The 55576-nt window shown below is 67.0% G+C and carries 58 protein-coding genes and 1 pseudogene (2 of these 59 running past the window's edge); 28 read left to right on the plus strand and 31 right to left on the minus strand.

The window, feature by feature from the left end:
- The 3 genes in view from NTM_RS18065 to NTM_RS18075 are tightly spaced (each overlapping or abutting the next) and all read left to right on the plus strand, a layout consistent with a single transcriptional unit that may run on beyond the window.
- A protein-coding gene (locus NTM_RS18065) for a tripartite tricarboxylate transporter TctB family protein (protein ID WP_272955235.1) crosses the window boundary here: on the plus strand, positions 1-325 show its 3' portion. 188 nt of this gene lie to the left of the window's left edge; the window shows 325 of its 513 coding nt (coding positions 189-513); the start codon falls outside the window, past its left edge; its stop codon occupies positions 323-325.
- Entirely contained in the window at positions 326-1867 is a 1542-nt protein-coding gene (locus tag NTM_RS18070; RefSeq protein ID WP_104866014.1) for a tripartite tricarboxylate transporter permease, read from the plus strand. It abuts the gene before it with no gap.
- Positions 1864-2268 (plus strand): universal stress protein, encoded by a 405-nt coding sequence (locus tag NTM_RS18075; protein WP_163767042.1) that lies wholly within the window; start codon positions 1864-1866, stop codon positions 2266-2268. Before NTM_RS18070 ends, NTM_RS18075 begins: the two co-directional genes overlap by 4 nt.
- A gap of 8 nt (positions 2269-2276) precedes the next feature.
- Here NTM_RS18075 and NTM_RS18080 read toward each other — a convergent pair whose 3' ends face one another.
- Entirely contained in the window at positions 2277-3134 is an 858-nt protein-coding gene (locus NTM_RS18080; RefSeq protein WP_163767043.1) for a mycofactocin-coupled SDR family oxidoreductase, read from the minus strand.
- 251 nt (positions 3135-3385) lie between these two features.
- On the opposite strand from NTM_RS18080, the pseudogene NTM_RS18085 reads away from it, so the two are divergent.
- Positions 3386-3604: pseudogene (locus tag NTM_RS18085) on the plus strand (cytochrome P450); the annotation flags it as partial.
- A complete protein-coding gene (locus tag NTM_RS18090; protein WP_163767045.1) occupies positions 3601-4029 on the plus strand; it encodes a nuclear transport factor 2 family protein in 429 nt (142 codons plus the stop codon). The pseudogene NTM_RS18085 and the gene NTM_RS18090, both read left to right, overlap by 4 nt.
- Before the next feature lie 9 nt (positions 4030-4038).
- On the opposite strand, the gene NTM_RS18095 is transcribed toward NTM_RS18090, so the two are convergent.
- The 12 genes from NTM_RS18095 to NTM_RS18150 all read right to left on the minus strand — a co-directional run bounded on the left by NTM_RS18095 (position 4039) and on the right by NTM_RS18150 (position 16300).
- Complete coding sequence (locus NTM_RS18095) at positions 4039-5277, minus strand: DUF427 domain-containing protein (protein ID WP_272955236.1); 1239 nt, start codon at positions 5275-5277, stop codon at positions 4039-4041.
- On the minus strand, positions 5274-6758 hold the full coding sequence (locus NTM_RS18100; RefSeq protein WP_163767046.1) for a class I adenylate-forming enzyme family protein: 1485 nt from the start codon (positions 6756-6758) through the stop codon (positions 5274-5276). Before NTM_RS18100 ends, NTM_RS18095 begins: the two co-directional genes overlap by 4 nt.
- On the minus strand, positions 6755-7510 hold the full coding sequence (locus NTM_RS18105) for an SDR family oxidoreductase (protein ID WP_163767047.1): 756 nt from the start codon (positions 7508-7510) through the stop codon (positions 6755-6757). Before NTM_RS18105 ends, NTM_RS18100 begins: the two co-directional genes overlap by 4 nt.
- The gene (locus NTM_RS18110) at positions 7507-8976 is read right to left on the minus strand and encodes an aldehyde dehydrogenase (RefSeq protein ID WP_163767048.1); all 1470 of its coding nucleotides are present in this window, start codon (positions 8974-8976) and stop codon (positions 7507-7509) included. The genes NTM_RS18105 and NTM_RS18110 overlap by 4 nt, the downstream gene beginning before the upstream one ends.
- Positions 8977-9065: 89 nt before the next feature.
- Positions 9066-9680, minus strand: a complete 615-nt coding sequence (locus tag NTM_RS18115; protein ID WP_104864817.1) for a TetR/AcrR family transcriptional regulator — start codon at positions 9678-9680, stop codon at positions 9066-9068.
- 199 nt (positions 9681-9879) lie between these two features.
- Positions 9880-10995 (minus strand): acyl-CoA dehydrogenase family protein, encoded by a 1116-nt coding sequence (locus tag NTM_RS18120; RefSeq protein WP_163767049.1) that lies wholly within the window; start codon positions 10993-10995, stop codon positions 9880-9882.
- 1 nt (position 10996) lies between these two features.
- A complete protein-coding gene (locus NTM_RS18125; RefSeq protein ID WP_163767050.1) occupies positions 10997-11662 on the minus strand; it encodes a nuclear transport factor 2 family protein in 666 nt (221 codons plus the stop codon).
- On the minus strand, positions 11659-13302 hold the full coding sequence (locus tag NTM_RS18130; protein WP_163767051.1) for a class I adenylate-forming enzyme family protein: 1644 nt from the start codon (positions 13300-13302) through the stop codon (positions 11659-11661). Before NTM_RS18130 ends, NTM_RS18125 begins: the two co-directional genes overlap by 4 nt.
- The gene (locus NTM_RS18135; protein WP_104864821.1) at positions 13299-14066 is read right to left on the minus strand and encodes an enoyl-CoA hydratase-related protein; all 768 of its coding nucleotides are present in this window, start codon (positions 14064-14066) and stop codon (positions 13299-13301) included. The genes NTM_RS18130 and NTM_RS18135 overlap by 4 nt, the downstream gene beginning before the upstream one ends.
- A gap of 72 nt (positions 14067-14138) precedes the next feature.
- A complete protein-coding gene (locus NTM_RS18140) occupies positions 14139-14885 on the minus strand; it encodes an SDR family NAD(P)-dependent oxidoreductase (RefSeq protein ID WP_163767052.1) in 747 nt (248 codons plus the stop codon).
- The gene (locus NTM_RS18145) at positions 14875-15507 is read right to left on the minus strand and encodes a TetR/AcrR family transcriptional regulator (protein WP_232079753.1); all 633 of its coding nucleotides are present in this window, start codon (positions 15505-15507) and stop codon (positions 14875-14877) included. Before NTM_RS18145 ends, NTM_RS18140 begins: the two co-directional genes overlap by 11 nt.
- A gap of 10 nt (positions 15508-15517) precedes the next feature.
- Entirely contained in the window at positions 15518-16300 is a 783-nt protein-coding gene (locus NTM_RS18150; protein WP_163767053.1) for a MaoC/PaaZ C-terminal domain-containing protein, read from the minus strand.
- A gap of 140 nt (positions 16301-16440) precedes the next feature.
- On the opposite strand from NTM_RS18150, the gene NTM_RS18155 reads away from it, so the two are divergent.
- The 11 genes from NTM_RS18155 to NTM_RS18205 are packed head-to-tail and all read left to right on the plus strand — an operon-like array spanning position 16441 to position 26643.
- Complete coding sequence (locus NTM_RS18155; protein WP_104864823.1) at positions 16441-17514, plus strand: LLM class flavin-dependent oxidoreductase; 1074 nt, start codon at positions 16441-16443, stop codon at positions 17512-17514.
- Positions 17511-19007, plus strand: a complete 1497-nt coding sequence (locus NTM_RS18160) for a class I adenylate-forming enzyme family protein (RefSeq protein WP_232079754.1) — start codon at positions 17511-17513, stop codon at positions 19005-19007. Before NTM_RS18155 ends, NTM_RS18160 begins: the two co-directional genes overlap by 4 nt.
- Entirely contained in the window at positions 19004-20170 is a 1167-nt protein-coding gene (locus NTM_RS18165) for an acetyl-CoA acetyltransferase (RefSeq protein ID WP_104864824.1), read from the plus strand. The genes NTM_RS18160 and NTM_RS18165 overlap by 4 nt, the downstream gene beginning before the upstream one ends.
- A complete protein-coding gene (locus NTM_RS18170) occupies positions 20167-20571 on the plus strand; it encodes a Zn-ribbon domain-containing OB-fold protein (RefSeq protein ID WP_232079755.1) in 405 nt (134 codons plus the stop codon). The genes NTM_RS18165 and NTM_RS18170 overlap by 4 nt, the downstream gene beginning before the upstream one ends.
- Complete coding sequence (locus NTM_RS18175; protein ID WP_104864825.1) at positions 20568-20972, plus strand: nuclear transport factor 2 family protein; 405 nt, start codon at positions 20568-20570, stop codon at positions 20970-20972. The genes NTM_RS18170 and NTM_RS18175 overlap by 4 nt, the downstream gene beginning before the upstream one ends.
- 50 nt (positions 20973-21022) lie before the next feature.
- Positions 21023-23044: an alpha-ketoacid dehydrogenase subunit alpha/beta gene (locus NTM_RS18180; RefSeq protein ID WP_163767054.1), complete on the plus strand. Its 2022-nt coding sequence runs from the start codon at positions 21023-21025 to the stop codon at positions 23042-23044.
- Positions 23041-23268 (plus strand): biotin/lipoyl-containing protein, encoded by a 228-nt coding sequence (locus tag NTM_RS18185; RefSeq protein ID WP_104864827.1) that lies wholly within the window; start codon positions 23041-23043, stop codon positions 23266-23268. Before NTM_RS18180 ends, NTM_RS18185 begins: the two co-directional genes overlap by 4 nt.
- A complete protein-coding gene (locus NTM_RS18190; protein WP_163767055.1) occupies positions 23265-24104 on the plus strand; it encodes an enoyl-CoA hydratase/isomerase family protein in 840 nt (279 codons plus the stop codon). The genes NTM_RS18185 and NTM_RS18190 overlap by 4 nt, the downstream gene beginning before the upstream one ends.
- Positions 24105-24119: 15 nt before the next feature.
- Positions 24120-25091: an NAD(P)H-dependent flavin oxidoreductase gene (locus NTM_RS18195; RefSeq protein ID WP_163767056.1), complete on the plus strand. Its 972-nt coding sequence runs from the start codon at positions 24120-24122 to the stop codon at positions 25089-25091.
- Entirely contained in the window at positions 25088-25888 is an 801-nt protein-coding gene (locus tag NTM_RS18200) for an enoyl-CoA hydratase/isomerase family protein (RefSeq protein WP_163767057.1), read from the plus strand. The genes NTM_RS18195 and NTM_RS18200 overlap by 4 nt, the downstream gene beginning before the upstream one ends.
- A gap of 11 nt (positions 25889-25899) precedes the next feature.
- Complete coding sequence (locus tag NTM_RS18205) at positions 25900-26643, plus strand: enoyl-CoA hydratase/isomerase family protein (protein WP_163767058.1); 744 nt, start codon at positions 25900-25902, stop codon at positions 26641-26643.
- Here NTM_RS18205 and NTM_RS18210 read toward each other — a convergent pair.
- Positions 26640-27842, minus strand: a complete 1203-nt coding sequence (locus NTM_RS18210) for an acyl-CoA dehydrogenase family protein (protein WP_163767059.1) — start codon at positions 27840-27842, stop codon at positions 26640-26642. The genes NTM_RS18205 and NTM_RS18210 overlap by 4 nt on opposite strands.
- Positions 27843-27844: 2 nt before the next feature.
- Positions 27845-28642: an enoyl-CoA hydratase-related protein gene (locus NTM_RS18215; RefSeq protein WP_163769543.1), complete on the minus strand. Its 798-nt coding sequence runs from the start codon at positions 28640-28642 to the stop codon at positions 27845-27847.
- Between the two features lie 118 nt (positions 28643-28760).
- Here NTM_RS18215 and NTM_RS18220 point away from each other — a divergent pair, with 118 nt between their 5' ends.
- From NTM_RS18220 to NTM_RS18245, 6 genes are read left to right on the plus strand one after another with little or no spacing between them, the layout of a single operon-like run.
- Entirely contained in the window at positions 28761-29957 is a 1197-nt protein-coding gene (locus NTM_RS18220; protein WP_163767060.1) for a cytochrome P450, read from the plus strand.
- Entirely contained in the window at positions 29954-30754 is an 801-nt protein-coding gene (locus NTM_RS18225) for an enoyl-CoA hydratase/isomerase family protein (RefSeq protein WP_232079756.1), read from the plus strand. Before NTM_RS18220 ends, NTM_RS18225 begins: the two co-directional genes overlap by 4 nt.
- A gap of 16 nt (positions 30755-30770) precedes the next feature.
- Positions 30771-31592 carry an SDR family oxidoreductase gene (locus NTM_RS18230; protein ID WP_163767061.1) on the plus strand — a complete coding sequence of 274 codons (822 nt, stop codon included), beginning with the start codon at positions 30771-30773 and terminating at the stop codon, positions 31590-31592.
- The gene (locus tag NTM_RS18235) at positions 31589-32374 is read left to right on the plus strand and encodes an SDR family NAD(P)-dependent oxidoreductase (RefSeq protein ID WP_163767062.1); all 786 of its coding nucleotides are present in this window, start codon (positions 31589-31591) and stop codon (positions 32372-32374) included. The genes NTM_RS18230 and NTM_RS18235 overlap by 4 nt, the downstream gene beginning before the upstream one ends.
- Before the next feature lie 4 nt (positions 32375-32378).
- Entirely contained in the window at positions 32379-32903 is a 525-nt protein-coding gene (locus NTM_RS18240; RefSeq protein ID WP_163767063.1) for a nuclear transport factor 2 family protein, read from the plus strand.
- Positions 32896-33831, plus strand: a complete 936-nt coding sequence (locus NTM_RS18245) for an SMP-30/gluconolactonase/LRE family protein (RefSeq protein WP_170311983.1) — start codon at positions 32896-32898, stop codon at positions 33829-33831. The genes NTM_RS18240 and NTM_RS18245 overlap by 8 nt, the downstream gene beginning before the upstream one ends.
- 23 nt (positions 33832-33854) lie before the next feature.
- Here NTM_RS18245 and NTM_RS18250 read toward each other — a convergent pair whose 3' ends face one another.
- Positions 33855-35159 (minus strand): amidohydrolase family protein, encoded by a 1305-nt coding sequence (locus NTM_RS18250; RefSeq protein ID WP_104864837.1) that lies wholly within the window; start codon positions 35157-35159, stop codon positions 33855-33857.
- Between the two features lie 95 nt (positions 35160-35254).
- On the opposite strand from NTM_RS18250, the gene NTM_RS18255 reads away from it, so the two are divergent.
- Positions 35255-35449 (plus strand): hypothetical protein, encoded by a 195-nt coding sequence (locus NTM_RS18255; protein ID WP_163767064.1) that lies wholly within the window; start codon positions 35255-35257, stop codon positions 35447-35449.
- Between the two features lies 1 nt (position 35450).
- Here NTM_RS18255 and NTM_RS18260 read toward each other — a convergent pair whose 3' ends face one another.
- Together NTM_RS18260 and NTM_RS18265 are read right to left on the minus strand one after the other, a co-directional pair.
- A complete protein-coding gene (locus tag NTM_RS18260; protein ID WP_163767065.1) occupies positions 35451-36599 on the minus strand; it encodes an acyl-CoA dehydrogenase family protein in 1149 nt (382 codons plus the stop codon).
- Between the two features lie 8 nt (positions 36600-36607).
- Complete coding sequence (locus tag NTM_RS18265; RefSeq protein WP_163767066.1) at positions 36608-37660, minus strand: acyl-CoA dehydrogenase family protein; 1053 nt, start codon at positions 37658-37660, stop codon at positions 36608-36610.
- Positions 37661-37784: 124 nt separating this feature from the next.
- Between NTM_RS18265 and NTM_RS18270 the strand changes: the two genes are divergently transcribed.
- Positions 37785-38585: an SDR family NAD(P)-dependent oxidoreductase gene (locus tag NTM_RS18270; protein WP_163767067.1), complete on the plus strand. Its 801-nt coding sequence runs from the start codon at positions 37785-37787 to the stop codon at positions 38583-38585.
- Positions 38586-38598: 13 nt separating this feature from the next.
- Here the strand turns inward: NTM_RS18270 and NTM_RS18275 are convergent, their stop codons facing one another.
- From NTM_RS18275 to NTM_RS18305, 7 genes are read right to left on the minus strand one after another with little or no spacing between them, the layout of a single operon-like run.
- Positions 38599-39792: an amidohydrolase family protein gene (locus tag NTM_RS18275; RefSeq protein ID WP_104864842.1), complete on the minus strand. Its 1194-nt coding sequence runs from the start codon at positions 39790-39792 to the stop codon at positions 38599-38601.
- A gap of 35 nt (positions 39793-39827) precedes the next feature.
- A complete protein-coding gene (locus tag NTM_RS18280) occupies positions 39828-40130 on the minus strand; it encodes an acyl-CoA synthetase (RefSeq protein WP_163767068.1) in 303 nt (100 codons plus the stop codon).
- Positions 40131-40145: 15 nt separating this feature from the next.
- Positions 40146-40697, minus strand: coding sequence for a nuclear transport factor 2 family protein (locus tag NTM_RS18285; protein ID WP_163767069.1), 552 nt, complete (start codon positions 40695-40697; stop codon positions 40146-40148).
- Positions 40698-40723: 26 nt separating this feature from the next.
- Positions 40724-41917: a cytochrome P450 gene (locus NTM_RS18290; protein ID WP_163767070.1), complete on the minus strand. Its 1194-nt coding sequence runs from the start codon at positions 41915-41917 to the stop codon at positions 40724-40726.
- A 51-nt stretch (positions 41918-41968) separates the two neighbouring features.
- Positions 41969-42421, minus strand: coding sequence for a VOC family protein (locus tag NTM_RS18295; RefSeq protein ID WP_104864846.1), 453 nt, complete (start codon positions 42419-42421; stop codon positions 41969-41971).
- On the minus strand, positions 42418-43683 hold the full coding sequence (locus NTM_RS18300; RefSeq protein ID WP_337781410.1) for a CoA transferase: 1266 nt from the start codon (positions 43681-43683) through the stop codon (positions 42418-42420). Before NTM_RS18300 ends, NTM_RS18295 begins: the two co-directional genes overlap by 4 nt.
- Positions 43659-44885, minus strand: coding sequence for a CaiB/BaiF CoA transferase family protein (locus tag NTM_RS18305; RefSeq protein WP_232079757.1), 1227 nt, complete (start codon positions 44883-44885; stop codon positions 43659-43661). The genes NTM_RS18300 and NTM_RS18305 overlap by 25 nt, the downstream gene beginning before the upstream one ends.
- A gap of 87 nt (positions 44886-44972) precedes the next feature.
- Between NTM_RS18305 and NTM_RS18310 the strand changes: the two genes are divergently transcribed.
- The gene (locus NTM_RS18310) at positions 44973-46193 is read left to right on the plus strand and encodes a CaiB/BaiF CoA transferase family protein (protein WP_163767071.1); all 1221 of its coding nucleotides are present in this window, start codon (positions 44973-44975) and stop codon (positions 46191-46193) included.
- On the opposite strand, the gene NTM_RS18315 is transcribed toward NTM_RS18310, so the two are convergent.
- The 3 genes from NTM_RS18315 to NTM_RS18325 are packed head-to-tail and all read right to left on the minus strand — an operon-like array spanning position 46194 to position 49613.
- A complete protein-coding gene (locus tag NTM_RS18315; protein ID WP_163767072.1) occupies positions 46194-47312 on the minus strand; it encodes a thiolase family protein in 1119 nt (372 codons plus the stop codon).
- On the minus strand, positions 47309-47548 hold the full coding sequence (locus NTM_RS18320) for a hypothetical protein (protein WP_104864849.1): 240 nt from the start codon (positions 47546-47548) through the stop codon (positions 47309-47311). Before NTM_RS18320 ends, NTM_RS18315 begins: the two co-directional genes overlap by 4 nt.
- Entirely contained in the window at positions 47529-49613 is a 2085-nt protein-coding gene (locus NTM_RS18325) for a CoA transferase (RefSeq protein ID WP_163767073.1), read from the minus strand. The genes NTM_RS18320 and NTM_RS18325 overlap by 20 nt, the downstream gene beginning before the upstream one ends.
- A 97-nt stretch (positions 49614-49710) precedes the next feature.
- Here NTM_RS18325 and NTM_RS18330 point away from each other — a divergent pair, with 97 nt between their 5' ends.
- Positions 49711-50925, plus strand: a complete 1215-nt coding sequence (locus NTM_RS18330; protein ID WP_163767074.1) for a cytochrome P450 — start codon at positions 49711-49713, stop codon at positions 50923-50925.
- Here the strand turns inward: NTM_RS18330 and NTM_RS18335 are convergent.
- The 3 genes from NTM_RS18335 to NTM_RS18345 are packed head-to-tail and all read right to left on the minus strand — an operon-like array spanning position 50916 to position 53621.
- Positions 50916-51995, minus strand: a complete 1080-nt coding sequence (locus NTM_RS18335) for an acyl-CoA dehydrogenase family protein (protein WP_163767075.1) — start codon at positions 51993-51995, stop codon at positions 50916-50918. The genes NTM_RS18330 and NTM_RS18335 overlap by 10 nt on opposite strands.
- A complete protein-coding gene (locus NTM_RS18340; RefSeq protein WP_104864853.1) occupies positions 51985-53178 on the minus strand; it encodes an acyl-CoA dehydrogenase family protein in 1194 nt (397 codons plus the stop codon). The genes NTM_RS18335 and NTM_RS18340 overlap by 11 nt, the downstream gene beginning before the upstream one ends.
- Positions 53175-53621: an SRPBCC family protein gene (locus tag NTM_RS18345; RefSeq protein WP_163767076.1), complete on the minus strand. Its 447-nt coding sequence runs from the start codon at positions 53619-53621 to the stop codon at positions 53175-53177. The genes NTM_RS18340 and NTM_RS18345 overlap by 4 nt, the downstream gene beginning before the upstream one ends.
- Before the next feature lie 48 nt (positions 53622-53669).
- Here NTM_RS18345 and NTM_RS18350 point away from each other — a divergent pair, with 48 nt between their 5' ends.
- Positions 53670-54605 (plus strand): enoyl-CoA hydratase/isomerase family protein, encoded by a 936-nt coding sequence (locus NTM_RS18350; RefSeq protein ID WP_232079758.1) that lies wholly within the window; start codon positions 53670-53672, stop codon positions 54603-54605.
- Between the two features lie 68 nt (positions 54606-54673).
- Positions 54674-55576, plus strand: the 5' portion of a protein-coding gene (locus NTM_RS18355; RefSeq protein ID WP_104864960.1) for an SDR family NAD(P)-dependent oxidoreductase. It continues 3 nt past the right edge of the window; the window shows 903 of its 906 coding nt (coding positions 1-903); its start codon is at positions 54674-54676; its stop codon lies off the right edge, out of view.

A 55576-nucleotide genomic window follows, 5' to 3' on the forward strand; every position in this document is an offset into this window, starting at 1 on the left:
GGCGGTGGTGCTGGCCATCGCGATCCCGCGGGGTTCGCGCGGCGAAGCGGACGCCGGGGAGGACATCGACCCCGACATGCCCAGCGACTGGCGCACGGTAGGGCTGCTGGTCGGCATGTTCGTGATGCTGATCGTGCTCGTCGTGCCGCTCGGGTGGGCGATAGCGGGCGCGTTGTTCTTCGCCGGCTGTGCCACGATCCTGGGCAGCAGACACTACGTGCGCAATCTCGTCATCGGCGCCGTGTTGGCCGTCGGGTCGTTCTACGCGTTCTACTCCGGGCTCGGAATCCCGTTGCCCGCAGGCATTCTGGATGGGATTCTGTAGATGGAGAACTTCGACTGGCTGCTTCAGGGCTTCGCCGAGGCCGCCACCCCGATGAACCTGCTGTACGCGGCGATCGGCGTGCTGCTGGGCACCGCGGTCGGCGTGCTGCCCGGTATCGGTCCCGCGATGACCGTCGCGCTGCTGCTCCCGATCACGTACAACGTCAGCCCCAGCGCGGCGTTCATCATGTTCGCCGGCATCTTCTACGGCGGCATGTACGGCGGGTCCACCACCTCGATCCTGCTCAACACCCCCGGCGAATCTTCCTCGGTGATCACCGCGATCGAAGGCAACAAGATGGCCAAGGCGGGCCGCGCCGCGCAGGCGCTGGCCACCGCGGCAATCGGCTCGTTCGTCGCCGGCTCGATCGGCACCGCCTTGCTGGCGGCTTTCGCGCCCGCCATCTCCCGCTTCGCCGTCACCCTCGGCGCCCCGTCCTACCTGGCGATCATGCTGTTCGCACTCGTCGCTGTCACCGCCGTGCTGGGGTCGTCGAAGATGCGCGGGCTGATCTCGCTGTTGCTCGGCCTGGGTATCGGTGTCGTCGGCATCGATTCGCTGACCGGCCAGCCCCGCGCGACGTTCGGCATCCCGCTGCTCAGTGACGGCATCGACATCGTCGTGATCGCGGTCGCGGTGTTCGCGGTCGGGGAGGCACTCTGGGTGGCCGCGCATCTGCGCCGCCGCCCCGCCGACGTGATCCCGGTCGGGCGGCCGTGGATGAACAAGCAGGACTGGGGCCGGTCGTGGAAGCCGTGGCTGCGCGGCACCGCGTACGGATTCCCGTTCGGCGCGTTGCCGGCCGGCGGGGCCGAGCTGCCGACCTTCCTGAGTTACATCACCGAGAAGAAGTTGTCCAAGCATCCCGAGGAGTTCGGTAAGGGCGCCATCGAAGGCGTCGCCGGGCCCGAGGCCGCCAATAACGCCTCCGCCGCAGGAACTCTGGTGCCGATGCTGTCGCTGGGTCTGCCCACCAACGCGACCGCGGCGGTGATGCTGACCGCGTTCGTGTCCTACGGCATCCAGCCTGGGCCCACGCTGTTCGACAAGGAACCGCTGCTGATCTGGACGCTGATCGCGAGCCTTTTCATCGGCAACTTCCTGCTGCTGGTGCTGAACCTTCCGCTCGCGCCGCTGTGGGCCAAACTGCTGCGCACCCCGCGGCCGTACCTGTACGCGGGCATCCTGTTCTTCGCCACGCTAGGGGCGTTCGCGGTCAACCTGCAGCCGCTGGATCTGGTGCTGCTGCTGGTGTTCGGGCTGATGGGGTTGATGATGCGCCGCTTCGGACTTCCGGTGCTGCCGTTGATCATCGGGGTGATTCTGGGTCCACGCATCGAGCGGCAGCTACGGCAGAGCCTGCAGCTCGGCGGCGGCGAGTGGGGGGGCCTGTTCACCGAGCCGGTCGCGATCGTCACCTATGTGCTGATGGCGCTGCTGTTGCTCGCCCCGCTGGTGCTGCGGTTGATGCACCGCAGCGAGGAGACGCTGCTGGTGGTCGAGGACGACCGGGATCAACGAGAGAAGGCCTCGCACTCATGAGCGGTACCACAATCGTCGTCGGATACACCGCGGACCCGTTCGGGCACGCCGCGCTCGAGCACGCCATCTCGGAGGCCCGGTTGCGCGGCGCCCGCCTGTTGGTCGTCAACGCGACATCGGGGGAGTCCTACGTCGACGCGCGGTTCGCCGGTGCGACCGAGGTGCGCGACGTCGAATCCCGCCTGGCCGAGTGCGGTGTCGCCTACGAGTTGCGCCAGCCGGTCGGGGTGGACCCGGCCGACGAACTGCTCGCCGCGGTGGACAGCTCCGGTGCGGAACTGCTCGTGGTCGGCATCCGGCACCGCAATCCGGTCGGCAAGCTGCTGCTGGGCAGCGTCGCGCAGAAGGTCATCCTCGAATGCCCGAAACCGGTGCTCGCGGTCAAGCCCGACGATACATAGCGCGCCTGTCACATCCCGAGTTTGAGGCCGGCGCCGGCGTCGACGAAGAGCTGTTGCCCGGTGACGAATCGGGATTCGTCGGACGCCAGATACACCACTGCGTGAGAAACGTCCTCGGGCTCGATCCACGGTGTCGGCATGGCCTGCAGCAGCGGGAACACCGGTTCGGCGTCCTCGCGAGTCGGCTCGTCGAGGTCGGGGCGGAACACCTTGTACATGGGCTCGTTGTGCAGCATGTCGGTGTTGACATTGGTGGGGTGCACAGCGTTGATCCGAATGCTGTGCGGTGCCATCGTGAGTGCGAGGGCTTTGGTGTAGTCGCGGATCATCTTCTTGGCCATGCCGTAGCCCGCCCCTCCCGGCCCCTGTGGCCCACCGCCGTTGACGAAGTCTTTCTGGTCGATGAGCCCGGCGATGGATCCCGTGGCGATCACCGACGCGCCAGCGGTGAGATGGTCGAGGCTGACGTGGATGGTGTTGACCACGCCGACGAAGTCGACATCGAAGGCATCGACGAAGCCGCGGAATGGAATGTGGTTTCCCTGTGGGCAGATTCCGGCATTGGCGACCACGACGTGCAGACCGCCGAGCTGCCCGACGGCTTCGTCCAGCGCGACTTTGAGTGCGCTCCGATCGCGGACATCGACCGTGGCGGCCACCGCACGCCGCCCTGTCTTCTCGATGAGATTGACAGTCTCATCAAGGTCTTCCCGCGTGGCCAAGGGGTATTCGTTGGACTCGATGTCCGCACAGATGTCGACAGCGATGATGTCAGCGCCCTCGTCGGCGAGGTGCACCGCGTGGCTTCGCCCCTGGCCGCGGGCCGCGCCGGTGACGAGGGCAACCTTGCCCTTGAGACGATTCATCGGAACTCTCCATTCGGTCGCTCAGGGCTAACGCAACGCATTGGATAATAGAACATCTACTGTTAATGTGTCACACATGCTGACGAGGCGGGTACGCCGGGCACGATGACCATCCTGCATGCGCGGCCGGCAGCTGAATTCTTCAGCGACGCCTGCATTCAAGACCCGTATCCGCTCTACGACCGGTGCCGACGTGGTCTGTGGATGGGACGACGTGAACGACGTCGTCGCCCGACCGGAAGTGTTCTACGAACGAGTTCCGTCTCGACCGACCGAAAGGCAGGGGACACATGTGGTTCGGCAAGGGCGCGCACTTCTGCGTCGGCGCGTCGCTAGCCCGGCTGGAAGCGATGACGGTGCTCCGTACGGTCCTGGCTCGCACCCGGTGGGTCGAGCCCGCCGCAGTGGGGCGCTGGTTGCCCAGCATCCTGGTCCGGCGCCTGGACCGCCTGGAACTCACGTTCGCATGACAATCGCAGACGAGCTGGCAGATTTGGCGGCGCAGGCAGAACTCGCACAAGCCAAGGCGCGCTACTGCCGTCTGCTGGACACCAAAGACTGGTCCGCGCTCGCCGGGTTGATGACCGCAGAGATTCTCTTCGACCTGGACGCCGGAAATCCCTCGTCGGTGCCGATCATGGGACGAGAGAACGTTCTGGCAGCGGTCCGCGCTTCAGTTGCCGATGCGCTCACCGTGCATCAGGTGCACGCCCCCGAGTTCGAGATCGCCGGCGATGAGGCGCAGGTGATATGGGCGGTCCAGGAAAGGGTCGTGTGGGAGAACGGAACCTCGCTGACGGCCTTCGGTCACTACCATGACCGGTGGGTCCGGCTCGACGGCCGTTGGCGCATCGCCGAACTGCGGTTGACGCATCTGATCATGGAGTTCGGCTGACCGTATCGCTCACATCGCCGTGCGGCTGTCCTGACCCATCTCGTGCGGCGCGCGCGTGAAATTGCGCACCATCGCCTGAACTGTGTAGGACGCCGCCAGCGTGCCGTCGCGCGTGTAGACACGCCCGTCGCCCTGGACCAGTCCTCGGCCCGACCAGAAGGCATGGTTGGTGTAGAGCAACCAGTCCTCTATATCGACCTCGTCGTGAAAGGCGATGTCGGCCTTCATGATTCCGGTGGAAAGGGTACGGTGTGCCTGCGCTTCACCGAAGCCCTTGTGCGGCAGCATTCCCGCCGCGATGATCCAGTGTGTCGTGGACTGAGCGAGAAGTGCCTGCCGCAGATACCCCTCATCCGCGCTGTCGCGGAAACGGACCCACGCGTCGATGCGGGGCGGGGCCACGCGGTCGGGATCAGGATCGTAGGCGCCGTCGACCACGCGAATCTCGCGTCCGGTCATGCCGAATCCGGTGAACGGAACGCATTCGTGGGGTGGGGGGACGGACGGCATCGGATCGACGTCGCGCATCACATCGGGTGCGCCGGCATCGGCGAGTACCAGCCCTGCACTGCGGAGAACGCCGTGCTGGCTGATGCGAACCTCGGCAGTGGAAAACGTCCGCCCGTGCCTGAGAAGCTCCACGTCGACATCCAGTGGTGCGGTGAAGGAGGCCGCTTTCAGGAAGGTCATGGACACCGCGGTCACCCGCTGAGATGGGAGAGCCTTGGAGGTGGCGACGATCGCTTGAGCCGCGAGTTGTCCGCCTTCGACGACGTCTCGCTGAGTTGGACCGAGCGCCGGTCCCCTGAACGTCAACGCTTCTGCGGGTACCACATCGATAAGTCGCGCGAGGTCGACGGCATCGCCCCAGAGCGGGAATCGAGCCGGCACCGTCGTTCCGTCCGGCCACCGCTCGAGCACCACGACGGTCAGCGCCGGACTGTGGAATGACACATGCCCGGCGATCGCAGCGACGTCGGGAAGCGGTGTCGGGTAGGACCACGCGACATCGGCCGTGCGTGCTTCGGCGTCGGTCAGGCTCCAGTAGACGGCTTCGCCTTCGACCGGGCAGACGGTCTTCGTCGGCGAGGGGGTCAGGTATTCCCAACGGACGGCATCTTCGGGGAAGTACAGCCGGTCCACGTGATCGGTCTCCGTGAGGAGCAGACAGGCGTCGCTCTCGGCGACCATGCGCTCACCTGCCCACACCTGTGCTGTGTACGGGGCAGGCGAGATGTGCGTCGTCACCGGGAGTTCAGTTCGCTGATGAGTTCGCGGCGTAGTACTTTGCCGGTCGCGTTGGTGGGTAGTTGGTCCCGGAAGATCACCCGGTCGGGGGTGCGGGACCCTCGTAGCTGGGATCGTACGTGGGCGCGTAGCTCTTCGGGGTCGGGCTGGGCGCCGTGGTGGGCGACTACGACGGCGACGATGATCTGGCCCCATTGCGGGTCGTCGGCGCCGACGACGGCACAGTCGCGCACGTGGGGGTGTTCGACGAGGACGTCCTCGATTTCGGCGGGGGCGATGTTCTCTCCGCCGCGGATGATGGTGTCGTCGGAGCGGCCGCCGATGAACAGGTAGCCCTGCTCGTCGAGGTAGGCGACGTCTTTGGTGGGGAACCAGCCGTTTGCGTCGAGCACGGAGCCGATGCCGGTGTATTTGCCCGATACCTGCTCGCCGCGCACGTACAGCTCGCCGGGTTCGTTGGGGCCGAGTACGGTGCCGTCGTCGGCGCGGATCTGGACTTCGACGCCGGGGACGGGTTGGCCGACCGAACCGAGGCGGCGCATCGCGGCGTCGTCGGTGGCGGCCACGGCGGCGCGGTGGTCGTCGGGGGTGAGCACCGCGATCGTCGAGCTGGTTTCGGTCAGCCCGTAGGCGTTGACGAAGCCGACGTCGGGCAGTAGCGAGAGTGCTTTGCGGACCAGCGGCAGCGGGACTTTCGAGCCACCGTAGGCCAGGGTGCGCAAGGTGGGCAGCGCGGTGTGGGTGGTTTCCAGCACGGTGACGATGCGGTCGAGCATGGTGGGCACCACGGTGGCGGAGGTGACGGCTTCAGCGGCGACGAGGTCGACCCAGCGCTGGGCGTCGAAATGGCGCAGGTACACCATCTTGCGGCCGGCGTAGAGGTTCGACAGTGCGGCGCTGACTCCGGCGATGTGATACGGCGGGACGCAGATCAGTGCGGCGTCGTCGGGTTCGGCGGAGGCGAACTCGACGGTGCCCATGATGTAGCTGGTCAGGTTGGTGTGGCTGAGCTCGACGGCCTTGGGTGTGGAGGTGGTGCCGGAGGTGAACAGCACGACGCCGACCGAGTCTGGGTCGGCGAACTGGGCGGCGGGTTCGGCGGTGCGTGCCGCGGTGAGGAATTCGGCTGAACCGATGGTGCGGTAGCTGTCACCGACCGCGTCGCGGTATTCGTCGTCGACGACGACCAGCGGGTCGGGCAATCGGTCCAGCAGCGCGCGCAGGCCTTCGGCGGAGAGTCGGTAGTTCAGCGGGGTCACCGGGATCGCCGCGCGTGCGGAGGCGAACAACAGCAGCGGCAGCATGGCCCCGCCGGTGCCGACGTAGGCGAGGTGGCGGGCCCCGGAGGCGGTGATCACGCCGGCGCCGCCGTCGGCCAGCGCGTTCAATTCGGCGGTGCTCAGCCGTAACTCGTCGCAGACCAGCGCGGTCCGGTCGGGATCGGTGTCGGCGGCCATCTCCAACAACAACGAAATACTCATGAGCTCATCGGGGCCGCAGGAGATTTGAGCGTGAGATTGTCGAGTCCGATGTCGGGATTCGCCAGGGCACTGGCGAAGATGCCGGCCAGGGTGTTCGCCACACCTTCCGGTGTCATGTGGGTCGCCGGGACCAGTCCCCGGGCGATCCACTCACCGGCGACGACGCCGAGCAAGTCAGGATCGAAATCGGAGATGAAATCCGTCGGCACCGTTGCTCCCACCTCGACGCAACTGAAGCGGTACCCGGGGTGCTCCAGTCGCCACGCCACCAGACTGCGCTCCATCGCTGCTTTACTCGCCGAATATGCACCGAGTGCGCGATGGGGGTGGCGGACGGAGTCTGACGACAACGCGGCGACGACCGCTGACGGCGCGAGTATCGGCAGGTGCGCTCGAATGACCTGGTGAACCCCGATCACGTTGGTGGTCAGGACCTTTGTCCAGTCATCGACGTCGACCTCGGCGAACGGTTTGAGCGGCGCGAACCCGGCGCTGATCACCAGAAGGTCCACCTCGCCGAGAGTTTCGGCCGCGACACAGCCGACCCGGGCGCAATCGTCCGGATCCCGGATATCGGCCGAGACCGACTCCGCGGGAGTCGCGCCGCCGAACATATCCGAAGACAGTTCGCGCCGTGCGACCGCGACGAGCCTGGCGCCCTCGGCCAGTGCAGTCGCGGCGAACGCCCGCCCGATCCCGGCTGAGGCACCGACGACGACGACACGCTTGTCCGCCAGCGACGTCCCCGTCATCGCGCACCGACAGCGATGGACTTGATCTCCAGATACTCCTCGAAGCCCGCCACGCCCATCTCCCGCCCGATCCCACTCTGCTTGTAGCCGCCGAAGGGCACGTCCATGCCGTAGAACACCCCACCGTTGACATTGACGGTGCCGGTGCGCATCCGGTCCGCCACAGCGCGTGCCCGCTCATCAGATGCGCTGACCACGGCCCCTGACAATCCATACCGCGAGTTGTTCGCGATCCGCACCGCGTCGTCGTCGCCGTCGTGCGCGATCACCGCCAGGACCGGACCGAAGATCTCTTCCTGCGCCACCGTGGAATCGGGATCGACATCGGTCAGCACGGTGGGTTCGACGAAATAGCCGGTCGGCAGGTGATCAGGAACACCGCCTCCGATCGCGACCGTAGCGCCTTCTTCGATTCCCTTGTCGATGTAGCCCAGCACCCGACGGCGTTGTTCTTCGCGGATCAGAGGCCCCATCAGCACCGAGGGATCGGTGGGATCGCCAAAGGGCCAGCCTTTGAGCGCTTCGACGAGAGCGTCGACGCCCTCGCGGTAGCGGGACCGCGGAAGCAGGAGACGGGTGGTGTTGGCACAGCCCTGGCCCGCATGGGTGGTGGTCGCGAATGCCGCGGACGTGACGACCGAGCCGAGGTCAGCGTCATCGAGTGCGATGAGTGCAGACTTGCCGCCGAGTTCGAGGAAGACCTTCTTGATCGTGGGTGCGGCCGCGGTCATGATCTTGGTGCCTGTCGCGGTGGATCCGGTGAACGAGATCATGTCGACCCGCGGATCTTCGCAAAGTTGCTGACCCACAGCGTGATCGGCGGAGGTGACGACGTTGACGACACCGGCCGGGATGTCGGTGTGTTCGGCGATCAACCGCCCGAGCAGCGTTGCCCCGTACGGAGTGTCGGGTGCCGGTTTGAGCACCACGGTGTTCCCGGCGGCGAGCGCCGGAACCATCTTGGCCAGATTGATCTGAACGGGGTAGTTCCAGGGCGTGATGGCTCCGATGACGCCGACAGGTTCGCGGCGAACGATCCGGTGGGTCTTCATCCCGAACGGCTCGGCAAGACCGAGGCTGGTCTCCCATTCGTAACTCTCGGCCAGGTCGGCCACCCACGGCAGCCCCGCGACCGGGCTGTCCAGTTGGGGACCATAGGTCAGAGCGACCGGGCAGCCGACCTCGGCCACCGTAGTGGCGCGGAGATCGTCGGCGAACCTACCGAGAGCTTCGTGGAGTTGGCGGATGCAGCGCACGCGCATTTCGGGGGAGCGGGCCCATGCGGTGTCGTCGAACGCGCGGCGGGCCGCACCGATCGCGGCATCCATATCGACGGCGGTCGCATTCGCGACGGCGCCGATGACCTGCTCTGTCGCAGGGTTGACATTGTCGAAGGTCTCCCCGGACTCCGACGGAACCAGCCGTCCGTCGATAAGCATGTTTCCTTCGGTCCAGAAACTGCTCATGCCTCTCCTGACGTTCGCCACCGCGGACATGGAGAACAGTAATACAGGAGTTGTTCAATTGGATAGTAAACGGAGTTCGGTGATCCGCCCTAGCGCAAGCCGTTCACCGCGAACTTCTCCACGTACGCGCGGACCGTTTCGGGCTTGGACATGTCGAAGGTCTGTGCTTCGTTGACGGTCGAGAACGAGTAGATGATGCGGGCCAGCCATTCGCTGGCTGCGGTGACGTCGATTCCGGCGCCGACCTCCCCGCGCTGCTGGGCTTCGCGGACGTAGGGAACAAGGAAATTGGTGGAGCGCCGGACCGCCGAGTCGCCGTCGGCGATCATGTGGCGCATGAGTTCGGCATCGTCAGCCATGAGCCTGTTGCGAGTGCGGTGGTCGAGCAGAATGGTCGCGTGCGTCTCGGCCATCGCGCCCAATTTTGCAGCCAGCGTTGTCTTCTTGGCCATCGCGGCCGCGACGAGTCGGTAGAACTTCTGCGCGCCGAACTCGATCGCGGCTTCGATCAACACGGTGCGGTCTTCGAAGTAGCGGTATACGGTGCCTCGTGAGACATTCGCCATCCGGGCGACATCCTGAACACTGGTGCGCTGGATGCCCAACTGGGTGAAGCACTGATTGGCGGCTTCGAGGATCTGATCGCGCCGGTCGACTTCATCCTGCTGGACGTCGACCTCAGCTGTCGCACGTGACGTTGCCATGACGCTCCTTGCCTGATGGGACGGGCCCGATGGGACGACTCTTCAGCCTCATCGCCAAGTTCACAATCGTACGCGACATCGCGACTCGGAGCGTATCGGCGTTCTGGGTGTGCGTCAGACTGTGAGGAAAGTCCCTCGAAACGTCATCAACAGTGAGACAGGTCATGCCTCTGTGTCTCAGGAGATTCGCCTCAACGCTTTACAGCCCGATGCGGTCGGCGAGCATCCGGCGGTGGTGGTCGGCGTCGCCGAGCAGGTGGGCGGAGGACTTGGCTCGTTTGAAATACAGGTGTGCGGGGTGCTCCCAGGTGAAACCGATACCGCCGTGCAACTGGATGTTCGCTGCAGCCGCCTTCGCGTACACCTCCGAGCAGTGCGCCTGGGCCAATGCCGCCGCCGCGGGGAACTCTGCGGGAAATGCGGTCGCGGCGTGCGCGGCGTACTGCGCCGCGCCACGGGCTCCCTCGATGTCGAGCATCAGGTTCGCGCACATGTGCCGGATCGCCTGGAACGAGCCGATGGGTTTGCCGAACTGGTGGCGCACCTTGACGTAGCCGACGGCCTGGTCCAGGCAGCGCTGGGCGCCCCCAACCTGTTCGGCGGCCAACGCGGCGGCGGCGAAGCTCAACGCACACTCCAGTCGCGTTTCGGAGATGTCCAGGCGTGCCGCGGGTGTCGACCGGAACTCGACGACGGCCTGGCGACGTGTCGCATCCAACGTCGACTGTGCCCGTCGGGTGCAGGAGGAGGCCTCGACGCAGAACACCCCGACGTCAGTGGCGGTGCGGGCCACGACCAGCAGGAGATCAGCTGACATCCCCTCGGGCACAAAGTGTTTCACCCCTTGGAGGATCCAGCCTCCGGAGGCCGGCTCGGCCCGCGTGGTGATGTCGCCGACGTTCCACCGCCCGCTGCGCTCGGTGAGTGCCAGAGTGGCGATGGTGTGTCCCGCCGCGATTCCGGGCAGGTGCCGCTTCTTGGCCTGCTCATCGTCGGACTCCACGAGGGTCCGTGCAGCCAGCACCGCCGACGCGAAGTAGGGCCCTGGAAGCAGGGCCGCGCCTGTCTCCTCGAGTACGAGTGCGAGTTCGGTGAGTCCGAGTCCTTCGCCGCCGTACTCCTCCGGGATGGCCAGGCCCTGCAGGTTCAACTGGTCGGCCATCGCGTGCCACACCGCAGGGTCGTACCCATGGGGAGATTCCATCGCGCGCCGGACGTCTTCTTCCGAGACGTGCCGCTCCAGAAAGGACCGCAGCGCGGACCGGAACTGCCGCTGGTCCTCGGTGTCGGTGAAACCCGTTGTGTAATCGGTCATGTCAGAGGTTCCTCGGGTCGTCCTCGGTGCGGCCTGTGGAGCTGCCTCGGGGGACGGGGGCGCCGTGTCGCAAGGTGCGAATCCAGTCATCGATCGGCGCCGGCGCGGCCACAGGCGCGTCGAGGCGTCCCGGTTCGGCGGCGTGAAACTCCTGCCAGCTGGGAAATGCGGCGTGGAATCCACCGTCGTGGGCGGGCGTCCCCGGCCACCTCATCTTCTCGGGACCCAACGGCGGGTCGGTGATGTCGCTCTCGTACCAGAAGAGCGGTTTGCGGCGGACGAAATACCATCGCCCGTAGCGACATTCATACGTGTCGAGGTAGGCCAGCAGTTCGATCACCCAGGCCGAGGACGTCTCGAGGTCGTTTCGGGAGTACACCAGGCCGGTCGCGTGGTGGGTGTCGTGCACGTCGATGACGTGGCCGTGTACGCCGTGCGCACTGCCGAGCAGGCCGTGGCGCAACTCGCGGTCATACCATCGGCGCAGCGCGGGCCGGCCGTGGTCGTGACCTGGAACCGCGACGTCGTCGACGAACAGGTTGACCAACGAATCGAGATCGCGCATGTCCAGCGCAACAGCGTATTTGGCGGCGAGTTGGCGGATCTCGTCGAGCGCCTCCAATCGTTGGAGGCGTGCGATGAGTGCGGCCGGCGAGTTGTCGGTCATTTGAGGGCGCCCTCGGCCATCAGCTCCGCAAGGCGTCGTTTGTCGATCTTGTCGGTCGTGGTGTAGGGCAGCGCCTTGGGGTCGGTGAGGATGACCCACTTCTTCGGCACCTTGTAGGCTGCCAGACCGGCGCGGCATTGCGCGGTGAGGTGGGCGGCATCTGCGTGCCGGCCGTCATTGAGAACGACTGCGGCGCTGACGATCGCGCCGCGGTCGGGGTCGGGAACGCCGACCACGTAGGCAATGCGCACCTCGGGTAGCCGCCGCAGTGCTGCTTCGACCTCCATCGGGGCCACATTCGTGCCCGAGGTCTTGATCATTTCGTCGAGGCGCCCGGCGAAGTACAGATGACCGTCATCGTCGCGGTAGCCGGCGTCTTTGGTGTGCAGCCAACCGTCGCGGTCGACCAGCTCGTGCCAGTGTCGCCCGATCATGCCGCGCATCATGGCCTGACCCCGCACACAGATCTCGCCGGTGACACCGTTGGGGACTTCGGTGCCGGTGTCGTCGACGATCTTGTGTTCGTAACCGGGTGCCGAGACACCGAGGGAGCCGCGCTTGGACTCCGGTACCTGCTCGTGTGGTGGCCACCAGGTGTGGCTGCTGCATGTCTCGGTCATTCCGAGTTGGGCCACCCGCAGTGACGGGTCGGATGTCCGGCGGCCGGGAGGGAGCAGGACCTGCTGGTAGCCCTCTCGGAGGCTGGAAAGGTCGGTGCCGGCGAAGTCGGGATGATTGACCAGTGCCGGGCCGATGTGCGGGAAACCGGTGGTGTAGGTGGCTTTTTCGGCTTCCAGCAGGCGGCGTGTGTGGCCCGCGTCGAACTTGTGCTCGGTGAGCACGGTCGCTCCGTGCTGGAACGGGCCGAGGAAGCCGAAGACCAGGCCGGCGACCCAGAAGAAGACCATCGGCACGTAGATGCGGTCGCCGGCCCCCCACTCGTGCTGTGCGGCGATGAACCGGGAGTGCGTGATTGCGGTCCCGTGGGTGTGCAGGATGCCCTTGGGATTCGACGTGCTGCCCGAGGTGTAGATCGCGAACAGGTCGTCGGTGGTGCGTACGGTCTGTGCGCAGGCGGCCAGGAACTCCGGATCGACAGGATCGGGCCATTCCTGCGGCCAACGTGTGGTCACCACACCGAGCGGGAGCACGTTGCGCAGCTGGGGGAGCGCGCGCGACCGTAGCGGCATGTCCAGTTCGCCGGCCGCGGCGGCCAGCCGTGCCAGCATGTCGTTGCCCAGGATCGACTCGACGGACAACACCGTGTGCACATCGGCGTCGCGGAGCACCCAGGCCAACTCGGCGGGTCCGAGGAAGGTGTTGAGCGGCACGGCTACCGCACCGATGCGCGTGACCGCGAGGAACGCGACGACGAAGTCGGGTCCGTTCGGCGCGAGAATGCCCACGCGCACGCCCTTGGTCACCCCCGCCGCGAGGAGGCGTGCCGCCATCGTCGCCGAGTCACAGTCAGCCTGTCCGTAGGTGATCCGCTCGCAAGCGCCGTCCGGCAGGCCGGCCACCACCAGGTCCGATTGCGCGTGTGAGGCCGTCACCGCGGCCAGCACGGCCGGCATGACGGGTTCGTAGGGCAGCGTCTCGTAGTGGAACGTGCGGGCGCTGGGAACCTGCGGCGAGGTCATTCGACGGTCCAGCGCGGTTCCCGCTTTTCGGCGAAGGCCACCATCCCTTCGCGGTAATCGGGATGAGTCATCTGGTGTTGCAGCACGTACCGGTAGGCGACGTCGTTCGCGGCGTGCAGACCGACGTCCAGGCTGGTCCACATCGCTTTGACGGAGGTCTGGGTGGTCGCGGGCGACAAGGCTGCGATCGACAGGGCGATCTCGCGGGTGCGCTGCTGCAGGCGTTCACCGGGGACGACCTCGTTGACGAGCCCGATGTCATAGGCACGTTGAGCGCTGATACGGCCGTCCTTGGCCATCAGTGCGAGCTGCATGACCATCGAGAGGGGCATGCGGCGCAGCAGCACTGCCGGCTCGAGGGCGAACACGTTGCCCACGGCGAGGTGGGTGTCGATCAACTCGGCGTGGTCGGCGGCGATGATGAGGTCGGCATCGGCGACCTGGTGCAGTCCGCCGCCGACGACCATGCCGTTGAGAGCGCAGATGACCGGTTTCCACACCCCGTGGTGGAGGCGGGAGCCTGGCACCTTGTTGCGGATGCCGCCGCTGGCCGTGGCCTTGATGTCCTGGCCGGCGCTGAAGGCGCGGTCCCCGGCGCCGGTGATGATGGCGACCCGGACATCCGGGTCGTCGCGGACCTGCCCCCAGGCCCATCCGAGCTCGGTGCGGGTCAGATCGTCGGTGGCGTTGAGCCGTTCCGGCCGGTTGATGGTGATGGTCGCGACGTGCTCGTCGACGTCGTACAGAATCCTCTGTAGCTGCACGCTCGGCCCCTTCGCTCTCGTCGCAAGAGTAAACAGATTAGCAAAAGATGTTCAATTGTCAGACAGATCCGCTCAGGGCATCCACTGGCCACCGGAGACCGAGATCAACTGACCGGTGAGATGTTTGGCGGCGTCGGAGCACAGGAACGCCACGGTGTTGGCGACATCCTCGGGATCGCCGATCGCACCGGTGAGCGTGGAGTCCCGCATGGAGCCGAGTTCCGCCTCGGTCTTTCGCGACAACAGCCACGGCGTGGCGGTCGTCCCCACCACGACGGTGTTGACGCGTACTCCCAGAGGTCCCAGTTGCACCGCCATCAGGCGGCTCAGGCCTTCGACGCCGGCCTTCGCGGCGGCATACGCGGGTGGCCCTGTGCGCACTCCGTGCGCGGACACCGAACTGATGTTGACGATGACGCCGTGGTGCTGCTCGACCATCTGGCGGGCGGCCACCTGCGCCATGACGAATGTGCCTGTGAGGTTGACGGCCAGGATGCGGTCCCAGTCCTCGTCGGTCTGATCGAGGAATGACGCAGGCAGGGTCATGCCTGCGTTGTTGACCAGAGCGCGTACCGGTCCGTAGGCGTCGCGTAACGCGCTCAGTCCACGCTCGACTGCCTCCCGGTCGGTGATCGACAGTTCCACGGGTATCACCAGACCCGCTCGTGCGCAGTCTGTTTCCCGCGTCCTCGCGATGGCCTTGGGGTTCACGTCGATGACCGCGACGCGGTGGCCGGTCGTCACCATCTCACTCACGATGGCCTCGCCGATACCGCGTGCGCCGCCGGTCACCACGGCCAGGGGAAGATCATCCGGCACGGCGGCTCCTCTCGGCCCTGGTCGATCGTTCGATCCTGGTGATGGACGGTCGCAGCAGATCGTTGGCCTGACGCATCGATGCGACCAGATCGGCCGTTCCGCCACCGGCCACCCAGGTGTCGATCGCTGCCCGGTTGGCGCCGTTGACGACGTTGACGGCCAGCCGTGGACGCAGATCGGTGGTCGGATCCGCGTGCAGCCACGCCGCGACCTCGGTGGTCATCTGATCGATCCAATCGTCGTTGATGCGCAACCTGGCCGCGCGCAGCGCGGGGTGGTTGCCGTACAGCCGCGCACGGGCGACGAAGATGTCCGGCTGCGCGCTGATGGCCTGCGCGACAGACGCCGACGCCTCGGCGAGTGCACCCCACAGCGACCGGGCGCCCGATGCGCGGAAGCGGCGGGTCGCCTCGTCGAGCCGCTCGCGGTAGCCGTCGAAGAGGATGTCGTCCTTGGCCGCGAAGTGATGGAAGAACGTCCGCGGCGCGACGCCGGCACGCGCGGCGATGTGATCCACCGTGGTCGCGTCGTAGCCCTTGTCCTCGAAAAGGGCGATCGCGGCGGCGATCAGGGCTTGCCTGTTGCGCTGTCCCCGCATTCGGCGCTGGTCCATGGTGGTCATCCCCGTCGTGTCATGCTCGCAGGGTCGCCACGCCCGCAGCCAGGGCGACGACAGGGCCCTGGCTGGTGCGGAACCGCACCTGCCGGCCGGTGTGCCACACCTCGGTGGTCAGCGGTGCCCCCAGCAGAACCGGTTTGGCGAAACGACAGCTGATCGACTCCAGTGCCTGCGGGTCCTTCTGGCCGACGCTGTTGATGACCGCACGCGCGGCGAATCCGAGGGTGCACAGCCCGTGCAGGAAGACGTCGTCGAACCCGGCTCTGCGCGCGGCCGCTGGATCGATGTGCAGTGGGTTGCGGTCACCACTGAGCCGGTAGAGGGCCGCCTGCTCCGGGCGGATCTCGTCGCTGACCGTGACGTCCGGCGCGGTGTCCGGATCCTCCGGAGTCGTCGGGCCGCGCCTGCCGCCAAAGCCGCCGCCGCCCACGACGATGGTCTGCCCGATCGCGACGAACACCTCGCCGTCCTGGTCTGACCCCCGGGTCGTCACCTCGATGGCGGCATGCTTGCCCTTGTCCCATACGGCGGTCACCTCGCCGGTGACCCTCATCTCGCCCCGGGGTTGCGGATGCCGGCTCAGGGTCAGCGACTGCGCGCCGTGCACGATCGGCGCGCTACCCAGGTCGAGCACGGCGCGCAGGTCCTTGACCGCCCACCAGTTGGCCAGCAGCGCGAACGTCGGCAGGACGGTGGGGCCGCGGTGTTCATCGATCAGATCCAGTTCTTCGGGAGGGCGTGCGCCCACACCGAGCGCGTAGAGGATCGCGTCGGTTTCCGACCAGGCAAAGTCCACTGGTTTCAAGGCGGTTCCGACGGCTGCTTCCGTGACAGACAAACGGGCCCCTTTCATACACCTGCATTGAACGGATTGACGAAGTTTGTTACATCGTCCAATATAGTCGCAGTAACTGCAAATAGTCCGTAGGAGCGCACATGAAGTTCGGCGTCTTTATCCTCGGCGACAAGCCCAACCACCTCACCGACGAAGAGGTTTTCGCCAACGTTCTGGAGGAGGCTCGGTGGGCCGAGGAACTCGGCTATGACCAGGTATGGCTTGCAGAGCACCACTTTTCGCCATACGGCATGCTGGCGGATCTGCCTCTGGTCGCCGCCGCCATCGCCGCCCAGACCGACCGCATCCGGATCGGCACCGCCTGCATGGTGGCCCCGTTCCACAATCCGATCCAACTGGCCGAGCGCATCGCGATGGTCGACGTGTTGTCGGGTGGCCGGTTCGATGCCGGTTTCGGGCGCGGCTACCAGGCGCATGAGTTCAAGGGCTTCGGGATCCCGATGGACGAGGCGACCGGCCGCTATTCCGAGTGTGTGGAGATCGTGAATGCGTTGCTCACCCAGGAGAACGTGAGTTACGAGGGCAAGTACTTCACCATCGACGACGCCACGGTGTACCCGCGGCCCGTGCAGCAGCCGGTCCCGGTGTGGGGAACGGTGATGAAGACGCCGTCGAGCTTCGAGTGGCTGGCGGACAAAGGTTTTGGGGCCATCATCGGCAACCCCTACACGGTCGACCCCGACCTGCAAGGTGCTCTCGACATCTATCTGGAGACCCAAGCCAAGAAGGGGCTCGAGGCCGCCACCGAGAACGTCTGGGCGCTGCTCAACGCGTTCTGCCATGTCGACGACGACTTCGCGCGCACCTACCCACGGGAGAGCGTCGAATTGTCGATCGAGCGCCACCGGGCGTACTCGAACCCGTTCGAGCGCGGCGGCGAGATTCCTGCGGACTACAAGGCGTACTCGGACTGGTTCGACAAGCACGACAAGCAGAGTTACGAACAGGTCCTCAACTCCCACCTGACCCTGATGGGCAATCCCGACCGCATCATCGAGAAGATGCGCACCGTCGTGGACATGGGCTGGCGCAACATCATGTTGCGGATGTCGCGCGGCGGAGCGATGGACCGAGCGAAGGTCTACGACTCGATGAAGTTGTTCGCCCAAGAGGTGATCCCGGCGGCCGTCGAACTCGCGGCAGCACCGGCTTGAACACTCTTCTGCAGTCCAGGCTGCGCACGATCCCTACGCTGGACCGCGACGCACCGGCCATCGAGCACTGCGGCGAATGGACCTCGTGGGGCGCGCTCGACGACATCGCCTGCGGCGTCGAGGCGTGTCTGGCCGAGGCGGGGTTGGGCACCGGTGCGCGCGTTGCCGTGGTCCTGCACAACCGGCCCGCGGTGGTCGGGTCGCTCATCGGGGTGCTGCGGGCCGGCGCGACGGTCGTCACGGTGAACGGGTCCTCCGGGGACGCCGGAGTGGCCGCCGACCTCGCCGAGGTCACGCCGGACGCGGTCGTCGCGCTGGAGACGGATTGGCGGCGAACGGGTTTCGCTGGCTCGGCGCCGGGTGCGCTCGGTATCGAGATCACGCACGCACCCGCGGAAGTGAGAGTGCGGTCCGGCGTCGCGCCTGCGGGGCCGGGTCCGGTCCCGGACGCGCGCGGCGGCGTCGCGGTGGAGATGCTGACCAGCGGGACCACCGGGCCGCCGAAAAGGATTCCGTTGTCGTACCGGGCATTCGACGAAACCCTCACGGCGGCGGGAGAGCATTATTCGAGTTCCGGTGACGATGCCGTGCGGCTTCGTACCGGGGTCGCCCTGGTCAGTTCACCGCTGGTGCACATGTCCGGTCTCTTCCGCACGTTGCTCAACATCTGCCAGGGACGCAGGATCGTGCTGTTGGAGCGGTTCCGGGTGCCCGACTTCGTCGATGCGGTACGCCGGCACAGGCCTCGCGCCGTCAGCCTGGTGCCGTCGGCACTCGCGATGGTGCTCGACGCCGACGTCGATCCGGAGGTCTTCGCCGGGGTGCAGGTGGTCACGTCGGGGACCGCGCACCTGCCGGTGCAGGTTCAGGAGGCGTTCGAGCAGCGTTACGGTGTCGCGGTGCTGCCGTCCTACGGCGCAACCGAATTCGCCGGCGGTGTGGCGGGATGGAACCTTGCCCTGCACCGGGAGTGGGCGCAGCTCAAGCGCGGCAGTGTCGGCCGAGCTCAGCGTGGACGGCAGATCCGCATCACGTCACTGGAGGACGACGGCGAGGTGGCGCCGGGGGTGCAGGGCCGCATCGAGGTGCGCACCGGCACCGGTGACTGGGTGAGAACCACCGATCTCGGCCGTCTCGACGCCGACGGCTTTCTGTACGTCGACGGACGCACCGACGACGTGATCGTTCGTGGCGGCTTCAAGGTGACACCCGCGGTCGTGGTGGAGGCGTTGCGCAGTCACCCGGCTGTGCGCGATGCCGGCGTCACCGGCTTGCCCGACCGACGCCTCGGCGCGGTACCGGTCGCCGCCGTGGAACTGGTCAGGGGCGCCAGTGCCGACAGTGACGACCTTCTGGACTACCTGCGCGAACGGCTGACCCGCTATCAGGTGCCCGCCAAGCTGATCGTCGTCGACGAACTCCCACGGACCGCGTCGCTGAAGGTCAGCCAGCCCGCCCTGCGGGAACTGTTCACCGAGGAGGTCACTGCGTGACAGTGCGAGGATCGGCCGCTGTCGTCGGGGTTGCCGACGTGGTGTCGCCCGACGGCGTCATCGACGTCCCGCTGCGTGAATTGGAAGCTCAGGTGATCCGGGCCGCGCTCGACGACGCGGGCCTGACGCTGCGCGATGTCGACGGATTGTGTACCTGCACCGGCGGCACCCTGATGCACTCGGTCGAGCTGGCCGAATACCTGGGCATCACACCGAGATTCACCGATGCCACGCAGACCGGGGGCGCCAGCTACGGACTCTACGTCGAGCATGCCGCCGCGGCGATCGCGGCCGGGATGGCCGAGACCGTCGTCATCGTGTACGCGTCGACTCCCCGCGCTGCGCGCAAACGCGGAGAGAAGGGCCTCGGCGTGTTCGCCACCCCGGAGCGCCTCGAGTGGGAGACACCCCACGGCGTCATGCTGCCGATCAGCGCCTACGCACTGGCGGCCAATCGCCACATGGCCCAGTTCGGCACGACCGCCGAGCAGCTCGCGCAGATCGCCGTCGACACCAGGACGTGGGCGACCCGAAACCCGCGGGCCCACCTGCGGGACGCGATCACCGTCGACGATGTGCTCGGATCCGGTTTTCTCGCCGAGCCGATGCACAAACTCGAATGCTGTCTGGTCACCGACGGCGCCGCGGCGATCGTGGTCACCAGCGCCGAGCGTGCCCGCAGCTCGGCCAAGCCCGCCGCGTACGTGCTGGGTGCCGCATCTGCGGCATCGCACGCGATGATCTCGCAGATGCCCGACCTCACGGTCACCCCGGGTGCAGTCTCGGGTCCGGCGGCATTCGCCGCCGCGGGCCTGACCCCCGCCGACGTGGACGTCGTCGAGCTCTACGACTCGTTCACCATCACTGTGCTGCTCGCCCTGGAGGATCTCGGGTTCTGTGCCAAGGGCGAGGGCGGCCCGTTCGCCGGCGGCGGTGCGTTGGCGCCCGGCGGTGCGCTGCCGGGACAGACCACCGGCGGTGGGCTCGCGTACACCCACCCGGGGGCGTTTGGTGCGTTCCTGCTGGTCGAGGCGACTCGCCAGTTGCGGGGTGAGTGCGCGGACCGCCAGGTGGCCGATGCGGACATCGCCCTGGCGCACGGCACCGGCGGTGTGCTCTCGGCGACGTCTACGGTGATCCTGGGAACGGAGGCCACCCTGTGAGCGGCGATCAGCCCACCATCCCGGTGCCCGAGCCGACGACGGTGTCCGCACCGTTCTGGGATGCCACCCGCGAGCGGGAACTGCAGATGCAGCGGTGCTCGGACTGCAGTCGGCTGGTGTGGTATCCGCGGTTCGCGTGCCCGCACTGCGGACACGACCACCTGAGCTGGGAGCGGTTGTCCGGGCAGGGAGTGGTCTATGCGGTCAGTGTGCACCATCGGCCCGCGTTGCCCGCCCTGGCCGACCGCGTGCCCTACTCGGTGGTCCTGGTCGATCTGGTCGAGGGCGCGCGGATGATGGGCACCGTGTTCGGCGCCCCACCGGTCGTCGGCGACAGCGTGACGGTGGCGTGGACTGCGCTGCCCGACGGCCGCCATCTGCCGCACTTCGAGCCGGCATGAGCGGCGAGACGGAGTTGTACCGGCGCCGCGAGGCGCTGGTCCTGCGCCACGTGGCCGGTGAGAACGACCGCGATCTGGAAGCGATCATGGCCACCTTCGCCCATCCCCGGTACGAGATCGTGCCCAGCGGCGCGGTGTACGACGGCGACGAGGCGGTCCGGCAGATGATCGTTCAGCAGTGGGAGCAGCTGCCGAGAATGCACTACACCGCCGAGGGCGTGTTCCATGCCGCGGACGGTCTGGTCGTCGAGACCCGCACCACCTGTCCGGGAACCGCGTTCGACATGCTCAGTATCAACGTGTTCGGGTTCGCCGGCGAGGCACTCGTCCTGGAGCGGTGCTACTTCGACCGCATGCTGTTCGCCGCGGAACTCGAGAAGGCGACAAGAATGCACGATTGAACACGGGACGTTCTATTGTAGAAGTTCGTCGCCCCTGCCGAGGAGTATGGATGTCAACCCAGTTGGACACCGCGCCGTCGTCGTCACCCGGCGATCACGCACTGGCTCTGTATGAGTTGATGAGCAAGGTCCATCACGGCGACAAACGGGTTCGCAAGGCGCTGTCCTCGGGCGAGGCGGCGATGAGCTACTGGCCGGTGGACGGCCACGAGGCGATGTCGGCGGGAGCGATGCTGGCCCTGGCCGACGACGATCAACTCGTCACCACCTACCGCGGTCTGGGTGACGTGCTGGCCAAGGGCGTCGATCTGCGGGGGTATTTCGCCGAGATCCTCGGCCGGCGCGACGGCCTGTCGCGCGGGAAGGCCGGCGCGATGGGCATCTACGACCCCGATCACGGCATCGCGTGGACCACCGGCATCGTCGGCGCGGGACCGCTGATCGCCAACGGGGTGGCGCTGGCGGCCGCGCGTCGCGGCACCGGACAGGTGGTGCTCGTCAGCTTCGGTGACGGTGCGACCAGCATCGGCTACGTCCATGAGGCGATGAACATGGCCGCGCTGTGGTCGTTGCCGGTGATCTTCTTCTGCCAGAACAACTCCTGGGCGGAGGGGACATCGATCGAGCGCTACACCCACACCTCCCGGCTCTCCGATCGCGCGTCGGGCTACGGGATGCCGGGGACCACGGTCGACGGCACCGATCCGGGCGCGGTGTTCGATGCGGTGGCCGCGGCCGCCGAGCGCGCCCGGGCCGGGCAGGGACCGTCCTTTGTCGAGGCGGTGGCCTACCGGCTCCAGGGGCACTACTTCGGGGACGCGATGGGCTACGCCGACCCCGAGGTGTTGGCCGCCAAACGCGCCGACCCGCCGTTCGCGAAGTACCGCAGGTGGCTCATCGATGACGGCGTGGCGACCGCCGAGCAACTCACGGACATCGACGACCGGATCAGCGCGGAACTGGAGGAGGCGTTCGCCGCGGCGGTCGCCTCGGACCCGCCTGCACCCGAGGAGCTGGCCCGAGATGTGTTCGCCGGCAACGGGGGAGAGTTCTCCGCAGCGGAGCATCAACCGGTTGTTGCGCCAACCGGTGACACCGAGGAACTCGGACTGGTACAGGCGATCAACCGCACTCTCGACCGCGCGATGGCCGCCGATGAGTCGATCATCCTGCTCGGCGAGGACATCGGGGACCGCTCCGGCGGCGGCATGTTCAAAGTGACCGCGGGCCTGTCGGCCATGTACGGCGAGGACCGCGTCCTCGACACGCCGATTGCCGAGTCATCGATCATCGGTGCGGCCATCGGCGCCTCGCTGGCGGGGTTGCGGCCGGTTGCCGAACTGATGTTCATGGACTTCCTCGGTGTGGCGATGGACCAGATCGCCAACCATGCCGCGAAGGTGCGCTACATGTCCGGTGGCCGCCAGAGCGCTCCACTGGTGATCCGGACGATGGTGGGAATGGCCGCGGGCCCCCAGCACTCACAGGCCTTCGAGGCATGGGCGATGCACACCCCCGGCCTGAAGGTGGTGTGGCCGAGCACCGCGGCCGACGCGGTCGGTCTGCTCAATTCCTGCCTGGCCGACGAGGATCCGTGCCTGTTCGTGGAATCGATGAAGCTCTACTACGGCGGTGGCCGGGGACCGGTTCCGCTCGACGACTATGTCATCCCGCTCGGTCAGGCAGACATCAAACGCGATGGCACCGATGTCACGATCGTCACGTACGGCGTGATGGTGCATGCGGCCCTTGAGACGGCCGAGCAACTTAGTACCGACGGTGTCTCGGTCGAGGTGGTCGACCTGCGCACGCTGGTGCCGTTGGACCTGCCCACCGTCCTCGCCTCGGTGCGCCGCACCCGCCGGTTGATCGTCGCGCACGAGTCCGTCGGATTCTGCGGTCCGGGTGCCGAGATCGCCGCTGCCGTCGGCACCGAGTTGTTCGGCGTCCTCGACGCACCGATTCAACGGGTCGCGGGCACCTACACGCCGGTGCCGCGCGCTGCCACCCTCGAGGCGGCGTGTCGGCCCGGCGCCGCGCAGTTGATCGACGCCGTCAGGAGGATCGTGTGACCGAAGTCCGCATGCCCAAACCCGGTGATGCCATCACCGAGGCCGAGGTGACGAGCTTCCACGTCGAGGACGGTGCGACGGTCGCCGAGGGTGATCTGCTGTACGCGTTGGCCACCGACAAGGTCGAGATGGACATCGAGGCACCCGCGTCGGGCACCGTGTCCTGGAAAATCGAGGAAGGCGGCACCTATCCCGTCGGCGAGCTGATCGCCGTCATCGCATGACCGAGCTGCCGACCGAGGTCGACCTCGGGGCCGAGGAACTTTCGGGCCGGATCGACGGCGACACGTTGACCGTGACGATCAGCCGGCCGGAAAAGCGGAACGCGCTGACCGCCGACGGTTATCACGGCATCAAGCGGGCCGCGATGATCGTCGCCGACGAACCTGCCCTGAACTTCCTCGTCATCACCGGTTCGGGGGACGTGTTCTGCGCCGGCGGTGACATGAACGCCGTCGGAAACCCCGACCGGAAATGGGACGCCTTCACCGAAGCCTACGACGGCACACCGTTCGAGACGCTCGGCAAGATCCCGAAGATCGTCGTGTGCGCGGTCAACGGACTGGCGCTCGGCGGAGGCCTGGTGATGACGCTCTACGCCGACCTGGTGCTCGCCTCGGACCGGGCCCGGCTACGGATACCGGACCTGACACGCGGAGTGTACGAGGCGTTCGTCGCTGCCCGGCTCCCGCAGCGGATCGGTACGCTGCGCGCCAATCACCTTGTCTACGGTAATGATTGGATCGACGCGGCCGAAGCCGAGCGTCTCGGCCTGGTGGGCAAGGTGGTCGCGCACGACGCGCTGGAGGCCGAAACCCGCGCCCTGCTCGACCGCGTGCGCAACACGGGCCCGGCGGCGCGCGCGGCGATGAAGCGGGAGATGGCCCGCCCCCTGCCATCGGTGGACGTGTCCGGATATTGGGCGTCGATAGGAACCGCCGAGCAGATCGAGGCGTTCACCGCGTTTCTGCAGAAGCGGTCACCCGAGTGGCCGACGGCATCCGATCGGGACGCCTTCGTTTCGACCCGCCGGCCCGCCTGGGCGCCGCGAGATTCCTGAAAGGACCTGATCTCCTTGATCACGACCAAATTCACCGAGGCATTCGGCATCGAGGCGCCCGTCGTGCAGGGCGGCATGCAGTGGGTGGGCCGCGCCGAACTGGCCGCCGCGGTGTCCGACGCCGGCGGCCTGGGGTTGATCACCGCGCTGACCCAACCGACTCCGGCTGATCTGGCCAACGAGATCGCGCGTGCCCGCGATCTGACGGACAAGCCTTTCGGGGTCAACCTGACGATCCTGCCGACGATCAATCCACCGCCGTACGAGGAATACCGACAGGTCATCGTCGACGCCGGCATCAAGATCGTCGAGACCGCGGGGGCCAATCCCGCACCGCACCTGCCGATTTTCCACGACAACGGCATCAAGGTGCTGCACAAATGCACTTCGGTGCGGCACGCGGTCAAGGCGCAGGACCTCGGTGTCGACGGCATCAGCATCGACGGTTTCGAATGCGCGGGCCATCCCGGTGAGGACGACATTCCCGGGCTGGTGCTGATCCCGGCCGCCGCCAAACGCATCGAGATCCCGATGATCGCCTCCGGTGGGTTCGCCGACGGCCGCGGTCTGGTGGCTGCGCTCGCACTAGGCGCCGACGGCATCAACATGGGGTCGCGGTTCATGTGCACGGTGGAGTCGCCGATCCATCAGAACGTCAAAGAGGCCATCGTCGCCGGGAACGAACTCGGAACCGAGTTGATCTTCCGTACGCTTCGGAACACGGGGCGGGTGGCGAGCAACACGATCTCGCGTGAGGTTGTCGAAATCCTGGATGGGGGAGGACAGTTCGAGGACATCGCGCACCTGGTTGCCGGAAAGCGCGGTGTGAAGGTCTACGAGACCGGAGACCTGGAGGCCGGGGTGTGGTGGATCGGCACCGTGATGGGTCTCATCGACGACATCCCCACGGCGGGTGAAGTGGTGACCCGGATCGTCGCCGATGCCGAGCGGATCATCACCGACCGTCTCGCCGGTGCGATTCGATGACCGAATTGCCCCAGGGGACAGCCGACCTGACCGGCTGTGACGAGATCTTGGTGGCTGCCGACGGCCCGGTACGGATCGTCACGCTGAACAACCCCGGCCATGCCAACGCGGTCAACAACCGGATGCACGGCGCGTTCGCCCGGCTCTGGAGCACCCTGGGTGAGGACGCTGACGCGCGCGCGGTGCTGCTGACCGGAACCGGCGATTTCTTCTCCGCCGGAGGCGATCTCGTCGAATGGCTGCACACCCACGTGGAGAATCCGGTGACCCGGCGCGAAGGTATGCGCGACGCACGCCGGATCGTTCGGGACATGATCGATTTCCCGCTGCCCATCGTCGCGGCGGTCAACGGCCCCGCGGTCGGATTCGGATGCAGCATCGCGGTTCTCTGCGACATCGTGCTCATGTCGGACCGGTCCTTCTTCGCCGATACGCACGTGGCCAGCGGCCTGGTTGCCGGCGACGGTGGCTCCGTGCTATGGCCGCTGTTGATGAGCCTGCTCAAGGCCAAGGAGTATCTGCTCCTGGGGGAACGGATCAAAGCGGCGACAGCCGTGGAACTTGGGCTCGCCAACCGGGTCGTGCCACACGCCGAGATCAAGACCGAGGGACTGGCACTGGCGCACCGGCTCGCCGCGCTGCCTGCCCGCGCGGTACAGGACACCAAGCGCACGCTCAATCTGCACGCCGAACGTGCCGTCACCGCGATCCTGGAGTACGGGATCTCCGCGGAAACGGAGTGCTTCACCACCCCCGAGCACCGTGCGGCGATCGACGCGTTTCTCGACCGCCAGTGAGCGGGGCCCCGATGGAGCCGATGGTTGTCGTCGAGGACCACGACGGCGTCGCCCTCATCCTGCTCAACCGTCCCGCTCAGCGGAACTCGCTTCGCTACGAGTCCTGGACTCAGCTGTCGGGTGCCCTCTCGGATGCCGCAGACGCGCGTGCCATCGTAATCGCCGGCGCAGAAGGCTTTTTCAGCGCCGGCGGTGATCTGAAAACCGGTCCGGCGCATGGCAGCGGTCCCATGGGTCCGGCCGGCCGCGTTGAGCACGCTCAGCACGTGATGGCGCAGCTGCGGGCCGTCCCGGTTCCGACGATCGCTGCCGTCGAAGGCGCCGCAGTCGGCCTCGGTTGGAGCCTTGCGCTGTCCTGCGACCTGGTGGTCGCCGCACGCGACGCCTTCTTCTCGGCGCCCTTCGTGGCCCGTGCGGTGGTCCCCGACGGCGGGCTGGCCTGGCGACTGACCCAACAGCTGGGGCGGCACCGGGCCTCGTCGCTGCTGCTCCGGGGCCACCGACTTTCCGCGCCGGACGCACACCGGCGGGGACTGGTCACCGACCTCGCCGAGCCCGGAGCCGCGGTGGACGACGCGCTCACGATCGCCGCCGAGATGGCGAGCGCGGACCCCGGAGCGGTCGAACTGACCAAGCGGCTCATCGCATCGGTGGAAGCGGCGCAGCTGGCGGCATTCGAACCGTTGGAGTTGGCGATCGCGACCGTGGCGCAGCAGCGCTCGGCCGCGGCCGCGGGACGCGCCGAGTTCGCCTAACGCGGAAGACCCAGTCCCGCCGTCGAAATCAGGTCGCGCTGGATCTCGCTGGTACCACCGCCGATGGTGTGCAGCAACGACAGCAGCAGCCCCTCGGAGAAGTGGCCGTGCAGCACGGCATCGGGATCGTCGGGCAGCAGCGCACCGGCGGGTCCGAGGAGCTGCGCGCCCAGGTCCCGCAGCGCCGCGGTGAGCTCGGAGTGGTAGAGCTTGGACAGCGAGGGCAGTGCCGGGTCCAGTTGGTCGGCGGCCTGCTGGTGGGCCACCTTGTACGACAGGGCGCGGCCCACCTCGACACGTTCCACCGCCCGGGTCAGCGCGAGCCGGTTGACCGGATCGGCGAGCGGGTCGTGGGCGGTTCCGCGCTGCTCGTGGCACCAGTCGACGAGCTCGTCGAGGTACCGCTGCGCTTGCGCGGCACGGGTGACATTGGAGCGTTCGGCGACCAGCAGGGCCTTGGCGACCTTCCAGCCCTCACCCTCGGCGCCCACCATGTTGGCCGCGGGCACCCGGACCCCGTCGAAGAACTCCTCGGCGAAGGTCGGGTAGCCGGTCATGGACCGGATCGGCCGGCGGGTGATGCCGGGGCTGTCGAGGTCGACGAGGAAGAACGAGATGCCCTCCTGCCGCCTGTCTTTCACCGGTGAGGTGCGGGCCAGAACGAAGATCCAATCGGCCAGCACACCGTTGCTCGTCCACGTCTTCTGGCCGTCGAGGATGTAGTCGTCACCGTCGCGCCGCGCGGTCATGCGCAAGGCGGCGAGGTCGGATCCGGCCTCGGGCTCGGAGTAGCCCTGTGCCCACATCCGTTCGGAGTTCGCGATCTTCGGCAGATGCTCGGCCCGCTGCTCGGGGGTCCCGAACCGGAACAGCACGGGCGCCAGCATGTTGACGCCGTTGGTGTTGACCATCGGCGCGCCCGCGTAGGCCAGTTCCTCGCGGATGACGACCTGCTCGACCACACCGAGGCCACCTCCGCCGAACTGCACGGGCCAGTGCGGGACGAACCACCCCTGCTCGTGGAGCCGACGGCAGAACGCCACCGCCCGCTCGTGGGCGTCACGGGGAAGGTAGTCGGGATTGGCTGCCGTGCGGCGAAACTCGTCGGGCAGGTGTTCGGCGAGCCACGACCGCAACCGGGTGCGCAGCGATTCGATTTGCGGTCCGCCCCCGAACCGCACCACCGGAGCCAGCGGCACGGTCAGACCCGGTCGGCGGGCTTGGCGGCCTTCTTCATCAGTTCGGCGACGTAATTCTGGAATTCCTTGGATCCGGTCACGACCGCCTGCAGGTCGTTGCTGGCCTGCTGGTGGGTTCGGAATCCCATGTTCTCCCAGGCGCGCAGGATTCCCGCCTTCGTCGCCTGCAGGGTGATCAACGGCGCTTTGGCAATCTTCGCCGCCAATTCTTCGACCTCCGTGTCGAGACGGTCACGCGGCACCACCCGATTGACCAAACCGAACTCGAGCGCCTGTTCGGCGGTGATCTTCTGTGCGGTGTAGAGATACTCGGCCGCCCGCTTGTAGTTCATGAACACCCACGGCTCGAACATCGTCTCCGAGCCGGGAAGCCCGAAGCCGGGCACCAGCGGCATCTGGAACCATGCGTCATCACTGCAGACGGTGATCTCCGGGATCAGCGCCCAGGTGGTGCCTCCGCCGATGGCGTATCCGTGGACCTGGGCGATGACCGGTTTGGGGAACTCCCAGAGCTTGAGCACGGGCCAGAGGAACAGTTGTGCCGCCGACCGCCAGACCTTGCCGGAGGCGTCGAGTTCGGCCTTGAACTCGGGGTAACTGCCGTCGGGGACGTGGCCTGAGCAAAATCCTTTGCCGTTGGCCTTGATGATGACGACCTTGATGTCGTAGTCGTACTGCGCGTCGTCGAGGGCGGCGTTGACACTGTGCACCATTTCGGAGGTCTGGGCGTTGGCCCGGTCCGGATTGTTCAGGATGATGCGCGCAATCGCGCCGTCCTTCTCGTAGACGACATGGTCCATCTCGCGCGTCTCCACCTGAGCTACCTCCTGCGTGCCGACCATTTGAATCTGCGAATGCTAACGCATGGTAGTGCAATTAAACATTTACTGTAATAGTGTTCCGGAGGATGGAGGTGTCATGACGACGACGGATCTGCGGTGGGATCCCTTCGACCGCACCCTGCACGCCGAACCCTACTCAGTGTGGAAACGGATGCGAGACGAATCGCCGGTGTATTACAACCCGGAGTACGACTTCTACGCGCTCAGCCGATTCGACGACGTCATGGACGCATCCCTGGACACCGAGTCCTTCTCCTCCGAGCACGGGATCACGCTCGACATGATCACCGACGATCCGTGGGGTCCTCCGAAGGCGATGATCATGATGGACCCGCCGGACCACACCTATCTGCGCAAGATGGTCAATCGCACGTTCTTCCGCAGCAGGATCGCGCAGTTGGAAGACCACGTCCGCGGGTTGTGTCGGGGTTACCTGGACCGGTACGTCGGGTCGGGCGGTTTCGACTACGTCCAGGACTTCTCGGCCAAGTTGCCGGTCATGGTGATCAGCTCACTGCTGGGCTTTCCCGAGGAAGACCACGACAACCTGCGCGAGTGGTCGGATGCACAGGTGCACCGCGACGAAGGCAATCCCGAGCGCAGCGCGGCCGGCGACGAGGCCTCGGCGAATCTGTTCGCCTACTACCGCGAGCAGATCGAGGTGCGGCGGCGTCACCGTACGGCGGATGTGGTCAGCGATCTGATGGATTCGGATCTGGTCGCGCCGGATGTCGACCCTCGCCGGCTCGACGACGGTGAGCTTTTGGTGTTCATCGCGATGATCAACGTCGCGGGCAACGAGACCGTCGCCAGGTTGTTGGGATGGGCGGCGCTGACCCTGGCGCGCAATCCCGACCAGCGAGCCCTCCTCGTCAACGACCCCGGTCTGATCGGTAATGCGGTGGAGGAACTCCTGCGCTACGACGCACCGTCACCGATTCAGGGTCGCTTCAGTCGTAAGGAGACGACCTACCAGGACACCGTGATCCCGGCGGGCAAGAAGGTGGCGTTGCTCACCGGTTCGGCCGGCCGTGACGAGCGTCAGTACGACCGCGCCGATACGTTCGACGTGACGCGAAAAGGTATCCGCCACATCAGCTTCGGTCACGGTTCGCACTTCTGCCTCGGTGCCGCGCTGGCCAGGCTGGAGGCCAGGGTGGCGTTGGAGGAGACGCTCAAGCGGTTCCCGGAGTGGACGGTCGACGAATCCCTGGTGGAGTTCGTGCACACCAACTCGGTGCGCGGGCCGGCCAGCGTTCCGATCGCGCTGTGACCACCGGTCTGGCAGTTCGCACCGACGGGGGAGTGCGATGGCTGACTCTCGACCGTCCTGAGGTCGGTAACTCCATCACGCGCGCCATGCAGCGCGAGCTGATCGAGAATCTGGCTGATGCGTCGAGTGATCCGCAGATCCGCGCCGTGGTGTTCACTGCCGCAGGTGAGCGGCACTTCTGCACGGGACCCAATCTGCGCGACCCGAACATGCGTCCCAGCCAGGACCGGGTAGCCGGCGACGCTGCCCGCATTCTGCGCACCGGATCCCAAGCTGTCGTGTCCGCGCTTCTCGACTGCGACAAACCGGTGATCTGCGCGTTGAACGGGGTCGCCGCAGGGGTGGGCGCCAGCATGGTGCTGGCGTGTGACCTCGTCGTCGCCGTCGAAAGCGCACGTCTGATCGAACTTTTCGTGCGGCGCGGGTTGGCGCCCGACGGGGGTGCCGCGTATCTGCTCGCCCGCAAGGTGCCGTTCAACGTCGCCAAGCGGCTACTGCTGTTCGGCGAGGAGTTGTCCGCATCAGAAGCGCACCGTATCGGTCTGGTCAACGAGATCGTCGCGGACCGAGCGCATCTCGATGCGCTGGCCGCGGAGTGGGCCCAGCGCCTCTCCGATGGTCCGACGCGGGCGATCGCGGCGGCGAAGGCGATGCTCAACCAGGCCCTGGACGTGGATCGGGCGGCCGCGTTCCACACCGAGGCGTTGCTTGTCGAGCAGGTCGCCGGCACCGACGATGTCGCCGAAGGGGTGGCGGCGTTCACCGAGAAACGCGAACCGCGGTTCCAGGGCCGATGAAGAAAGGGAGCCGCTCATGAGCTTGTTCGACGCCTTCTCCTATCGAGGCAAGCGCGTCCTCGTCGTGGGTGGTGCCACCGGAATGGGCAATGCCACCGCACGTTTGGCACTTGATGCCGGTGCCGAGGTCGTGGTGATGGATTACGCGCCGTGTGACTTGGCGGGTGTCAAGGCGATCCGAGTCGATCTGGCGGATAAGGCCGGCATCGAGAAGGCGGCCACTGAGTGCGGCGGCCCCGTCGATGCATTGTTCGCGTGCGCGGGTGTGGCCGACGGCCCCGGGATCGAGCGCATCAATTTCCTCGGGCACCGCCATCTCATCGAGCGGCTGCGTGCCGACGGCGCGCTGGCGCGTGGTTCGTCGATCGGTTTCATCTCGTCGGCCGCCGGACTGGCTTGGCGGTCGAACATGGACAAGCTCGTCGAGTTCCTCGACATCGCGGACTTCGACGTTGCGGCAGCTTGGGCGGTCGACAATGGCTGCGCACATTACATGTTCACCAAACAGGCGGTGTGCGCGTACGTCGCGCGTGAGGCGATGAACCTGATCGCCGACGGTATCCGGATCAACGCCATCTGCCCCGGGCCCACCGACACCCCGCTCGCGCAGGCCAATGCCGAGCTGTGGCTGGATTTCGGGGCCGACTTCCGCGCCGCGGTCGGTGTGGACGCCGCGACGCCGATGGAGCAGGCGTACCCACTGCTCTTCCTGTGCAGCGCGGCCGCCGGCGTGGTCAACGGGATCACGATGATCACCGATTCGGGCTATCTCAGCGCGGGGATCACGGGGGTGTTTCCCGCGGGCACCCCGATGGCGAAGATGCTGCTGGACGGATGACGGCGACGACTGCCGGCCTGGCCGGCCGCGTCGTCGCGATCACCGGCGCCAGCGGCGGGATCGGCCGGGTGTTGGCGCGTCGGTACGCCGCCCGCGGCGCAGCCGTCGCCCTGCTGGCGCGCCGGGCAGACGAACTGGCGATCACCGCCGATGCGGTGACGGCCACGGGGGGCGCGGCCTCGGTCCATGTCATCGACATCCGCGACGAGGCACAGTGCGCTGACGCGGTCAGCGCGATCGCCGCTCGGTGGGACCGGCTCGACGTGCTCGTCAACAACGCGGCGGTTCCCGGCACCGATCAGCCGGTCAGCGAGGCGACGCTGGACAACTGGTGGGACGTGCTGGCCACCAACCTCGTCGCGCCGGCAATTCTGGCTCGGGAAACATTGCGGCAAATCATGATCCCGGCGCGCAGCGGCAACATCCAGTTCGTGTCGTCCAGTGCGGCACGCTCGGTGGTCCCATGCAAGGCGCATTACGCGGCCGCCAAGTTGGGCCTGTCCGCGCTGGCGCAGACCCTCGCACTCGAGGTCGGCGCAAGCGGCATCCGGGTCAACACGCTGGTGCTGGGCAGTGTCGAAGGCGAACTGATGGATGCCTACATCGCGCGCCGGTCCGCCGAGGACGGCGTGGACGCCGGCACTGTGCGTGCCCGCCTGTCAGCGACGAACAAGCTGGGCAGACTGATCTCGCCCGAGGAGGTGGCTGACGTGTCGCTGTGGTTGGCCTCCGACGCAGCCTCTGCCATGACCGGGCAGGACGTGTTCGTGACTGGGGGATGACGCGATGACCGATCAGCGTCTGACCGATTTGCTTGCGCGCGAGGAGATTCGCACTCTGGCCTTGCGGTATTGTGCGGCCGTCGAAGCCCGCGATGTGGACGCGATGGCCGCGCTGTTCTCCCCGCGCGCACGTTTCGGCGGGCATGGCGTGGGACCTGACGGGCTGCGGAACCTGATGGCCGACAGTCTCGGTGGCAGCCTCGTCGCGGTGATCCTGGTGGCCAACCACCTGATCGAGCTCGACGGGGACGACGCGGCGAGCGGGCAGGTCTGGGCACAGTGCTTCGCGCACACCAGGGCTGACGGGTTCCTCGATCAGTTGATCAGGTACGAGGACCGCTATGAGCGGGTGAACGGGCGGTGGCTGTTCCTGCACCGGCGTCACCGCCTGTGGTACGGCGCCGCACACGCGGTCTCACCGCTGGATCAGGCCGCGGCGGACTGGCCGCGTAGGCAGGTCGGAGTCGGGGACATCCCGCTCGCCGACCCGGACTTCCGAACCTGGTGGGAAGGACGGATGCATGACTGAAATACGTTGTCTGACCGATGCGCTGAAGTTTCCGGAGAGCCCGGTCGCCGAGCGTGAGGGCTCGGTGCTGGTCTCGGAGATGGCGGCCGGGCGCATCACCAGGGTGCATCGCGACGGCACCACCGAAACGGTGGCCGAGGTCGGGGGCGGACCCAACGGGTTGGGTCGGCTACCCGACGGTCGCTCGGTGGTGTGCCAGAACGGCGGATCGTCGTTCGGCACAGGCTGGTGGCCCTACGACTTCGATGGCGCCGAGTCGGTGTACCGCCCCGTCGGCCCGGCCGAGAGTCCGCTGACCCCGCAGTTGCAGCTGATCGAGGCGGACGGGTCGGTGCGCACCCTCGCCACAGAGTTCGTCGCGCGCAGCGGGCGGATTCTCCCGCTGGTCCGTCCCAGCGACATCTGTGTGGACGCCGACGGCGGGTTCTACGTGACCGACGGCGGCACCACAGCGGATCGTCAGCGTGCGATGACCGGGCTGCTCTACGGGACCGTCGAGGAGGGGTTGCGTGAGGTGGTCTACCCCCTGGAGATGCCCAACGGTGTCGCGCTGGCACCCGACGGAACTCGGGTGTACGTGGCGGAAACCCGCACCCGGCGGGTGTGGGAGTTCACCCTCACCGGGCCGGGCCAGATCGCCGGTGGACGCGGTCTGGCCACCGTGCCCAGCGGCGGGCCACTGAACATCGGGGGAGCCGACGGTCTCTGCGTCGCCGACGACGGCACGATCGTGGTCGCCACCCTGGGCGCCGGCGGCGTCACGGCGTTCTCCGCAGCGGGGGAGTTGCTCGGTGCGATACCGCTGGACGACCCGATGACGACGAACATGACCCTCGATGCCACCGGTGAGACGCTGTTCGTCACCCTCGCCTCGTCGGGACGCCTGGTTGCCATCGACGGTTGGCGGGCACTTCTCGCCTCGCCCTGATACCGCGCCTCGCGGGGCCGGTATCAGGCCTTCTGCTCCTTGTTCTGCATCTGCTTGGCGAGGTTCTCGATGAACGCGCCGTATCCGACACCGCCGTGGTCGGACATCACCGCGTCGTAGTCGTACTCCGGGGGTTCGCCGTTGTTGGGGCGCCATCCGGTGTCGGCGGTGGTCGCCTTGAAGCCCTCCTCGGGGAAGGCGTACCAGCGCCGCGCGTTGAGCTCGACGATTTTGGCGGCGTCCTCGTCGGGGACGTTCGCCAGCATCTCCTCGGCCCGGGCCCGGCTCTTGGGCCAGAACGAATCCGAATGCGGATAGTCGCACTCCCAGGTGATGTTGTCGATGCCGATCTGGTGGCGCATCGCCACGCCGACCTCGTCCTCGATGAAGCACCCGGTGATGTTGCGCCGGAACAGCTCTGACGGAGCGATCGTCGGGTGGATGTTCTGGTAGTACTTGTGCTTGCGCCACACGTAGTCGGCGCGTTCGACGAGGTAGGGCATCCAGCCGATCCCGCCCTCGGAGAACGCCACCTTCAGGTTGGGATGTTTGTGGAACACCGGCGAGAAGACCAGTTCGATGGCCGCGGCCATCGACGTGGTGCCCATCAGCGTCACCATCACGGCGAAGGGCGCCTCCGGTGCGGTCGACGGCGGCATACCTCCGGACCCGAAGTGCATCACCGCGGTCATATTGGTTTCCTCGAGCGCCGACCACACCGGATCCCAGTGCGCGGTGTGAAAGCTCGGCAGCCCGAGGTTCATCGGATTGTCGGGCAGTCCCACGGCCCGGCAGCCCTTGGCGGCGTTGCGCTCGATCTCGGCGACCATCAATCCGACATCCCACAGCGGGCTGATCATCATCGGGATGAACCGGGCCGGATCCGTCGCGCACCACTCGTCGAGCGAGAAATCGTTCCAGGCCTGCACGCTGAGCAGCGCCAGGTCCTTGTCGGTGCCTTCCAGGAAGACCGTGCCGCAGAACCGCGGAAACGACGGGAAACACAGCATCGCGTGCACGCCGTCGATGTCCATGTCGGCCAGCCGGGCCTTCGGGTCGTAGCAACCGGGGATCATGTCGTCGTACCTGACGGGGTCGACACCGAACTCCTCCGGAGATTTGCCGGCTACGGCGTTCAGCCCGATGTTCGGATAGCTGCGGCCCTCGTACACCCACTGGTGCATCGGAGGTTTGCCGTCTCGGGGGAACTCGACGATGCGCGGGCCGTCCTCGCGGTACTTCTTCGGCAGCCGGTCGGTCCAGACGTGCGGCGGCTCGATCAGGTGATCGTCGACCGACAGGAGCTTCATGGACGGTTGCAGCGGCATCGTCGATCCTTTCGGGTGAACTGTTAGAGTGGGCTCGACAACTGAACAGTTTTTGATTAGTTGCACTGTAGCGTGGCCGGCCGGGAAGGGCGAGGATGGACCCCAGTGAACGCATTGCCCGCGACGATTGGGCCGATCAGGACCTGCTCACCCGTGATGAGGCGTGCGGACGCCTCGAGTCCGAGATCGCCGAGGTCGAGGCCAAGATCGATGCCGGCGAAGGTGATGAGCTGATGCGCCGGCGGCTGTCAGGGATGCGCGAGGCGCTGGAGCACTACCGCACCAAATAGGTCAGCTTCGCGGCAGGCCCAGCACCCGTTGGGCCACGATGTTGCGCTGGATCTGCGCAGTACCGCCATAGATGCCCGCGGCCCGCGACCAGACGTAGAGATCCCACTCGATTCCCTCGGCGAGCACCGCGGCACTTGCGCGAAGGTCCATCATGGTGTGGCCGAAGGTCTGATCGGCCCGGCACATCAGCAGCTTGTCGACCGAACCTTCCGCACCGGGCAGCGTTCCGTTGCACCGTTCGGTCAGCGACCGCTGCACCTTGACTTCAAGCGCGCGCAGCTCGGTGTAGGCCTGCCCCAGCCGGGCCCGTGTCGACGGCGTGTCGGGTATGCGGCCGCACCGCACATCGTCCTCAAGCCCGCGCAGCTGCACGGCGAGCCGGCTGATCCAGTTGATGTCGCTGGGCCCGCGCTCATAGGCCAGTAGCTGGTTGGCGATCGACCAGCCCTGTCCGCGTTCGCCGAGAAGGTTCTCCGCGGGCACCTCGACGTCGGTGAAGGTCACCTCCGCGAACTCCCGGTTCCGGGCCGCGTTGACGATGGGGCACACCTCGATGCCGGGTGTCGACATCGGTACCAGCAGGACCGAGATTCCCGCATGCTTGACCGCCTCGGGCTCGGTGCGGCACAGCAGGAAACACCAGTCCGCGACCGCCGCGAAACTGGTCCAGATCTTGCGGCCGTTGATGCGGAATCTCGCCGGGCCCTCGCCATCAGCGCCGCCGACGGCCTCGGCTCTCGTCTTGAGGCCGGCGAGGTCGGACCCCGCCTCGGGCTCGCTGAACCCCTGACACCAGCGGACCGCCCCCGAGAGCAGCCCGGGCAGCAGTTCGGCACGTTGCCACTGGGATCCGAACAATCGCAACGCGTTGGCCAGGTGCCCGATCCCCTCGATCGGCGGGGCGGAGGCGCGGCCCAGTTCGTCGTTCAGGATGGCCTCGTAGACGGGAGAGAGGCCGTGTCCGCCGTACTCGACCGGGAACGACAAGCCGATGTACCCGGCCTGGTAGAGCGTGTGATGCCACGCGTTCGCGGCGTCCGCTCGTGCCGCGGGATCGTCGGGAATGGCCGCTGCCGCGGCATTCTCGTTCAACCAGCTGCGCAGGCGTGCCCGGAACTCGCCTTCCTCGGGGGTGTCGGTGAAGTCCATGATCCTCGCTAGCCCAGGTCGCGATCGTTGATCCGCAGATCGGCGATCGCGGCGTATTGCGTGTTCTCGTCGCCGAAAAGCCGTCGATTCAACAGCGTCCGGCGTAGCCGCAGATGAGCTTCGTGTTCCCACGTGATGGAGATTCCGCCCAATACCTGCATCGCCGTCTCGACGACATCCCGTCCCGCCGCCGACGCGTAAGCCTTTGCCGTGCGGGCGGCCAGCAGGGCTTCGCCGGCGCTCAGATGATCGACCGCCCAAGCGGCGTGCCAGAGGCAACTGCGCGCGCCTTCGAGCCGTACGAGCGAGTCGGCGAGCAGGTGTCCGATGGCCTGGAAGCTGCCGATCTTGACTCCGAACTGCACCCGTTCGCCCGCGTAGCGCACCGCGCCGTCGAGCGCGCCGGCCATCACACCGACCAGATCCGCGGCAACCGCGGTCAGCGCCATCGCCTGCACTGCCGTCCACCGCTCCGCGCTGATCGGATCCCCGAGGGGGCTCGCTGCTTCGGCATCGTCGAACGTGAGCGTGCGCATTGTGCGGGTGAGGTCCAGATTCGTTCCGGGGCTTCCCGATCCGTCATCCAGCGCGGTACACATCAGACGGCGTGCCGCGCCGTCGCGTATCCCATAGAGAACGTGAGTCGCACCCGCGGCGTCCAGTGCGACGCCGGCCTTCGGCGAGTCGGCGAAATCGCTCAGGTCGGGCGACAGCACCGGCGCGGCTCGCCACGTACCCTCGGCGACCAACTCGATTTCTTTGTCGGAACCCGCCGCGGACAACAGTTCCGTGGCCAACGCTCCCTGCCCGAGCACGGGGACCGCCACCAGTCGGCGACTCAATTCCTCAAGCACGAGCGCGGTTTCCACACCGCTGGCGTCCAAGCCGCAGTACTCGCGGGCTCGCAGCGCCGGAACCCCGAGTTCGACGATTCGACGCCACTGGTCGTCGAGACGGTGCCCGGTCGCGACGTCATCGGCGGCGGTGGTGGCCAGCGACTCAGCCAGGCGCGCGGTGGTTTCGCGCAGTAGGGCCTGCTCGTCGGTGAGTCCTATGCGCATCGCGTGGATACCCGGTCGTCGATCCGCATCCGGCACCCCTTTCCGCCACCGCAGTCCGGCGGTCTGTCATCATACTGAATGATAGAACGAACTCTGTTCAACTGTTACACGCAGGGAGGAACCCATGGCGCGGTTGGAGAACCGGAACGCGTTGGTCACCGGCGGAGCCCAAGGTCTCGGCAGGGCCATCTCGCGACGACTCGCGGCCGAGGGGGCCCGGGTTACCATCGTCGATCTCAACGAGGGCAAGGCCGCGGAATGTGTCGGCCTCATCGAGCAGGCGGGCGGCTCGGCGCATTTCGTGCGCGCCAACGTCGCGAAACGTGAGGACATCGCCGCCGCGGTCGACGCGGCCGCCGCCGGCGGGGCGCTACATGTTCTGGTCAATGCCGCCCAGTACTTCGCGATGCCCAAAGCGTTGGAACTGGTCAGTGACAAGGACTGGGAGCTGTCGGAGGCCACCGGCCCGAAGGCGACGTTCCGCTTCATGCAACTGGCGCATCCGTTCCTCAAGGCGGCCGGTAAGGCCTCGGTGATCAACTTCGTGTCCGGTTCCGCACTCGGCGGAATCGCCTATACCGGACCGTATTCCGCGGCCAAAGGTGCGATCGGAGCATTGACCAAGGTCGCGGCCAACGAGTGGGCGGCGCACGGCATCCGCGTCAACGCCGTCTGTCCGTTCGCCCTCACCGACGTGCAACGCGACATGATCGGCACCGAGTGGGACAACTACACCCGGACTGCCGAGGCGTCGCCGATGAAGCGGGGTGCCGATCCTGACTCCGAGATCGCTCCCGCGGTGGCCTTCCTCGCCAGTGACGATTCCGCGTTCGTGACCGGGACGGTGCTGCACATCGACGGCGGGATGACCGAGTTGTCCACCGTGGACTACGCGAAGTCACCGGGGGTGTTCTCCCCGGCGTGAGGTCCCCGAACGCTCAGGCGGCGGTCCTGGGGAAGTTCAGCATCCGGCGGGCATTCTCCTCGACGATCAGTGAACATTCGTCATCGGGCACCTCGGCGAGCACCTCGGCCGCGCGCTTGCGCGTATTGGGCCACGTCGAATCGGAGTGCGGGTAGTCGCTTTCGATGGTGATGCGGTCCACACCGATCGTGTGCCGGTTCGCCAAACCATGCTCATCGTCGATGAAGCAGCCGTAGAAATGGCCACGGAACAGCTCTGACGGGCGTGCGTCGAAGTCGATCGACTGGTAGTAGCGGTGGCGCTCCCACACGTAGTCCGATCGCTCGAGAATGTAAGGCACCCAGCCGATACCGCCCTCGGCGAGCGAGAACTGCAGATCGGGGAACTGCTGCAGCTTGCCCGAGAAGAGCAGGTCGACGGTCGACCACATCAGGTTGGTGGCGAACAGGGTGATCGCCACCGCGAACGGTGAGTCGGGCATCGCGCGTTGTCCGTTCGACGCCTCCAGCGTCGAATATTTCGCCATGGACGAGTAGGAGAAGCCGGGCACGTAGCCACCGGAGCCGAAGTGCATCGAGACCGGCATCTTGTGCTCTGAGCACACCCGCCACAGCGGGTCCCAGTGATCGGAATGGAACGACGGAAGACCCAGTGGCACCGGGCTGTCCGGAAACGACACCGTACGTGCCCCCATCGCCGCCGTCCGTTCGGCCTCGGCGACACAGGCGTCGATGTCCCAGATGGGTAGCAGCGCCAGGGGGATATAGCGGTCCGGCGCCGTCGCACACCACTCGTCGATGTAGAAATCGTTCCACGCCTTGACGCAGAGCAACGCGAGTTCCTTGTCCTTGGCGCGCTGGAAGGTGCCGGCGGCAAAACCGGGAAACGACGGGAAACACAGCGCCGCCTGGATTCCGTCGAGGTCCATGTCGGCCAGACGTGCGACCGGGTCGTAACAACCGGGGATCATGTCCTCGTAGCGCACCGGATCCATGCCCCATTCCTCCATCGGCTTACCCGCGACGGCATTCAGGCCGATGGTCGGATAGGTGATGTCCTCGTAGGACCAGAGGTGTTTGCCGTCGCGCTCGATGATCCGCGGTCCTGCCTCACGGTGCTTGGCGGGGAGCCTGTCCTGCCATACCCGGGGGTGTTCCACGAGGTGGTCATCGACGGAGATGATCTGGTGATGATCTTGCAGGGGCATCTCGATTTCCTCATCTGAGAGCGACGGTTCACACTCTAGTCGGCGCCGGACCCGCGCCGGGCTTTACCGGGATAGCCGAAGAAGCGCTCGAAGTTCTCGTCGTTGATCGGTTGTGCCGTATTGCGGCGGGCGGCGGCGCGCAGGTCTCGGAGGCGGGCTTCGGCTCGGGTGAGCTCGGGTGTCGGGCCTAGCGCCGCGAGCCGGGTGACTTCCCGTTCCGCTGCCGCAACCTCGCGGCGCAGGCGTTCGCCGACCTCGGTGAAGGTCAGCAGGTCGTGGTCGTCCTCATCGAGCTTGGTGCGGTCAGACGATCGCTCCGGCTTTCCGGCCTCTGTCATCGTTTCTCCTGCAACTCATCGCGGCCACAGTGGGACCGGGGTGGCTCCGGCCGGATAGTAACCGGGAGGAATCACGCCCTCTGCCCGGCTGCTGAGGCGCCCGAGCATCGTTGGGCTCAGGTGACCGCGTGCCGCCAGATCGGCGAAGACCAGGGCGACGTGGCTTCGGTCGAAGACATCGCGCTGCCAGGCGAACCTGCCGTCCGGTGCGAAACCGAACCAGCTCGCTCCGATCCCGTGCACTTCACGTGGTGTGTCACCGGATTCGTCGACGAACTGTCGCCAGAAGCCGACCATCTCGCCCGCCTCGTCGTCGATGAGAAGCCGGGCATACGGATAGCGCCAGCCGAGAAGACCGTCCATCTCGCGTCCCAGCGCGATATCGCGGATCTCGTCGATACCGACACACATCACGTCCCACTCGGTACCTGCGCTCCACCCGTAGGTCGCGTCGTCGGCGTAGAACGCCGACAGGCTTCGCCAGTCGCCTGCAGTCTCGGCTTCGGCATTCGCCCGTGTCCATCGCTGCGCGATCGTAGTGAGTTGTTCGCGGGTCAGTGTGCTCATCGGGTCGCTCCTTCGTCACTCGCAGGTCAGCGCAACGTCATCTCCACGCTCGTGTAGCCGCGGACCGTGGCGGTCAGTACCCGTTCGTGCGCTCCGATGGTGTAGTTCGGGAAGTTCTTGGCCACGTACTCGAAGACCATCTGCGCTTCGCGGCGGGCCAACCACTGACCCAGGCAGATGTGGATGCCCCAGCCGAAGTAGACGTCGGTGCCCCGGGGACGGTTGAGGATGAATCGGTCGGGATCCTCGTAGCGGCGCTCGTCGCGATTTGCGCTGCCCAGTAGCAGCAGTACCCAATCCCCGGCGTCCATGGTGACGCCGTGCAACTCGACGGGACGGGTGAGTGTGCGCGCCACCCAGTGGCTGGGCGTGTCGTAACGCAGGGCCTCGTTGACCGCGGCGGGTATGAGGCTGAGGTCGTTGACGATTCGCTGCCACTGATCGGGGTGATCGTGCATGGCGACCAGGCCGTTCGAGATCAACTTCTGCGTGGTCTCAGAGCCCGCGGCCGACAGCAGATTGCAGAACATCAACACCTCGTGCGGCGTCAGCGCCCGATCCTCACCGATCTCCGGGTCGTGGAACGTGGCCTGCAGCACGATGCTGATCAGGTCGTCGCCGGGTGCGCTGCGCCGGGTTTCGATCAGGTCGCCGATGTAGGCACTGATCTTGCGATTGGCGTCGATCGCGCTCGCGGGCATCGCCACCTCACCCTCGTGCCTGGTCAGGAAGGCCTCCCACCAGACGCGCAACTGTTCGCGATCCGCGTGCGGGACACCGAGCAGATCGCCGATCACATCCGTGGGCACGGAGAAGGCGAATGCCTCCATCGCGTCCACGGTGGTGCCCGCTTTCAACCGGCCGAGGTGATGATCGACCACGGCCTGCAGGGCGTTCTCCATGGCCGCGACGGCGCGCGGGGTGAAGAATCCTTTGAGCACTCCGCGAATTCGGTCGTGCCGAGGGGGATCCATCGAGATCACCGAGTACTTGCGGCCGTCGTCATCCGGATTCTCCGGGGCCGGGCCTGATTTCGACGAGTACGTCTCCCAGTCGCGCAGGGCCGCGGTCACATCGTCGAACCGGGACAGCACCCACCAGCGTTGCTCGGGATCGCGATACACGGGCGCTTCCGCGCGTAACCGCCGATACACCGGATACGGATCGTCGAAGATCGCCTTGGAGAAGGGCGAGTAGATCAACTCGCTGGTCGCGGGCACGCTGGCACTCTATCACTCGGCTGTACAAATGAACGTATAGTGATCATCTGACTAATCCCCGGCGGGTGCGATTCGTTCGATGAGCTCGAGGAGGTTCCCGTCCGGGTCGGTCAGCATCAGTCCGCGGTTGCCCCCGCCGAACGTGACCGTGCGGTCGGCCAGCAGGTGTCCGCCGTGCTCGACGATCGTCGCGCTCAGCGCATCGACATCGTCCACGCGGAACGAGAGATGGGTCAGGCCGACGGCGTTCATCGCCCGGGGGGTGGCGTCACCCGTCGTCTCCGGGTGGGTGTAGCTGAGCAGCTCGATCCGGAAGCCGTCTCGGTGCAGGTAAACCAGGTCCAGTACGAGGCCCGGGACAGCGAGCAGGCGCGCACTCGCGTCGTCGTCGACGTGCATGTCGCCGATCTTCTCGAATCCGAGCGCAGTGCAGTAGAACTCGACGGCAACCGCGAGGTCTTGCACGCAGATGCCGATATGGGTGAGACGATGCCCGTTCGTCATCGGTCGGTATCGGGGTGCGCAGGAAAGAGGATGTCGTCGAAAGCGCTGTTGTGTTCGCCGAGCAGGGGAGCCCGCGTAGGCGGCGTGGCCGGAGTCGCGCTGAACAGATACGGCGCACCTGGGTAGGTCACCGTGCGGCCCAACTCGGGATGGTCGACCGGCACGTGCATTCCCCGCGTCACGTTGTGCTCGTCGTCGAACGCTTCATGGGGCGGCAGGATCGCACCGGCGGGGAAGCCGCGCCGCTGGCTCGCGACAAAGAACTCCTTGGCCGACAGCTGGGATGCGATCAGTGTGATCGCTTCCCGCGCCGCGCTCAGGATCGCCGTCGTCTCGTCGTCCTCGCCGATGGCCGACAGGTCGACGGCTTCCTCACGCGCGGCGCCCAACTCGAGGAAGAAGGCTTCCGGGAAATCGTCGGTGAGTCCCAGTTCGACAAGCCAGTCGTGAAGCCGGGCGAACTCCTCGGGACGGCGGGGAAGCACACCTGTGGTCGCGTAGTGCCCGTCAGCACAGCGCACCTGCACCGGAGAGCTGGGTATGGGGTAGGCATGCCGTCCGGTCTGTCTCTGGCAGACCGCCTGATTGACCAGCCAGTGGTATGTCGTCTGCTCGCAGGTCACGTTGCAGGCGGCGGTCACGCTGACGTCGACGAACTGACCCGCCCCGGTGTGGTCACGGTGGGCCAGTGCGATCAGCGCACCGATGGCGCCGTACAGGCCACCGATGTTCACGGACTGTTCGCCCGCACCGCGCATCGGCGGGATCGAGTGGTCGTCGTAGCCGCAGTTCCACACCGGGCCGCCGCCGGCGAGCATGGTGAGGTCGGTGACGGGATCGTCGGCGCGCGGGCTCGCGACCCCGAAGGGGGTGACCGCGACCCAGATCAACGACGGAAGACCGGCGGCGAGGTCGGAGTACCCGAGGCTCCCGCCGGGAACGTGGTCGCCGCCGGCGACCACGATGTCTGCGGTGGCGATCAGGCGGTGTAGCGCCCGGATTCCCTTCGTTGTGCCGGAATCGACAGTGACACTGCGCTTTCCGGCATTGCCCGCCCACCACCGCAGGCTGCGGTCCACACCGGGCTCGTCGTCGACGAAGGGCGGCCGCGACCGGTGCGGTGAGCCGGCCGGTGGTTCGACGACGACGACCTCGGCGCCCAGTTCGGCGAGGACGCGTCCGGCGACCGGGGTGAACTGGGCGCTGAGTTCGACGACGCGAAGGTCGGCAAGGGCGGTCAGATCACACCTCGCTCGGCCCAGTCGTCGATCACGGTGTCGTCGTGCCCGAGCAGGCCACCGAGTATCTCGCGGTTGTGCTGACCCAATTTCGGCGCGGCGACGTCTACGTGCCACGGAGTCGCCGAGAATGTCATCGGCAGCCCTTCGACGCGGACCGGGCCGATGTCGGGGTGGGACACCGTGGGAAACAGGCCCATGCGAGCCACGTCGGGATCGGCGTCGATGCGCTCGCGCGGGCTCTTGACCACACTCGCCGGCACGCCTGCGCGGACGAGGTCGTCGGCGAGCGCCACCGCGTCACGGGTTGCCGTCGCCGCGCTGATGAGTTCGTCGATCTCGTCGGCAGATCTCAGTCGCTCGGCGAGGGACGCGTACCGTTCGGACGACAGTGCGGGCTCGTCGAGGATCTTTCCCAGCAGGGCGACTTCGCGGTCGTCGCGGCAGGTGATGGCGACCCAGCGATCCTGCCCGGCACAGGGATAGATGCCGTGCGGCGCGTACTCGTCGAAGTCGGAGCGATTGCCGCCGCGGCCGGTCGGTCGGGCGTTGACCGTCCAGTTCAGGATCTCGGTCGGGAGCATCGAGGTACCGGCGGGCACGGTCGCCAGATCGACGTGCTGACCTTCACCCGTGCGCGCCCTGTGGTGCAGGGCTGCCATGATCGCGACGGTCATGTAGAACGCCGATCCGTGGTCCATGTAGGAGAAGCCCCACCCGGCGGGTTCGGCGTCGGGAAGCCCGGAGGTGTATGTCAGCCCGCTGACGGCCTGCACGATCGGGCCCCACGTCTTGAAATCCCGATACGGGCCGGTGTGGCCGAAACCGCAGTTGGAGACGTAGACGATATCGGGCTTGATCCGCTTGAGGTCCTCGTAGCCGAAGCCTCGCTTGGCCATGACGCCGGCGGCGAAGTTCTCACAGACGACGTCGCTGACCGCGATGAGTTCCCGGAGCAGTTGCCTGCCTTCGTCGGTGCGCAGATTGATGGTGACGCCGTACTTGCCGACGTTGTGATTGTTGAATCCTGCTCCGAGGTCGACCCCCCGCCGTTCGTCGACGTAGGGTCCGACGCCGCGCAACGCATCCCACAGACCCCGCGTGACAGGGTCTTCCACCCGGATCACCTGCGCCCCGAAGGCGGCCAGGATCTTCGTCGCCCCCGCACCGGCCAGCTGCCCGCTGAGATCGCACACTCGAAGGTGGGACAAGGCGCCGTCGGTCACCGGGCAACCATATCGCAAATGGACAACTGATGTTCTATTGTTCAAGTCCGACACCTTTTGTCCCGAGTGCGCGAGGAGTGCCGATCGATGAGCGGACCGATGTCCGGAGTGCGTGTCCTCGAGGTGGCGCAGTGGACCTTTGTTCCTGCGGCAGGCGCAGTGCTCGCGGACTGGGGGGCGGATGTCATCAAGATCGAACATCCGCAGACCGGCGATTCGCAGCGCGGACTGCGGCAACTCGGCCACATCCAGATCGAAGGTGAGCGTAATCCGGTGATGGAGCACGCCAATCGCGGTAAGCGGTCGGTGGCCCTGGACATGTCGACCCCGGACGGGCACGCACTACTGCTGGACATCGCGCGTACCAGTGATGTGTTCCTGACCAACTTCCTGCCCGATGCGCGTGCGAAATTGGCCATCGACGTCGAGGACATCCGCGCCGTGAACCCCGACATCATCTATGCCAGGGGCAGCGCCTATGGACCGTTGGGGCCGGATGCAGGTACCGGCGGCTACGACATGACGGGGTTCTGGAGTCGTGCCGGTGCAGCGATGGGATCCACCCCCTGTGATCTCGATGGCGTTGTGCCGCAACCCGGTCCGGCCTATGGCGATTCGATGGGCGGAATGACCATCGCCGGCGGGGTCGCTGCGGCGCTGTTCGAGCGCGAGCGCACCGGCACCGCGCGGGTGGTGGACATCTCGCTGCTCGGGGTCGGTGTCTGGGCTTCCGGTGTCGCCGTCAATGCGGCGCTGCTCAGCGGCCGGCCGTGGCAGACGAATCCGGGCGGGGCCAACGTCACTCCGAACAATCCGCTCGTCGGCTTCTATCGCACCTCCGACGGACGTTTCCTGTCCTTGTCGATGCTGCAGGGCTTTCGCTACTTCGCGGAGTTCTGTCGACGGGTCGGTGCCGCCGATCTCGCCACCGATGACCGCTTCGCCACCTACGCCGCGTTCGCCGAGAACGCCCAGGTCGCCATCGATGTGCTGCGCGGTGTGATCTCGGCGCATCCGCTCGCGCATTGGCGGGAGGTGCTCGCCGGGTTCGACGGGCAGTGGGCGCCCGTTCAGAACACCGCGGAGGTGGCGGTCGATCCGCAGGTCCGGGCGAACGGCAACATCGTAGCCGTCGACCAGGACGGTCAGTCCTTCGATCTGGTCGCCAGCCCGGTGCTTTACGACGAGACGCCGCTGCAGCTGACGCCCATGCCCGAATTCTCCGCGCACACCGAAGAATTGATCCTGGAACTGGGCGGGGATTGGGATCGGATCATGGCGCTCAAAGAAAGCGGTGCGATCGCCTGATCATGCTGTGAGGACGGCCGCAGCGCAGGAACCGCCGCCGCCCACGGCCTGGACCAGGCCGATGCGCGGATCACGGACCTGCCGGTCGCCGGCCTCATGGCGTAGCTGGCGCACCACCTCGGCGGCCTGGGCCAGGCCGGTGGCGCCGATCGGGTGTCCGCGTGCGATGCAACCACCGTCGGTGTTGGTGGGCAGGAGCCCGTCGTTGGCGAGCCCTCCGGTTCGGGCGAGCTCGATCACCCCGGCGGTGTCGGTCAATCCCATCGCGATCAACGCCGTGATCTCCTCGCTGGCGCACATATCGTGCAGCGACACCACATCGACGTCACCGGGTTCGATACCTGCCGCCCGGTACGCGCGTTGAGCCGTCATCGTTATCTGCGAGGGTGGGCCCACGACGGGTCCCTCCTGAGGCCATTGCGGGTCCACCGGCCAGCTGGTCTGTTCGATCGCCAGTACCGATACCGATCTGGGCAGCCGATCGGCCGTGACGACGACTGCGGCGCCGCCGTCCACCGAGGCGTGGCACATCATCTTCGTCAGGGGTTCGGCCACCGAACGCGCACCCAGTACGTCGTCGACGGTGACCGGTTGCTCGCTGCGCCGAGCGGCGAACGGGTTCAGCCTCGCCTGATTATGGGATTTCGCCGCGACCGCCGCGATGACGTCCGGTCCGCATCCGGCGTCGTACAACCACCGTGCCGCCTCGATCGCATAGTGCGTCTGCGGGGGAAAGCGGTCCCAGAAACCCACTGCGGCGGGCACCACACCTCCCGGCTCCAGCGCGGTGGTCTTCTCGTATCCGACGGCCAACGCGATTCGGCACCGACCGGACGCCACCGCCCACACCGCATGACGCAGCGCGACCAAGCCTCCCGCCGAAGCGCTTTCGGTGGCCGTGACCGGAATTCCAGTGTGACCCAACGAAAGTGCGACACGCATTCCCGTCTGCGGCGGTGCCAGTGCCGACGCGGTGAACACCTCTCCGACGTCGTCGTAGGCGATGCCGGCATCGGCCAGCGCCTCGTGCGCTGCGGCAACACCCAAGTCGGCGAGTGCGGTATCACCGTGCCGTCCGAAATGGGTGATCCCGATCCCGCTGAGGTAGACCCCGGTCATTGTGCGCCCGCCGAGAACATCTCGACGGTGTCCTCGCCGAGGCTACGCAGGATCAGCCGCCCGACCGCGCCCGGCGCCGGCCTGGATCCCTCCACCAACACCTGTCGCCGACCCTCGGCGGTGTCGACCCACGCCACGCTGTAACCCTCGGTGCCCCAGTCCTGGAAGGGAGCTTTCGTCGGTACGAACGTCGAAGCCCACACCGTCGCGGTGCGCTCAGATGGGGATGTCGGCATGTGTCGTCCTTGCGAAGTCGGCGTTGGAACTGCCGAGGGCGGGCGGGGGGCGTAGCGGAATCGGCGGGTCGCCGAGGAACCTCCAGGGCAGCCCGACGAGGGAGCCGGTGTCGAGATCGGGATCGGGGTGGTCTATCCGCGGAAAGAAGCCGCGCCGATTCAGGTGTGGGTCGGACACCAGCTCGTCGGCACGACGGACGACGGCGGCCTCCACACCCGCGTTCAGGAGCTTGTATGCGGCGTCCTCTGCCCGGTTGGTGGTGATCAGCGCGGCGACGAGGTCGGCGTTGTCGCGTTGTGCGCCGCGGAGTTCGACGGCCACCGAGCGGCCGTCGGTCGCGGGATGGACCGCGCGAACGACGTCGCCATCTGCCGGTTCGTCCCCCGTCGAGGCGGACGCGACGAATTCCGCCACGGTCGAGGCCACGACTTCGGCCATCGACAGGTCGACGACCGCCCCGGTCGATCGGCTCGACCCGAGCGCCCACGCGGCGATCACCACGGCACCGAACACCGAGGACAGCGGATCGGCGAGGACGGTCGAAAGCCGTGCCGGGGTGCCGTCCGCCGCGGTGCACACGCCGGCGAGCCCGCCATAGGCCTGAACATTGTTGGCGTACACCCGATAGCCGGCCAGTGGGCCGTCGGAACCGAACCCCGACACGCGAAGGGTCAGCAGCCCGGTGCCGGCCAGAGCCGACGGATCCACCCCGAGTCGGTGCAGACGCGACGACCCCACGTTCTCGATGAGAACGTCCGACTCCGCGAGGACGGCGCCGACATGCTCAGCGGTATGCGCCGGGTCGAGGAGGACACTGCGCTTCGAATGGTTCGCGACGGCGAAGTAGGCGCCCCGTTCCGGGCCGGCGACGCCGTCGGCGAAAGGCCCGCTCCTGCGGTAGATGTCGAGCCGGTCCGGGTCCTCGAGTCGGACGACGTCAGCGCCCATCGCGCCCAGCAGCGCCCCGACGATGGGGCCGGCGAGGACGTGGGTCAGTTCGGCGATGCGCAGACCGGTCAGCCCCGGCCGCTTGATCGCGGACGCAGGGCTGTGCGCGACCGACCATGGTGGCCCGAGAACGGTGGCGTCGCGCCCCTCGAGCGTGGCCGGGCGCAGCGCGCCGCGGTGCCTTAGCTGACGGGACGCCAGCAGTTCTCCCGGCCGGTTGACCGGGGTCGACGGCACGCCGTTGGCCTGAAGCAGGGCTGCGCAGTCGTCCTTGAGCCGCTCGGCGGCCCATTCCGCGACCCGGGCGTTGATGAGGTCGGCGTGGTCGATGCGAGCCGGTCGTTCGTCGAGCCCTGCGGCCCACTCCGGGTCGCCGAGCGCGGTGCGCAGACCCTTCCACTGGTGGTTCTCCACCGCGGTGATGCGGACGAGTCCATCCCTGCAGGCGAACACGCCCGACGGCGCGAGGTAGCGACCGCTGCCGGCCCGTCCGGGGCACCGGTACATCACATGGGCGCACTCGGGCAGCGCGGCGCAGAAGATCACCGCTTCCTGGGCCGACACGTCGACGGCCACCGCGCCGCCGTCGCGATTGCGTCGCTCGAGGCCGTGCAGGGCGGCCAGCGCGGCCACCGCTCCGACCGCACGCGATGCCACGTAGCCGGGGATGGGGACCGGATGTCCGTCGGGGTCCTCGACGCCGGCCAGCAGACCCCCGCTTGCCTGTGCGGTGATCTCGCCCCGGGGCAGCCGATGGTCGGGTGGACCGTCCGCGCCGAACGCGGAGATCATCACGAGCACCGTTCCGTCGTGTTCGGAAACGGGGCCGGTCTCCGGTGTCTGCTGCGCGCCGTCGACGATCACGATGTCGTAATCACCGGAATCGAAGCCTTGTGTCCGGCAATTTTTTTCGCGATCCAACACCAGATCGACGGCAGCGGCCATGCCTCGTGATGTACGGATCGCGGGGCCGTGGCGGTGGATCTCCGTCGCTTGGCCCCGGGTCACCGTCGCGCCGAGTTGGGCCAGCAGTGCCGAGGCCGCCGAACCCGCAATGCCGTCACCCAGTTGGAGCACGCGCACATCCGTCAGGAACCGCGCGGCGGCGTCGGTCACGCGGCCCTCCCTTGATCTGCTGGCACGTCAGCGCAACGACAATTGAACAATATTCGTTCGATTGTGTCCATGTTGGGTGTGCTCTAAGGTCTATCGCATGGTGACGACCAGAGCCCAGTCCGCGGCCCGCTTCGACGACGCCTCCTTCTACCTCGGCGATCCCAACGCGACGTTCCGCGAGCTGCGCGAGACCGATCCGGTGCACTGGTACGAGGAGGGCAAGTTCTGGGTCGTCACCAAATACGATGACATCAAGGCCATTTCGGCTCGGCCGGAGAAGTTCAAGTCCGAGCGTATCGCGATCATGATGGATCTCGTGGCTCGTCGCGAGGGCCGTGACCCGCAGGGATACGGCGCCCGTGGCATCCTGTTCATGGACCCGCCCAAGCACCGCTCGCACCGCAAGGCGCTGGGTGTGCGCTTCACTCCCGCCGCGGTCGGCAAGATCGAGAGCCGCGTCCGTGAGGTGATCGCGTCCATCTTCGACGAGTTGCCCGACGGCGAGTTCGACTGGATCGAACATGTCGCCGAGCCGTTCCCGGTGTACGTCTTCGCGCACCTGCTCGGGGTTCCGTCGGCCGACTGGCCGAAGGTGGCCGGGTGGGCGACCACGATCGCGAAGGTGGGTTCAGGAGTCGCCGAGGACAGCGACATGGAAACCATCTTCGGCGAGGTCGCTCCGTATCTGATGGACTTGGTGGCCCGCCGTGCCGCCGAACCCGCCGACGACCTGCTGTCGATGCTGTCGCAGGTGCGCATCGACGGCGAACCCTTCAACGAGATCGAGGTGATGACCTACGCGCTCACGTTGTTGGCGGCGGGCAGCGAGACCACCCAGAGCCTGATCGCCGGTATCGCCGCGTGTTTCGACATGCACCCCGACCAGGCTGAGCAGGCGTTCGCCGACCCGGAGGTCGGCAACAACGCGGTGGAAGAGGTCCTTCGGTGGTGGACGCCGGTGATGAGCATGGCCCGACAGGCCGCGCACGACGTCGACGTGCGCGGTGTCACCATTCGCGAGGGAGACGGTCTGCTGCTGGCGTACGCGTCGGCCAATCGTGATGCCGAGCATTGGGGCCCCACGGCGGAGGAGTTCGATGTCCACCGCACCGACGCGTCCAGCCACCTGGGCTTCGGGGTGGGGGAGCATTTCTGCATGGGCGCCGCACTGGCCCGCCGTGAAGCCCGGGTCGTTCTCGACGAGGTGATCAAGCGCGCCAAGGGTTTGCGGGTCACCGGGGAAGCCGTGCCCCGGCCGTCAGCGCTGGTGCACACCTTCGACCGGTTGCCTGTCACCCTCGACTATCGCTGACCGCTCTTTCGAGAGCGGCGCCTGCGCAGCCAGTCCGCCACGACGGCGCGGTGCTCGGCCCGCGACCCCAGGGCCGCGATCCGCGTCGCGGCCTGTCGCAGATGCACGTGCGCGTCGTGTTCCCAGGTGTAGGCGATGCCGCCGAAGACCTGAGTGGCTCCCTCTGGCACGCGGCGAAGTGAATCGATGGCCCAGAAGACCGCCAGCGAGACGAGCGCGTCGGCGTCGGGGTGTCCGAGTTCGACCGCGTCAGCGGCACGGTTGACCAGGGCCCGCGCGATCTCGATCGCCGAACGCTGTTCCACCAATCGATGTTTGATGGCCTGGCGGGCCCCGATGGGCCTGCCGAACGTGACCCTGACCTTGGCGTACTCGACGGCAGCGTCGTTGGCGGCCGACGCGATGCCGATCAGTTCGGCGACCGTGGCCAGCCGGCACCTGTTCACCCCGGCGCGGTGGCGTGCGAGGGCGTCGGGTCCCGTCGCGATGACGTCCAGGTGGGCGTCCTCCAGAATTATGGCGGCGGCCGGGCTGTGATCGAGCGGTCGTTCGCTCTGACGCCTCACCCCGGGGGCGGCGGTGGACGTGACACCGAGCACCGCTTCACCCGAGCGCTGCGCGAGCACGACCAGCCTGTCCGCGATGTCGCCGAACGGCACCAGCGACCATGTGCCGTTCACTCTGTCGCCGCTGACGGTGGCGCCGGCGTCGTCGAGGATCAACGCGATGTCGTCGGTGCGACGCTGCGTGCACCACGCCGCGGCGGCCGCCGCTGCCAACGGCACCGGGAGCGCGACCGCGCCTGCTGCTTCGGCCAGAACGCACAGTTCCCGCAGGCCGGCTCCGCCGCCTCCGTGCGCCTCGTCGAGCAGCACGTCCGGCCAGCCCATCTGCACGACGGTGTGCCAGAGCCTCTCGTCGAAGGCCGGCGTGGTCGCGTCGAGCAGCGACCGGGTGCGTTCCACCGCCCACGCGCGGCGCAGGCTGTGGTCGGCGGTGGCGCGCAGTTCTGCGAGTTCGGCTGCGCTGTCGGCGATGTCGGCGAGCGACGGTTCGAGGTCACGGATCACGGGGCAGTCCCAGCAATTGTTCGGCGATGACGTTGCGTTGGATCTCGGAGGTGCCGGCCCCGAAGGTCGCGGCCCGCATCACCAGATAGCTCTTGGCGACGTTGCCGTCCTTGGCTGCCGATGGTGAACCGCGCTCCAGAGTGCCTGCCGGGCCGACCAGGTCCAGACCGAAGTTGGCCATGGCCTGGTCCACCTCAGAGGTCAGGAGCTTGGCCATCGATGCTTCGGGGCCGGGGCTCACACCCCGCACACCCGCGGCGGTGGCCTGCGCGGAGATCTGGCGTAACGCCTCGACCTGGGCGGCGAACCGCGCGAGATGGTCGGCCAGGTAACTGTCGTCGAGGCCTCGGTCGCTGAGCGCGTTCGGCGCATCCGCCAGTGCGACGAGGATGTCGAGCCGCCGCTCGATGCGGTGGGTGCGGCTCTGCCCGACCCGTTCGTACCCCAGGGTGGACTTCGCGACCTGCCAGCCTTTGTTGAGCGGGCCCAGCACCCTCGACAGCGGTACGCGCACCCCGTCGAAGAACACCTCGCTGAACTCGGCGTCCCCGGAGATCTGCCGGATCGGCCGGACGTCGATGCCGTCGGTGTCGAGATCGACGAGCACGTAGCTGATGCCGTCTCGCGGTGCAGCGCTCGGGTCGGTGCGTACCAGCACGTAGATGCGATCGGCGTAGTGCGCCTTCGACGTCCAGATCTTCTGGCCGGTGATCACCAGGTCCTCGCCGTCGATGACGCCACGGGTGGTCAGCGACGCCAGATCGCTGCCCGCATCGGGCTCGCTGAAGCCCTGGCACCAGACATCGTCGGCCGACAGGATGCGGGGCAGGAAGTAGTCGCGCTGCTCGTCGGTGCCCCACTGGATGATCGTCGGGCCGAGCTGATTGATCGCACTGCGGTTGATCGGCTCGGGCGCACGCGCGGCCGCCATCTCGGCGTTGAAGATCAGCTGCTGCACCGGAGTGGCGCCGCGCCCGCCGAATTCGGCGGGCCACGATATGGCCGCCAGCCCGGCGTCGTGTAGACGGCGCTGCCACAGCCGCATCCGGTGGAGCCGGTCCGGGTCGCGGCCGCCGGCCTGCCGCCCGTCGGCGGTCAGCGCTGATGCCAGAAAGGCCCGGACCTCGTCGCGGAACGCCCGATCCTGCGCCGACAGCGCGACGCCGTAGTCGCCGTCTGTCACGAGGGGTCTCGATGCGCGGCGCCGTCCGCGAGCCACTGCGCCATCAGCCCGTAGACGGCCTCGACGGCCTCGCGGGCCGCCACGGCGTCGGAGTCGGTCGGTCCCGCCGGATCGTAATCCACCTCCCAGGTGATCTCCGATCCCGTCGGAGATCCCGACGGAGCGGGACGGACTGTGACGAGGGCGTCGAACCGCGATACGGGCAGCGGGTTGTCGGCGATGGTATAGCCGATTCGCATCCTCTCCGGCTCGAGCAGGGTCAGCGTCTCGACCACCGGCGTCTCACCGGTGCCGTGAATCGACCTGCGCATACCGATGCCCGCACCGTCGATCTCGACGTGACCGGCGACGGGTATCCAGCTGATATCGGCGAAGTTCTCGAGCAGGGCCCACACGTCTGCCGCCTGCGCATCGACGTCCTTGGTGATCGCAATCCGTGGCATGCGCGAACTTTAACAGTCAAACGAGACACTTGATCGATTAGTGTTCTGATGTACATCGACGGTATGTACGAGGAGGAGGCCGCCGCCATGGGTGGAACGCCGCAGGAGGCCGACGATTTCGAGATCGACGAGGACTGGGTGCGCTATGAGGTGGTCGAGCCGCATATCGCGATGATCACCATCAATCGGCCCGACCGGCGCAATGCGATCCTCTCGCCGGACATGCATCGGCTCTTCAAGGACCGGCTCGACCGGGCCGAGGAGGACGACGACGTCAAGGTCGTGGTGCTCGCGGCCGAGGGGAAGGACTTCTCCAGCGGCGACGACGTCCGCCGGCTGCCGGTCGAACAGGCGGGATTGACCAAGGGTAAACGGCTGCCGCAGACGGCTCGGCTGGGAAACGCCCGTCGCCTGCATCGTCATCTGACGAACTGGCTGGAGTTCCCCAAGACAGTCATCGCCGCGTGTCAGGGTGCCACTCTGGGTGCCGGGATGAACCTGGCCTTGGCCGCCGACATCCTCGTCGTGTCGGAGGACATGTACCTGGCCCGGCCGCAGGCGCGGATCGGGTTCGCCGGATTCTCCACCGCGATGCCCCTCGCGCTGCTCAAACTCGGGCCGAACCGGGGCTACGAGGCGATGATCACCGGCCGAAAGGTCCCTGCGGCCGAACTCAAAGACTGGGGAGTGGCCGCGTCGGTGGTGCCCGCCGACGGACTGCGCGACGAGGCGATGCGGTACGCGCGGGCTATCGCCCATCATTCGGCTGACGGCTTGATGATCGGTAAGCACGCGTTGATCACCTTCTGGAACGCCGTCGGGATGGCGCAGTTCGGCGACTGGGTGCCGATGGGCCACAGCGTGTTCACGAATCTGTCCTGGCGTGACGACGAGTTCAACTTCATGAAAGAGCGCGGGACGCGTGGTGGGCGGGAAGCGATGGCCGAACTCGAGCGGCGCTACGCAGAGTGGGGCTTTGAATAATCAGATAGACATATCCTGTTTATCTGTTCTGTATAGTGAAATGCGACTCGGAGCGCGAAGGAGTGACGATGGGTGTGCTTGACGGGCGCAGGGCGCTAGTGACCGGTGCCGGCCGTGGGATCGGTGCCGCCGTCGCCGAAGGCCTCGCCGCTGAGGGTGCCACCGTCATGGTCTCCGACGCCGGCGTCGCCGTCGACGGCACGGGGCGTGACGCGGGCCCGGCCGAAACCGTCGCCGCTGCCATCAATGAGCGTGGCGGCAAGGCGTTCCCGGACACCACCGACATCACCGACTTCGCTGCATGCGAGGAATTGATCAATCGGGCCGCGGCGACCCTCGGGGGGTTCGACATCATGGTGAACGCGGCAGGCATCCTGCGCGACGGCATGATCTTCAAGATGAGCGAACAGGACTTCGACTCGGTTGTTGCCGTGCACCTCAAGGGCACGTTCAACCTCACCCGTCACGCCGCTGCCTGGTGGCGCGAAAACCGCGGCGGCCAGTATCGCCTGATCAACTTCACGTCGATGTCCGGGCTCCAGGGCGCACCCAGTCAGCCCAACTACGCCGCGGCGAAGATGGGTATCGTCGGACTGACGTTCTCGTGCGCGAACGCACTCAAGGGATACGGTGTGCGCTCCAATGCGATCGCGCCCATCGCCGGTACCAGGATGACCCAGGGCATCAAAGGCGGTGGCAGCATGGACTATTCGCCGGAGAACAAGAGACTCGCTCCCGAGAACGTCGTGCCGCCGGTCGTCTATCTGGCCAGCGAACAGTCCGAGTGGCTCAACCGCCGGGTGATCTTCGCCGGCAACGGACGGATCAGCCTGATGTCCAATCCCGTCGTCGAACGCGAGATCGTGTCGGCGTCGGGAACCTGGGACATCCCCACAGCCTTCACCGAGATCGAGACATCGTTCAAGGAAGCGCTGCTCTATCCCAACATTTTCGACAAGCCGCCCGCGGGC

Source organism: Mycolicibacterium parafortuitum (assembly GCF_010725485.1).
Lineage (GTDB): Bacteria > Actinomycetota > Actinomycetes > Mycobacteriales > Mycobacteriaceae > Mycobacterium.

What these genes read in the sequence shown, in the direction of transcription:
- NTM_RS18205 (WP_163767058.1), top strand. Translation starts at nt 25,900, where the DNA reads ATGGAGCCGATGGTTGTCGTCGAGGACCACGACGGCGTCGCCCTCATC.
- NTM_RS18350 (WP_232079758.1), top strand. Translation starts at nt 53,670, where the DNA reads ATGTACATCGACGGTATGTACGAGGAGGAGGCCGCCGCCATGGGTGGA.
- NTM_RS18105 (WP_163767047.1), bottom strand. Translation starts at nt 7,510, where the DNA reads ATGACGGGGACGTCGCTGGCGGACAAGCGTGTCGTCGTCGTCGGTGCC.
- NTM_RS18310 (WP_163767071.1), top strand. Translation starts at nt 44,973, where the DNA reads ATGAGCGGACCGATGTCCGGAGTGCGTGTCCTCGAGGTGGCGCAGTGG.
- NTM_RS18295 (WP_104864846.1), bottom strand. Translation starts at nt 42,421, where the DNA reads ATGACGAACGGGCATCGTCTCACCCATATCGGCATCTGCGTGCAAGAC.
- NTM_RS18200 (WP_163767057.1), top strand. Translation starts at nt 25,088, where the DNA reads ATGACCGAATTGCCCCAGGGGACAGCCGACCTGACCGGCTGTGACGAG.
- NTM_RS18125 (WP_163767050.1), bottom strand. Translation starts at nt 11,662, where the DNA reads ATGACCGACAACTCGCCGGCCGCACTCATCGCACGCCTCCAACGATTG.
- NTM_RS18145 (WP_232079753.1), bottom strand. Translation starts at nt 15,507, where the DNA reads ATGACCACCATGGACCAGCGCCGAATGCGGGGACAGCGCAACAGGCAA.
- NTM_RS18320 (WP_104864849.1), bottom strand. Translation starts at nt 47,548, where the DNA reads ATGCCGACATCCCCATCTGAGCGCACCGCGACGGTGTGGGCTTCGACG.
- NTM_RS18090 (WP_163767045.1), top strand. Translation starts at nt 3,601, where the DNA reads ATGACAATCGCAGACGAGCTGGCAGATTTGGCGGCGCAGGCAGAACTC.
- NTM_RS18255 (WP_163767064.1), top strand. Translation starts at nt 35,255, where the DNA reads ATGGACCCCAGTGAACGCATTGCCCGCGACGATTGGGCCGATCAGGAC.
- NTM_RS18115 (WP_104864817.1), bottom strand. Translation starts at nt 9,680, where the DNA reads ATGGCAACGTCACGTGCGACAGCTGAGGTCGACGTCCAGCAGGATGAA.
- NTM_RS18155 (WP_104864823.1), top strand. Translation starts at nt 16,441, where the DNA reads ATGAAGTTCGGCGTCTTTATCCTCGGCGACAAGCCCAACCACCTCACC.
- NTM_RS18315 (WP_163767072.1), bottom strand. Translation starts at nt 47,312, where the DNA reads ATGACCGGGGTCTACCTCAGCGGGATCGGGATCACCCATTTCGGACGG.
- NTM_RS18245 (WP_170311983.1), top strand. Translation starts at nt 32,896, where the DNA reads ATGACTGAAATACGTTGTCTGACCGATGCGCTGAAGTTTCCGGAGAGC.
- NTM_RS18190 (WP_163767055.1), top strand. Translation starts at nt 23,265, where the DNA reads ATGACCGAGCTGCCGACCGAGGTCGACCTCGGGGCCGAGGAACTTTCG.
- NTM_RS18100 (WP_163767046.1), bottom strand. Translation starts at nt 6,758, where the DNA reads ATGAGTATTTCGTTGTTGTTGGAGATGGCCGCCGACACCGATCCCGAC.
- NTM_RS18120 (WP_163767049.1), bottom strand. Translation starts at nt 10,995, where the DNA reads ATGACCGATTACACAACGGGTTTCACCGACACCGAGGACCAGCGGCAG.
- NTM_RS18180 (WP_163767054.1), top strand. Translation starts at nt 21,023, where the DNA reads ATGTCAACCCAGTTGGACACCGCGCCGTCGTCGTCACCCGGCGATCAC.
- NTM_RS18330 (WP_163767074.1), top strand. Translation starts at nt 49,711, where the DNA reads ATGGTGACGACCAGAGCCCAGTCCGCGGCCCGCTTCGACGACGCCTCC.
- NTM_RS18130 (WP_163767051.1), bottom strand. Translation starts at nt 13,302, where the DNA reads ATGACCTCGCCGCAGGTTCCCAGCGCCCGCACGTTCCACTACGAGACG.
- NTM_RS18230 (WP_163767061.1), top strand. Translation starts at nt 30,771, where the DNA reads ATGAGCTTGTTCGACGCCTTCTCCTATCGAGGCAAGCGCGTCCTCGTC.
- NTM_RS18285 (WP_163767069.1), bottom strand. Translation starts at nt 40,697, where the DNA reads ATGAGCACACTGACCCGCGAACAACTCACTACGATCGCGCAGCGATGG.
- NTM_RS18275 (WP_104864842.1), bottom strand. Translation starts at nt 39,792, where the DNA reads ATGCCCCTGCAAGATCATCACCAGATCATCTCCGTCGATGACCACCTC.
- NTM_RS18260 (WP_163767065.1), bottom strand. Translation starts at nt 36,599, where the DNA reads ATGGACTTCACCGACACCCCCGAGGAAGGCGAGTTCCGGGCACGCCTG.
- NTM_RS18070 (WP_104866014.1), top strand. Translation starts at nt 326, where the DNA reads ATGGAGAACTTCGACTGGCTGCTTCAGGGCTTCGCCGAGGCCGCCACC.
- NTM_RS18265 (WP_163767066.1), bottom strand. Translation starts at nt 37,660, where the DNA reads ATGCGCATAGGACTCACCGACGAGCAGGCCCTACTGCGCGAAACCACC.
- NTM_RS18280 (WP_163767068.1), bottom strand. Translation starts at nt 40,130, where the DNA reads ATGACAGAGGCCGGAAAGCCGGAGCGATCGTCTGACCGCACCAAGCTC.
- NTM_RS18075 (WP_163767042.1), top strand. Translation starts at nt 1,864, where the DNA reads ATGAGCGGTACCACAATCGTCGTCGGATACACCGCGGACCCGTTCGGG.
- NTM_RS18215 (WP_163769543.1), bottom strand. Translation starts at nt 28,642, where the DNA reads ATGGACCATGTCGTCTACGAGAAGGACGGCGCGATTGCGCGCATCATC.
- NTM_RS18345 (WP_163767076.1), bottom strand. Translation starts at nt 53,621, where the DNA reads ATGCCACGGATTGCGATCACCAAGGACGTCGATGCGCAGGCGGCAGAC.
- NTM_RS18175 (WP_104864825.1), top strand. Translation starts at nt 20,568, where the DNA reads ATGAGCGGCGAGACGGAGTTGTACCGGCGCCGCGAGGCGCTGGTCCTG.
- NTM_RS18270 (WP_163767067.1), top strand. Translation starts at nt 37,785, where the DNA reads ATGGCGCGGTTGGAGAACCGGAACGCGTTGGTCACCGGCGGAGCCCAA.
- NTM_RS18220 (WP_163767060.1), top strand. Translation starts at nt 28,761, where the DNA reads ATGACGACGACGGATCTGCGGTGGGATCCCTTCGACCGCACCCTGCAC.
- NTM_RS18235 (WP_163767062.1), top strand. Translation starts at nt 31,589, where the DNA reads ATGACGGCGACGACTGCCGGCCTGGCCGGCCGCGTCGTCGCGATCACC.
- NTM_RS18080 (WP_163767043.1), bottom strand. Translation starts at nt 3,134, where the DNA reads ATGAATCGTCTCAAGGGCAAGGTTGCCCTCGTCACCGGCGCGGCCCGC.
- NTM_RS18240 (WP_163767063.1), top strand. Translation starts at nt 32,379, where the DNA reads ATGACCGATCAGCGTCTGACCGATTTGCTTGCGCGCGAGGAGATTCGC.
- NTM_RS18110 (WP_163767048.1), bottom strand. Translation starts at nt 8,976, where the DNA reads ATGAGCAGTTTCTGGACCGAAGGAAACATGCTTATCGACGGACGGCTG.
- NTM_RS18250 (WP_104864837.1), bottom strand. Translation starts at nt 35,159, where the DNA reads ATGCCGCTGCAACCGTCCATGAAGCTCCTGTCGGTCGACGATCACCTG.